Here is a 57,671-nt window from a genome sequence, read left to right on the forward strand (position 1 = left end):
AATAAAGTTCTTTTTACTTCCTGTTTTTCCAAAATTTCGATATTATGTTTTAAAATAACATCTTGATTTTCATTAACTGTTTTAATTAAATTATTAATATCTATGTGTTTTGCATTCAAAACATTCGCATTAACATAACCTATATGTTTAAAATTAAACTCATTAAACATATACCTTGCTCCTGCCCTGACTGCTGCTAAATCTGGTTTGCTTTTTTTAATATTTACCAGAGAAACATTTTTACATGCTTCTTTTATCTCTTTTAAAATAACATATGTGTTGTCTGTACTATTATTATTAACTAAACAAAATTCTATTTCTATAGCCTGTTTTGCTTGGTTAATAAAAAGGCTTTTGTCTATGTCCTTTATATTGTTATAAAATATAATGATGATTCCTATTTTCATTTACAATGTATCTATTGAAATTATAATTAAGCTATTTTTAAATTAGCTGATTCTTTTATTTTCACATCAATCTTTTGCTTTTTATATACCCAGGCAATTTGAGCTAATTGTCCAACAATTTTTACAGAATCTTTCATAGACAACTTAGAACCATCTGCATGGATCCATCTTTTTAATGGTTTTTCACAAAGCATTTGCTTTGCTTTTTTTAATCCAAAATGAAGAGACATTCTTTTAAAAATTTCTACATCAAAAATCCATTGCGTTACAAACTTTTTACTAAATGCTATTTCAATGACATCTTTGCTAAAAATTTTTGCTCCACATTGTGTGTCCTTAAAATCCATTTTTAAAATCTTTCTAATAATAAAGTTAATGGTCATACTAATAATTTTCCTTGCAGATTCTTTAGTAATATTAGCGCCCATTCTTGCTATTCTAGAGCCACTAACAATTTTAAATTCTGACTTTTCAATAGTCTTAACTAAATCATCAAAATCGGCTAAATCTGTTGATAAATCTGCATCAAGAAAGCCTATATAATCCAAATCTTCTTTTTTTGCCATATGCAACATTCCAAGACGAACAGCTTCAGCTTTACCTCCATTTTTTTCACAGTTATAAACCGTTATAAAATCTTCATTCCCTTTTTGTAATGCTTTTAAAACATCTAAAGTTTTGTCCTTACTTCCATCATTTACAAAACACAGATGGTAACCCGAATTTTTATTTATAAAATCTGTAAATTCTTTACTTAGTAACCTTTCTTCTTCATTATAACAAGGTATTACAACTCCAACACAACGTTGTTGTATCATTACATTATTAGTTTTAGCTTTTTGTTGTAATTCTGGTGCTCCAATTAATCGTTTTACACGAGCACAAATTTCATTTAAACTTAAAGGCTTCTTCAAATAATCGTTAATACCTAATTCAAAACCTTGAGTGATTGTTTCATCTTTTGTATTTCCAGATAAAACCATAATTGGCGTTTGAGAATTTTTAGTTGTCCTTATATATTTAACAATATCCAACCCAGAAATTATTGGCATATTTACATCTACAATTACTAAATCTGGATTAAAAGAATTATATAATTCTATTCCTTTAGTAGCATCTGTTTCTGTTTTTACTTCGTATCCCAATTCTAATAAACGTTTCTCTAAAGGAAGTAATACTAACTGTTGATCATCTATTGCTAAAACTTTCATAATACTTGTTTTTATGGTTATTGATACTCCAAAAGTAGCCCGATTAACGCTTAAAAAACTGATATTTAGTCAATCTAACGTTTAGTGTAGACGAATGGTAGATTGCTATAGATGATTGATAAACGTCTCACTATTTTATTATATATATTTACATATATCAATTTGATATTGATTTTAAAATGAAAGAAACCTCAAACAAATACTTAATCTCTGCTATACTATTAGGATTAGCTTTTCATGGCACTTCCATCTTTTTTACTTTGGAAACAACCTATGATGCATTAATTCATTTGTTTTTTGCAGATCATTATGCAAATAGTTGGTTTGAGCCGTGGAACTATAAATGGTATACAGGTTTTACTGTTATGAGTTATCCGCCTTTGGTACATCAATCAATAGCTATATTCTCTATGATTGGAGGTTTAAAATTTGGCCTTTTTAGTGTTGCATTAATAAGTATCGTTTTATTTATTACTGGAGTTTATCGATTTTCATTATTAATTACTGGACATAAAACAGCTGCCGGATACGCAGCATTACTAGCTGTTTTTTCTTCTTCATTTGTAGAAACACTTCATGTTTTTGGCCAATTACCTAGTATTGTAGGTATTTCAATTTTAATGCATGCCTTACCAGAAATCTATTTGTGGTTAAAAACTGGTAAGCATTGGTATCTAATGACTTCTCTTTCTTTAATAGCTGTAACTGTTACGTCCCATCATGTTACTCCTATTTTTGGGATGGTATTTTTTATCTTTCCTTTAATAGGAATGGTAATAATGGATGTTTCTAAAGAGCAAGTAGAAACTATAAAAGCTATAACTTTTAAACTATTTTTAAATAGCTTTTTTAAGCTTTTTAAACGTATTGTAAGTTTTGGACTATTATCATTAATTATTATAATTGGTTGTATTCTCCCGTATTGGATTAACTCTAAAAACAACCCGATAACACAAGTTCCTATTCCACATGGATCTCGTGACAATTTCCTTGAAATTACGTCTTCTGGTTTAGTATTCTTTTTAATTCCTTGGGGCATTCTTCTTGTGCTTCTACCATATATATTTTATAGGTATTATAGTAAACGCTATTTATTTTTTGGTCTATCAATTACTATTCTAACTATTTTAGGAACTGGCGGTACGACTCCTATTCCTAGAAAAGTACTTGGAGAAACCGCATTCAATATTTTAACCTTAGATCGTTTTACATTATGGGCATCTATAATGTCTTTACCAATTCTTGGTGAATTTGCTTATCGTTTTGTTCAAGGTGATTTAAAAACACTTATTCAATCTAAATTTGGTGCTATTTATCATCGCATTATTGGAGGTATTCTTGCTGGGCTATTTGTATTTATGACCATTTTCACAATGAGCTTAGGCTATTTTAGGCCATCTCAACCCCAAAAAATAAAAATGCTGCCTATCGTTAATTTTTTAAATCAAGATGACCATGACAAATGGCGCTTTTTAACTCTTGGCTTTGGAGACCAAATGGCATGGTTAAGTTCGCAGACTAATGCTATGACTGTAGATGGAAATTATCATTCTGCTAGACGACTTCCTGAATTAACAACTAGGCCGATTGAGCGTTTAGAGAATTCAAAGTTTAAAGGAGTTGCCGGTATTGGATCATTGCAACAGTTTTTAACAACACCAGAAAAATACAATCTTAAATATATTTTCTCTAATGATAAATTTTACGATCCTATTCTCTATTTCTGTGGCTGGCAACGTCTACGACAATTAGAAAACGGTATAATGGTTTGGGAGCGTTTAAATATTCCTCCAATCTCTTCTATACTTCCAAAAGATGATGTCTCTAAATGGCAAAAAATCCTTTGGGGTATTGTTCCACTTATAACTGTATTGCTTGCTTTTATGTTGAATATACAAGCTTTATGGATAAAAGCATTACAAACTAAACTAAAAAAACAGCCCGTTTTTTTAAGCTATAAAAGCAATTATTCTAAATTCTCCAATACGATATTAAAAACGACTCATGCTTGGTCTATTATTTTAGCTATATCTGTTTTTTATGGTATTTATCAATTTTATATAAAGAATGACTCACAACGTAGCCCAGAAAACACACTAGTTGCATATTATGATGCTTTAGATTTTAAAGCATTTGAAACAGCATATAATTTGATAGATCCAGAAAGCAATATTTCAATTGCACAATACATGCTTGAAGTTTCTGTTACTGATGGTTTACTTAGTAGTTATGCAAAATTAGATGCTATTAAAACCGAAATTACAAACAAAAATGATAGTCTTGCTACAGCTAAAGTTATTACTAATTGGATTACGCCATTAGAAAAAATAAATCGTGTAGACTATAAATCGCTAGCCAAACATCGAGGAAAATGGTATATACTTCCTGAGGATTTAGACACAGATTTACCTCCAGATCAATTATATTCTAATAATACCACTAGTTATTTTAATCAAGGACGAAGACGTATAACCACAGAACAAACACATCATGAAGATGTTTTAAAACAACCTGTTTTAGAAGTCCTTTCTGCAAAATTAGTTAAATACAATAAACATTATGCTATTATTGGAGAAGTTCAAAATATAGACAATGTTCCTGCAGATGTTTTTTTAAAAGGCACACTCTATAATGATAATAATAAAGAATTAGCAACCTACAATGCTAAATATCATGTAAAACATAAATTAATGCCTAAAGAAACAAGTAGTTTTAAAATTAACTTTGAAGGTATCGCTTGGTCAAAAACCAAAGACTCTATTCCTAAAACCTTTAATCCTGATGAATTTACTCCTATTGAGTTTGAGGAACAGCCAACAAAATTTAATATACAAGCAGCTGGTAATGTTTCTGGATCAGATTTATATAAAAACATTGTATTAAGTAATATTGAAATTAATAATAAAACGATTAATGGAAGTCTCTTTAATAGTGGTATTCAAGAAATTACTGTACCTCAACTCTTATTAACATATTACGATGAAAATAAAACAATGGTTTGGGTAGATCATTTATTTATAAAAAATGGTATTAGACAACAACGCAAGCAAGATTTTGAGTACACCTTTTTAGAAAATGATACACTAAAAATAATAACAGATAACATGGAAAATGTTTTTGTAAATGGATTACCTAATAAAGACATTTCTAATAAAACAGTTCCTAATAGAATTAAAAACCATACTAATTCTGAATTACAAAAGATTAGTAATCCAAATTTTAGTTATATTAAAATAGAAACCAACTCTTATATTGGCAACCCAAATTAATGCATTTAAAATATACACATATACTCTTTTTTGGCTTGATTTTATTATCATCGTTTACTCTAATAAAACAGAGTGAAACAGCTTTAGATATAAAATTACTAACCGCACAAACCGAGTTTAAAGTTGGTAGCGACATTGAATTAAAATTTTCAGTCTCTCAAAATGCCAAGCCTTTACTTTATTGTTCTAATAGTTACGGATCTACAGTAATCGATCCAATTATTGAAAATAATGTGGTTAAATATAAAATTCCCCCAAACATAAATTCTAAAATAGGTATTGTTAACTGGAAATTAATTAAAAATAATAGCACTATGCTTTCTGGTCAGTTTCATTTAAACCCAAAACAAGAAGTCGCTACTATGGAAACCTATATTGGGCCACCAAGTATTGAAGCTGGTGGAATAGATTTTACTATGCTAGTAGTCATTCCTACTGATTCTTTAGATAACCCTTTAGCAGAGAACACTCTTGTTACTGCCAAACATCAGTTTTTAAGTACTGAAGACAATGAAGCTATATTCACCAAAAATTTAATTAGTTATAAAAACATATATTCTCAAAAAGAAAGTGGTCGCATGCTTGTCTCTTCAGAAAGCCTTACTGTTAATTCTAAAGAATTTACAGTAACCGTTTTTCCTGCAATTCCTGCCGATTTTACAGTTTTAGCAAAACGCCCACATGATTATGCAGATGGGAATCAAATTACAATATTCGAAACTTCTATTATTAAAGACAAACAAGGCAACATAGTTATTGATGGGACTTATGTTAACTTCTTTGTTACTAACGAAAAAGGAAATGTTTTAAAAACATCTGGAACAACTATTAATGGCACAGCAATAGCAAAGATGATTCATCCAGACTATGAAACTAAATGGACCATTAAAGCATATGTAGAAGGCATGGCAGAGAGTAATACTATTGCTATAGATTACAAAAAAGTAATACATGATTTTGAAGTTGATTTTTCTAAAAACAATAGAGCTATTACTATTGGTCCTCTACAAAGTTTTATGAAACAAATGATACCAGATGGATTACAAGTTAAACTTCTGGTATACAAAAATGATAAGCTTATAGAAGCACTTTCGAAAACAACAATTGACGGTTACGTTCTTTTTAATTTGAAATCTGATCTATTTAAAAATGATAAGTATAACATCGTTATTAAAACCGCTGGAATAGAAAAAAAATATAATTCTAAAGCATTATGGTAAGTATTAATAGAAACATAACACGGGTTATTTTAATACTCTCATATATTATTATTATAGCTTTAATTATATATGGAATTAGTGCTTTATATAGTTACTTAAATACCGGAGCAGATAGAAGTGCTATGCTGCATACAGAGATTAAAAAGATTGATCAATATTTACCAAAAGTGATTTGGAAACCTTTAAATAATGACGGTAGACCAATGGATCCTGAAACTTTAAAGGCAATAGAAAATGACTATTTAGATGCTTGGTTTGTTAAACATGTTGCTTATAAAACTAATGCGCTTGATGGGATTAAGGATTATTACACAGATAATGCCCGTTTAAATCTTTACAATTTTGTGGAATTAAATACTGCTAGTAATACCAGTATAGCCTCTACTACTTTAGAACACCATCCAGTATTAGAGTTTTTTAGTGAAGATGGCCAATTAGCTGTTATTACAGATAAAGATGTTATTGAATACAAGCAAATTTTTAAAAATAAAAAGCTTGCCTTAGAGTCTACTGAAAAATCAACTTATAAAATAGTCTTACTTCTAGAAGATGGCTTTTGGCGCATTAGGCATATTGTAAAAGTAAATACTCAAGATTATAAAACAGAAACCAAAGCTGTTGTAGCTACAAATCTTAATATTAAAGGCATTAATTACTATCCACAGGCTTCTCCATGGGATATGTTTGGTGATTCTTTTTCTAAAGATATTATTGCTAAAGATTTTAAAATAATAAAAGAAGCTGGCTTAAATACTATTCGTGTTTTTGTACAATATGAAGATTTTGGTAAAGCCAAAGTTAATATGCAAAAACTAGAAAAATTAAAACAAACATTAGATATTGCCAAAGTAAATAAACTTAAGGTAGTAGTAACTCTTTTTGATTTTTATGGTGATTATTCTGTTTTAGATTGGACATTAAATAGACATCATGCAGAAACTATTATTAATGCTTTAAAAACTCATGATGCCATTATTGCTTGGGACATTAAAAACGAACCAAACTTAGATTTTGAATCTAGAGGGAAAAATAATGTAATTGCTTGGTTAGATAATATGATAGATTTAGTGAAATCTATAGATGACCAACGTCCAGTAACTATTGGTTGGTCTAACACAGAAAGTGCTATTATTTTAAAAGACAAAGTAGACTTTGTGTCTTTTCATTTTTATGATGCTATAGATACTTTAGAGGCTTCTATTAAAACGCTTAAAAAGGAGATCACTCAAAAACCTATAGTTATGGGAGAGTTTGGATTGTCTTCTTATAATGGATTATGGAATCCTTTTGGTAACTCGGATAAAGATCAAGCCAACTATCATAAAAAAGCCCAAGAAATAATTGCTAATAACGATCTACAATTTATGTCTTGGACTTTATACGATTTTAAAAACGTTCCAAAAGAAGTTGTTGGTAGATTACCCTGGCGTAAAAATGCTCAAAAGCAATTTGGGTTTATTAATCTAATAGGGGGAAAAAAGCCTGCGTTTAAATATATTTCTAATTAGTGAAAACTATCTACAATATTAACAACATATAAATAATCTTTATTTTTTATTATATGACACCCATTTCCTAGGAACTCTTCTTAAATAAGTTTCTGTAAAAATATTATCTGGTATTCCTACATTGTATTTTATATCTATATAGTTGACATAGGTAGATTCTCCAGTTTGAATATTAGTCATAGAAAATGCAGTGATTGTATCATAATTTTGAATCTTCTCTACTTTATCTACGCGATATTCTCTTTGTTTATCTCCATTTTTATCATAATAAACACGCTTTGTAGGAACAAACGTTTTCTTATCTATCCACGTATAAAAATAAGAAAACTCAACTGCAGAAGTATTTTTAGGAGTACTCTTAACCTCATAGTAATCATCGGTAGTTTTGATTAACTCGTGAGTATCTAATTTAGGCAACCTACCTGTTACATCTTCATATACAAATTGAGACCCTACAAAACTACTTCGCTTATCTGATCCTGCTAATCGTTTAACCAAATCCATGGCAGGTAAATAAATCCATCGGTCATCATCTTTTTTTGTGTTTTTCCAAACCATAAATACCATTTTTCTAATATCCGCAGGTTTCTTAAAATAAGAATACCATTTTTGGCCCAATCCAGAAGCATCATTTTTTCTAATAAGAACAAGTTCTCTATTCATTACAACTTTACCATTCTTGTTTTTTATATCCATATTAACTACATTAATTCTGTCGTCTCCATTATATTTGAATACCTTATTGGCTTTGTTTACAATGTCCTCTACATTCTGTGCTTGAGTGTTTTGCATAGCAAAACTGCAAAGAAATAGTAATACAAAAAACGTTTTATTAAATGTCATCTCAAATTTATTTTTTTGTTTCATATTAATTTATTTTTTTGGGCTTAAAAAACCGTTCTAAAGTATTAATTAATGCAGGTAATAAAAGAAGTGTAATAATACCTGAGAGCACTAAGATACTAGCTAATAGAATACCTACTGTTTTATATGGGATTAAATTTGAAAGCAATAATGGTAAAAAACCAATAGCAATAACTATAACATTTCTAGTTATCGCTCTTGAAGGTTCACCAAACATAATTACAGAGGCTTCTTTCCAATTTCCAGTTTTTTCAATCGCTGCTCTAGAACGCACTAAAAAGTGTATTGAAAAATCAATAGCTAATCCAAGAGCTAAAGACGATAATACAGCAACTGGCATATCGTAATCTTTTCCTATATAACCTATAACTCCATATATGATAGCGATTGTTAAACTAAGCGGTAACATACATAGGAAAGCCCATTTTACAGAACGAAAAAGGAAAGTCATCATAAAAAATACAATAACAAAACTTCCTAAAAAGGCTTTTAACATACCATTTACCATTCTTTGTTGCCAAATGACATTAATATAGGTTAAACCAAACCATTCGTATTTTAAGCTTGTAGGTGGCTCATTATTTTTAAAAAAACGATCTACTGCCGCTATCGTTTTTTCCATATCCTTATTATCTCCACTTTTTAATTGTAACCAAAGGTTTAATCCATTAAAATTAGTATCAACACAGTGTCTTAATCGTTCTGGTAAATGGCTGTTTTGGTAGGAAATAATACACTGTCCAACACCAGAAAAAGTTTCAGGTAATTTATAATAATCTCCCTTTCCTTCATGTAATTCTTTATTTATTTTTTTTACTAATTGCGTTAAACTATTAATTTTACCAACACCACCTTCTTCGATAAGATAAGTTTCTAGTTTTGAAATATAATTAAGAACTTCTGGTTGCTTAAAAATTTGAGTATTCGCTAAAGCATTGAGTTCTATTTCACTCGTTAACTCTTCCCAAATCTCCATTTCTTCATCAGTCTCGCTGTAATCTATTATATCGAATAAATTATTGATAATATTCTTATAAACAGTAGCTTCATCTGCTTTTACGTTCACTGTTTGTATTAATGAATCTATTTTATCTTTATAGCTAGTATCTACTATTTTTGCCATAAAAAAGGCATCGCTTATTTTTTGAATTTCACGTTTAACTTCTGTTCCAGTTTTTTCTCTTTCTTTATCTTTAGTAAGGCTTAAAAAGGCCATATATGTACCTCCAAAATGTTTATTCAACTCACTATCTGCTTTTCGTATAGGATGATCTTTAGTAAACCATTTAACAGGATTATCGTTTATAGTAATAAGTGATATTCCATATATTGATAGCGCAAATAATATTATAGATCCTAGAAGTATTTTTTTAGAATGACGTCTTGTAACACGGCTCCATGATTGTAATACTTTAATTAATTTATTACTTTCTCCATCTTCTTTAACTCCAAAATTTTCTAATGTCTTTTTAGACATTAACATGATATAAGCAGGAATAAAGCAAATAGTTAATAACCATGCAAACAGAATGCCGAAGGCTACAAAAATTCCAAATATCTGTACAGGAGGAATTGGTGTAAGTGCTAGAGATGCAAAACCTGCAGCCGAAGTTAATGACGTAAATAACATGGGTCTGAATAATTCCTTCATAACCAATTCTAATGTACGTTTTCGATCTTTAACTTCTTGATATTTATCAAAAAATTCAGAAAGTATATGTATGGAATCTAATACAGCAATGGGCATAATAAAAATAGGAATCATAGAACTCATAATATGTACAGTATTACCAGTCGCTATTAATAATCCCATGGTACATATAACTGAAACCATAGCCACAATCATAGGGCTTAATATTAACTTTAGCTTTTTAAAGAAAAACAACATTAATAAGAATATACACAACATAGCTATTGGAGCTGTAATTCCCATTTGAATAAACATTTCTATTCCAAAAGTATCTTCAGCTACAGGTAATCCTGTTATATGAAATGTATCATCTCCTTTATAAGTCGCTATTTTTTCTTGTAGCTTTGAAGAAATTTCATAAGAAATATCCTTAGAACTAATAGGAATATATAAACACAGTGCCTTACCATCTTCAGAAACAATAGTATTTTTAAACATATTATTGCTTAAAAGTTTATTCTTTATTTCTAATGCTTCTGCTTCTGTTTTAGGAGCATTAGGCATTAACCAATCAAATTTTAAAACTCCTAATCCTATTGGTTCAATATGGTCTATATTAGACGGAGACATAACATCACGTTTAATAACGCCTCTATAGGATACAACCTCTTCTTTAGATAGAGCATCTTTCGTAGTATTAGAACTATCTGTAACATTTACTACTTCTTGAAGACTATATACATATTGACTTAACTCATGGATTTTAGTAAGAGACGTTTTATTAAATACACCATTGGGATGAGTCTCATTTATAACACCCATAACAATAATGTCATGCATATTATATCGTTCTTTTAATTCATTATGCATAATTCGAACCGGTTCGTTTTCAGACAACATGTTTTCCGGATCTGTATCAATTTTTATTTGAGGAATAAACAGTAACAAAATAATTGTAATTGCCAGCATTATAACTACAACTAGTTTGGGTTTATTTATTGAAAAGGATAATAACTTCATGGGGTAATTATTAGATTTTTTCTATTTTACTTAAAAACTCCGTTTTAAGCCTACATATATATTATTATTGTTTTGAAATTGATTCCAAAACGTAGTATCGTTTTCTCCCATAAATAAGTTCCCACCAGCTTCAATCTTCCAAGCATCTGTTAGTTTATAAGAAACATTGGGTCTTAAATAAGCATCATTATCTGAAATGGAATAATAGGAAAAAAGAGATAATTTTAATTTTTGTTTTACTAAAAGTTTAGTTAATCGCAATGTAATCATATCTCTAAGGCGATTAGGTTTTGCAGCACCTGTAGGCAAAGTATTAATCATATTATTATACTTTACAACCATTTCCGCATAATATTGAATACCAAATGATAAATCATTCTTTAAATCTCTAGTATAACCCAATAAAAATATCCACTGACTATTTCTAACAGAAAAGTCTTCACCATTAGCATCATCTATAGAATGATAATATCCTGCTTCAAAACTTGTTATTCCTTTAAAAAGATTGCCTTCAAAACTTAAACCATGTACACTCAACTTAGGGAATGTTAAATTTCCATTTTGCAAGTCTAAACCAGCAGGACTTTTCCAGTAGCCATAATAACCATATAAAGCTAAATCAAATCCTTTTACATTTTTTCTTGCTCTCCAATGGATTTCATTGTTTTTAAACCAAGTATTTTGCTTTGTTATATTAATTGGATTACTATTACCAACAAAAGCATTTTGAAAAGGGTTGAAAAAGGACAAACGTTTCCCTGTAGGAAAAACATCACTATTAAAAGCAGGTACATATACAGTGTTAAATTCAAACCATGGTAAGTAAACGGTTAATTTAACAGCATCAGAGTATGATTTCAAGTACTCCAACTCTCTACCAATAAAGAACGACTGCCAATCTTTAGGGAATAAATCATTTACAAATAGCATATCTCCTTTTCCCCACGTTAAAATTTGTCGCCCAATCTTAACATCAAACCATTTTGAAGGTGTTAAAAACAAATTAGCTTCTCTTAAGTTTATTAAAAACTTGCCTTGCTGAGAATCGTAAATAAAATCAGTTTTTAATTTTATTTCAGAAGCATCGGTCCAATGGTCTAATTGCAATTGCAATCTGGTTTCACTTAAACTAAAAGAATTACTTTGGTATGGATCGCTTTGTAATCTTGGTCCATGTCTAGAATCTATAAACCCTTGCCATTCTATTGGAAGATCAGAAAATTTAAAATCTTCAGTTTTTTCTGTTTTTTCTTGAGCTTGGATTTGCCAACAAGACAACATAATAAGTTGATATAAAAAACAATAAAACAATAACGTTTTCATAAATGAATAGTCTTGTAGTTTAGTAGGGTTTAAAAGCCTTTTGGCGTATTTTTAACAAATATATTTATATTTTTTTTACCACCATTAAAAAGTGTTTATATTTAAAAATACCCTTGTAAATCTATAGACTAAATCATATATCTCATTTAATTATTTAATATAGGTTAAACAGAAATTATTTTAGTTTCATAATTTTTTTTATAAATACATTTTTTAAAAGTATTTAAATACATTTCTGTAATTTTTCCCATCGGATATGCAGTTGCTGCTTTATAATTTGTTTTACCTAAAGTAATTCTATAAGCTTCATTTGTTATAATAGTTTCTATAGCATTTGCTAAACTATTTACAGATGTTGGATCAAAAAACTCACCTTGATATCCTTCATCTTTTACTAATAGCGCTAAATCCCCTAAATCTGGCATGACTACAGCTTTCCCATAACTTCCAGCTTGATGTAATACGCCAGAACTTCCTGTTGTAGACGTGTATGGAAAAACAACTACAGCACTTTCTCTAAATAAGGTTGGCACTTCATATTCTTCTACATAACCTGTAAATCTTACTTGTGGTATATGCTTATATTGTTCTTGTACTTTAGCTAAATAACCAGGTACATTTGGATTATCTGTTCCAGCAATTACAACTTCTAAATCTAAGCCCGTAGATTGTCTTACTTTTTCTACAGCTTCAATCATAGCTTCTACTTTTTTATACGTTCCAAATTTTCCAAAGGCCATAACTTGCATTGGTCCAGTAGGTAAGCTATAATCTGGTTGCTCTTCTGTTATTTCAAACGTACCATGAGGAATTAATTTTACGTTTTTAACATTGTATTTTTTTTCTAAAATAGTTACATATTTTTGCATTGTTACAGCAACAGTATCTGCTTGTAATATCAACCTTGTAAGTGTTGTACCTATAAAGCCATATATTTTTTGCATTAATTTATTAGATGTAAATCCTGCAGAACCCAAGTCTACTTCTTCCAAAATGTTGTGTAATAAAACGATATTTGGAATGCGTTTAAGCTTACAAACTAAAGGCAACATTAAACCTAAGGCTGCAGCAATTTTTTTATCTCCAAATTTCATGAATTGTAAATTAAACAATACTGTATCTGGTTTTGTTTTATGTATTGCCTTAGTAACATTTATAATATTAGAATAGCTATTAAATTCCCAGCACTCTTTTACTGTAACTTTACATCCTTTTCCTGTAAAAGAAAGCTCTTTAGGATTTGTTGTCTTATCTGTTAGCAATACTATTTCTGTAATATCATCTTTTTGTCTAAAATGTTTTACTAAATGATATGCATATTCATTTAAAGTAACTTTACTTGGCGGATAGGCTGTAACTATAGCTAATTTCATGATGTATATATTTAAGTTATTATTAATTATACTACAAATTTGCAGTATAAAAAGGATTAAAATTGACCTTTGTAGATAGGATACGTTTTACTGTAGACGAATGGAATAAGTCTTACGATTTAACTTTAATTAGTTTCGATTTAGAATCGTAAATAAAGTAACTTATTTGAAAAACAAGCAATAGAAACATTGCTAAAATCTGCATATGCACTACTTCTTCTAAACTGTTATGACAAACAATTACTAATAGCATTTGAAGCATTCCAAAAACACCAGAAAGTACAACAGGTATATAATTGTCTAAAGATAAATAGTAATAAGCAAAAATGTTTGAAATTGCGAATACACCAGTAGCCAATGCATATTTCCATAATAAAGGTGCTACAGCTAAATAACTATCCCCAAATAAAAGTGTTATTGCTGTTTCTGGGAATAATGCACAAGCAAGAACTATTACAAAAGCTATAACTGCTATATATCCAACATATTTAAATAAAATTGGAGCTGTTGCTTTTCCTTCTTTTTTAAGTTTTACAACTGTTGGTAGTAATAACATAACAAATAGCCAGGCAATAAAATAAACCACACGACCTATTAGTGCTAAAGAAGCATACAATCCAGCGTCATAAGATTCGAAGTAATGTTTTACTAAAAGTATGTCACTATTATTAATAATAATTTGAGTTAGCTCGTAAAAAGCAGTGATTATAAAAAAGCTTTTAACTTGTTTCGCTTTTGTTGCTTCTATATTAACAACAGATTTAAAGTTTAAGTTTTTAAGCTTAAAAGGCATTAAACCAAAAGCAAAAGAAATTAAAATACCTATTGCTATAACTACAGAAGATTCAATATTAAAGAAGAGAATTAATGCTAAAGTGATTAATAAACGACTTAGCATTTCGGTTTTATAAGTAATAGATAATGATTTAAATTCTTTTTTTCCTTGAAAAACACCTCTATTAACACTCATTAAAAAGTATAGTGGTACTCCTATTCCAAAAATAACAAACATACTAGAAGACGTTGTATTGAAAAGTAATTGCAATTGTTTTGAAAAAACAATGATTAAAACCCCAAAACCAATACCAACTACAGTAGCATTCTTATAAATTTTGGAAATAAAACTAGTAAAGGTTTTATCTTCAAAAACTACAGAGAATTTTGCAGTTACTAACTGAAAGGTCATTGCTACAAAAGACAATACAAGTAAAAAAGTAATAAGTACTGCAGCATCTGCAAATTGTGTTGGTCCTAATATGCGACCAAGAATAAGGTTGTATAAATAATTCCCTCCATTTACAGCCAGAACACTCAACATAAACAAGCGTTCTGGTGTAAATAGCCTGGTACTTTTATGTAATTGCTTACTAGTAATCATTTGTGTTAAGATTTATCTTTTTTATTAAATTTCCTATGTTGCAGTTTTCATTTGCTAGAACAAATAAGGTTTTACTTCTTCTTTTAGCTTTTTCAGAAATAAATTGTAATACTTTTAAAGCTGGTTTATCTATTGCTCGTACTTTTTTTAAACTAATGACTACTTCATAGTATCTATCTAAAAGCGTATCGAAAAACTCTTTGGTACGTTGCGTGTTTTCTTTAGTTAAATCTCCGTGAATTTCAAAAACACCTTTGTTATTTATTATTTCAAAGTTCATATCTGTAAAATTTAGGGTTAGTAATTTATGCCATTTGGCTATGATTAAACTCGTTGTAAATATCTTTGCATCCATTTCCAATGACAGAGAATAATTTATTTTCTCTTAATGCATTAGCTAATAGTGTTTTAAAAGCAGCAACACCGTTTGTATCAATTTCTTTTACTTTCTCAATATTTACTGTTACCTTTTTAAATGAATTAATTACATGTTCAAAATGAATAATAAACGCTCTAGAAGTTGTTGCATTAAGGTTTCCTGATAAATGAAATGTTCCGTTGTTTTCTAAAATTTGTAAAGCCATAATAGTTATTGTTTTTAGTTATTATTTGTTTAACTCTGACGTAAAGATCATCTATGTTTCTGTCTATATCATGAAGATTTCGGTGAATGGCGGTTTGCTGTAGATGAATGAATAGCTATTCATCCGTAACTTGTAATTATCAAACAAAGCACCAAATATGACTTTAAAATCTATACTCACAATTCCTTTTATACTAATAGTATTTAGCATTAATGCTCAAGAAATGCAAGAAGGTTTTACTTACTTAGAAACTGGTAAATTTCAAAAAGCTGAAGCTTTTTTTGAAACGATATTAAAAGACTATCCAAAAAATAAAACGGCACGTTTATGTTACGGGAGAGCTGTTGGTCTAAACGGAAATGCAAAAAAAGCGAACCAGCTATTTATGTATCTAATGCACGACTATTCTCAAGACACTGAAGTAAAGCTAAATTTTGGAGAATCATTATTATGGTTAAAGCAATTTGAAACCGCAAAACGCTTTTATAAAAACTTGTTAAAAGAGATACCTAATAGTTTTCCAGCACTTTTAGGTTACGCCAATACGTTATCAAATTTAAAAGAATATGAAGACGCTTTAGTTTATGTAAACAAAGCATTAAATGTTTCACCTGGTAATGCTAATGCATTAACCTCTAAAAAATATATCTATTTAGGTTACGCCTACCAGAAACAACAAGCGCAAGATTATAGTGGCGCAGAAGCATTATTAAAAGAAAACCTAACATTCTTTAATAATGATAAAGACACATTACTTAATCTAGCTAATTTATATTTAATTGTAAATGAATTACAGAAAGCTAAAGACACGTATAATCTTATAGCAGAAAATCCAACAAACAAAATAACAGCTTTAAATGGTTTAGCATTGGTTTCTCATTTAAACGGAAAAGATAAAGACGCATTAAAAACCAGTAAACAAGCTTTTAATAGTTTAACTAATACAGATGAAACATTAACACAACAAACTACTGAACGTTACATACAAGCTTTAATATGGAATAAAAAGTATAAAAAAGCAACTTCATTAATTACTGGTTTAATTGAAACTAAACCAAACGACAATTGGGTTTTAGCATTGCGTGCAACATTAAACACCTATAAAGGCGATTTTAAAAAAAGTCTATTAGATTACAATGCCATTTTAAAAAATGATAGCACGTCTTTTGATGGAAACTTAGGTAAAGCAAATACAAAAAAAGCCTTAGGTTTATATAACGATGCTTACACCTCTGCTAATAAAACATTATCAATTTTTAAAAACCAAAAAGATGCTGTTAACTTTATAAATATTTTAGATAAGCAGTTTACGCCTTTTGTAAAAACTAAAACAGCTTATAGCATTGATAATGGAGATAATGAAGCCTATACCTTTTTAACCAATGTGACAGTTCCTTTATCTACAAAACTTAAAGTAAATGGTGTATACAGTTATAGAGATTCTAAAAACACGGTAACAAACAATGAAGCAAAAGCTAATAATATGCTATTTGGTTTATCGTACTTATTACATCCAAATATTGGTGTTACAGCAAATATTGGTGTTACAGATATTAATGCTAAATTTAATGACTACACCCAGTTTTTAACAGATATTACTTTTAATATCAAACCTTTAAAATTACAAACATTAGACCTTGGTTTTAAACGTGAATGGCAAGATTTTAATGCCGATTTATTAAGTAGAGAAATTGTACAAAACACCTTATACACTAATTATAACGTAAATACCAATTTTAATTTAGGTTGGTATACGCAATACAATTACACCTGGCAAAACGATAATAATGAGAGGCATTTATTATTTACCTCTTTATATTATAACCTTTTAGATAAACCATTACTTAAAACAGGACTTAACTACCAATACATAACTTTTAAAGACCAAGTACCTACTATCTATTTTAGTCCAGAACGATTTAATGTAATAGAAGTTTTTGTAGATCTTATTAAAAACCAAAAAGGGAAATGGTTTTATAACCTAAATGCTGCTACTGGTTTTCAATTTATAGAAAACCAAGACAAACAGAGCACCTATAGATTTCAAGGGAAATTAGGTTATAATATTTCTAATAGGTTTACTGCAAATCTTTATGGCTTGCATAGTAATATAGCCTCTACAACTGCTACAGGTTTTACGTTTACCGAAGTAGGCTTTAGATTAAAATGGGATTTGTTTAGGAAGCCTGTTTTTAGGAAGTAATTAGTCTATATATTCTCTTTTTTCTAAATCAATTATTCCTTATTTTTCTTCTTTAATTCTAATTCAACCAATAAAGGTAAACTTTAACAAAAACTAGTAATTAATAAAATTAATTACTAACATTATTCTTTTCATTTATAAAATATGTATACTTTTTTTGATTACACTTAATCTTTTTTAAAAACACCACTACTCGCTTCAAATAACTCTCCAACAATTTCGAATTCATCAATCCAATAAAAATCGTTCTTCCAGTCAATATTTTCATTTTCCAATATTCGTTTAATTAAATTGAGAGTGTCGTCATCTATTTTAAATTTGATTTTATGGAGATTTTCAATCATAATCTTAAATCCTAAAAACCATTTCTCATTTAATATTTTTTCATTACAATCTTCAATAATTCTTTGAACACTATTTCTAATTGTTATTTCGCTATGTTTTTTAGAACTATAAACGAATTGAATAAGGTTTAAATATTCGACCTTTTTAACAAAGCGTCGGGTATTTTCTTGACCACTTACTTTAATATTTAATTTGTCATTTAAACGTCCTAAATTTAAATCCTCACCTTTTTCCTCTGGATTATATCCATTTTTTAATCCATAAACAATTACTTGTCTAACAATATGCGGTGTTATATAATCTAATTGGGCAATTAGTTTTTGACCATTTGTTTTTGCTGAAATAATATATAAATTAAGCTTTTCATCATATTCTATATCACCAGAGGCGATCCAAAAATATTCATGACCATTTACTATTATCTTTCTTGACTTCTTTTTAGGGAATGACATTTTCTTCTAATTAGCTTTTATTTTGAAAATCTTATTTAATTTTTAATAGCCGTTTTATCTATGATTTCCAGTTAAAAGCCAATATAATAAAAGTACGAACAATTTCGGTTAGCAAATTCAAAAGCATTAGTAATATATTTTATTAATTGATTTTATAAAGATTACCGCTATTGCGAGACATTTATTTATTCGCAATTTTCATCAATAAAATCAGTTATAGAAGTATTTTTTTTCTTTGAGCTTTTTCTGAATCTCTCTAATTTTTCTTTACACTTAGGAAATGTTTTTTTTGCATTTCTTATATCTTCATTTATATTACCTGGTTTAAACCATACAATTGCATTTCTACTATTTGGTTTAGTGACTGCTATAAATTGCCTATCTCTCTGGCTATCTGAATAAGAGTAATAATAAAAATCATAATTATTTCCTTTTTTAGTCAAATTAGCATATACTTTAGAGTCATCACTATAAGTAATTGTATAGTATTTATTATATCCCTTTTCAAGTTCTTTTTTTCCAAAACCTAAGAATCCATCGGCTCTTTTTAACTTACTATAGAACATAGAAAAACTATCAACTTCAACAGGTTTGTATTTTACACATTTACCTCTTTTTTTTCGAGATTTCCCCTTACACATTTTTATTTTTCTAGTGCTATTTAAGTTTTTTTTAATCACGCCAGTTATTACTGTTCTATCCTTTAAATATAGAGTATCCAACATTTTATTGTTATCGTTTTTTTGTCCAAAAGCAATTGTAGAACTTAATATTAAAAGCAAAAGTATTTTTTTCATCTTTATTTAATTTATGAGATTCTTACAATACGTAGGTAAAAATATTAAGCAATGGTTAACTTATACTAAACGTAGTATATAAAAATATAATAGCACAATATCAATAGTATCTATATCTAAAACAAACACAAATTAATATTCGCAGCTGGATAATTCATATTTGTATTTAAAACATGTTTTAGTAATTACTAGATAGTAAATTATTGATACATATTCAACCATTAGGTTAAATAATGAATACTCAAAAACTTGTCATTAATAGATAAGGAAGAATCCTTTTAAATTTTAAGTTTTAATAAAAGGAGATTCTTCAGTCGTTCCTTCTTCTGAATGACAAGCCACTAAAATAAAGAAAGGGCAAAAGATTTCTCCTTTGCCCCATTCTCAGCTATCAATCAATCACCTAATCATGAGTTTTAATATTTTATAGTCTTGTTCTTGGCTTACTATTTTACAGAAATATAATCCTGTACTTAGTTTACCTTTATTTAATTGTATTTCATTTATACCTTTTACGGTTTTATAATCAACCTGTTTTACTTGTTTACCTAATTGATCGTACACTACTAATGTTACATTTGTAGATGCATTTGCATTAAAATATACTGTCGTATTTGCAGACATAGGGTTTGGTATTATTGCAAGTCTTGTAGTTTCTTTTTCAAATGTATCTACTGCCAATGTATTTGTATTAGAGAATCTTACATCTTGTAAATGCATTGTTTTTGTTACCAATGAACCATCTTCTGAAGCCATAGTAAAAACTATAGTTACAACATCGTCTAATACTAATTCTTGCCCGTTTGGTGCTGTAAAATCTGAAAATGGGATATTAAAATCTTGAAAATTATCGGCTAATGCTATAGTTGTTTTATGCTGTAGTTCCCAGTTAGTAATACTTTGTTTTACAAACGTAATAAGTAAGTTACCTGTTCCTTTAGCCTTTAAATTAAAGCTATTATAATCTGTTAAATCTACAGCCTTAAATCTTGGTGTCAATGCTCTATACGCTGCAAAATAAGTACTTGTTGTTGCCTCAAGGTTTACGTTTCTTTCTATTGGAAAATCTGTAGTCTCAAAACTATTAGTGTTTGGTAATACTTCGTAATTATTAACTACTGTTGTTGGTTGTGCATCGTCAATTCCCCATGGTCCATCAGACATAAATAAATCATCTGGAGTTGCTATGCCATCACCTATTCTAAAACCAACATCGAATAGGTTTCCTGTTTGTACTTCTAAATCTGTAATGTATCCGTTTAGTGCTATAGATGAACTTATAGTATTTATATCGCTTGTTTCTGTTACTCTTAAACCTGCATCTAATGTAACATCTTGCGTACCATTTGTGTTTACTATTTGTAAATCTAACTCACCATTTATATACTTTCCTTTTCTAACAAAAACTGTTGGCGGTGTTGAGTTATTGTAATCTGATATTGGTTTTTCAATATTTAATAAATTTACTACTTCTTCTGCTAATAGATATAAATCGTCTAGTGAGTTTGACCAAATTTGAAAGTTATAGAAAGTAACATCATCTTCGTATCTATCTAAATTCCAATGGCTTTCTATAGCGAAGTTAGCATCATCATTAACTACTTTAGCAGATAAGCTTAACACAAACTCTATAGTATTATCTGCGTTTTTAATTAACGACTTTATAAACGATTGTCCATTAATATCTATAGTAGATACAGAAATTAATTGTGCTCCTAACAAACGATCACAAATGTATTTTGTATGCTCATAAACGCCATCTTCTGTTTTTAAAGCTAGAATAGAAGCCACAGATGTATCGTTATTTATGTAATCTACTGAATAGATTTCTGTTGCATTAGTAATATTTAATAAATCTGTGGCTGTAGATTCTACAACATAATCTTCATTAATAACGCTTAATGGAATAAAATCTTCTAATTGAAAACCTGTAAACCCATTTCTTTGTGCATAATTTGCTGTCTTCACGACTCTTTTTGCTGTCTCTTTATTAAACTTATAACTAGTTTTTGCTCTGTTATAACTACGTTTATTTATTTTATCTGATAATCTATTGTTACTTTCTAAACCACCAGCATTAGCACTAGATGTTGGTGCTTCTACTACTGCACAATCACCAAAAGTAGAACATGAAGGATCTTCACAATCTATTAAACCATCACCGTCATCATCTATACCATTATCACAAACCTCTTGTGGTACTGGAGCTGTTGGGCAACGTGCACCATCATTACTTGCACTAGAAGGTCCAAAAGCAAACAAACTTGAATCCATACCATTTGTACCATCTACATCCTGTACATTTTGTATAACATATATAGTTCCTGTTTGATTTGCAGAGACATAGAAACGTCCAGAGGCATCAAAATAGACTGCGCCATATGTGTAATTCAACCCAGATAAAACAGGCACTTCTCCAAGTGTTAGTACTACTCCATTAGACGGATCGATACGGTATAAAATATTATAGGTTTTTTCTACTGCATATAAATTTCCATCTACTGCATTAAATGCCCAATCATGTATGCTTAAATTTTGCGATAAATCTTCGGTTGCTAAGTGTTGAGAATATGTTGGAGACGTTGGATTCAAGTCTACTTTATAATAGGTTGTGCCACCACCTTTTAAATAGTATACGCCTTGAGCACTTATATCACCTATATACCTGTTAGAGTTAGGCAATTCATCTATATAAAATGTAGTAGTATTAAAATCTTGACCTATTCTTACAATAGTCTTTTCTGGCGTACTTAACGATCCCCAAATATAGCCGTCAACAGGATTATAAGCTGCGGCATTAATATTTCCTGGTGTTATATCTGAAGCCATTAGATAAAAATTCCCAGAAGCTAAATCTATAGAATACAAATCGTTATACTGAAATAAGTATGCGTCATAATCACAATAAAAAGGAAAAATTTGTGCTTGACTATTAAAATTGAAAAATAAAATAACAATTAGAATAAATTGGTTTTTATATGAGTAAAATTTTTGATCCATAATAGCTTTGTTTAAAGATTATAGAACTAAATTAGAAAGTAAACGCTTCCTTTTTTTAATTTTTCGATTGACGAGATTAATGCATCGTTAAATGAACTTTTACTATAGACGAACAGTATTTCTTATCTATTACAGTATACTTTTCCATAGAAGTTACAGTGTATTATATATAGAAAAAGGCAAAAGATGACTCTTTTGCCTTTTCGACTGCTATTACTTCGTAATTAAGGTAGAATTATACTACAAATATATAAACACATATTAAATATCATCTGAATTTTTCGACAAAAAACGCATTGCTATCGATTAAATGATTAAAAAACACGATTAACAGATATTTTGCACGAAAAAAGTGACTAAAAAGAAATCGCCTAAAAAATATATTTTAGACGATTTCTAAGCTACTATTAAACCTACACGTTATGCAGAATTTTAATCAAATATAAAAGGTCTCTTTTAGTAAGACTATTATTTTTAGATAGTATATCATTCTAAAAAGTTGAGATGCAAATAAATGTAGATATGTGGTATTATAATAGGTTAAGTCGTTTCATTAACTCTGGTCTATTAGATCGACTTACTGGAATAACGTCTTTTTTAATAAGTACACTATTGTCTTCTATATCAATTATTTTTTTAATATTAATAACATAAGAACGGTGTACTTTTAAAAACAAATCTTCAGGTAATTTCTCTTCTATTTTTTTTAAAGTAGAATGTACTGTATAATTTTTATCTTCTGTCTTTACATTAATATAATCGCCTTTAGCTTCTATAAGGTATATACTAGGTATATCTATCTTAATAAGACGTCTATCTATATTAATATATAAATCGTTACCAGAAGATGTTTCTGTATTAGTATTTAAAACAGTGTGCTCTTCTTTTATCGAAAAATTTTTCGCTTTTTGAATAGCCTTTTCAAAACGTGGTAATAGTATTGGTTTCACTAAATAATCAACAATACAATCGTACTCAAAAGCATCAATTGCAAATTTAGAATCTGAAGTCGTTAAAATTATTTTTGGAGGATTTTTTAAACTTTGTATAAAATCGAAACCTGTAAAATCTGGCATATGTATATCTAAAAAAATGAGGTCAACCTCATTTTGATTTAAATACTTCATAGCTTGAATTGCATTTGGAAATTCTTCAAGAACGTTTAATTCTTTTATTTGTGAACATAATTGATTTATAATAACTCTTGCAGTAGTTTCATCATCTATAATAATACAATTCATATAAATACGTTAAATCGTGGTCAAATAATTAGTAATGTTTTCTAAGATGCTTTCAAAATCATCTTTTAGAGTTGTATTACCTTCATCTAAATTATTTTCATAATCTACAGCAATCTCATAACTCTTTTCAAGACCTAAAATACTAATTTTATGTTTAAGTTTATGCACGTTTCCAGAAGCTTCTTCATAGTTTTTTGCTTCAATGTTTTTTATATAAATTGCTTTTTCTTCAGGAAATTCCTTCTTTATAACAGCTATTAGTTTTGCTTTAAAGATACTATCTCCTCCAGACAAGCTATCTATATATGATGAATTAGGTTGTTCATTTAGGTGTTTCATTAGGGGCTTTTTTTAAGGTAAAATAAAAAGTAGTGCCTTTTTCTATTTCAGATTCTAACCATATGTTTCCATTATGTAAGTTAACAATCTTCTTTACTATAGATAATCCTATTCCAGTAGAATCTTCACTTTTATTTAATGTATTAAAAATTTTAAAAATTTTGTCATAAAATTTTTCATCAATACCAATGCCATTATCTTTAATTGAAAATTGATATTGCTCTGTTTGTTCTACTACATCAATATCAATATAACCTTTATCTTTATCTATAAACTTAACGGCATTACTAATGAGGTTTTGAAATAATTGCTGTAATTTTGTTTTGTCCCCTTTTATAATTGGTAAGGTGTTATGAACCTTAATTTCTATGTGTTCTGGAATGTATAGTATTTTAATTAATTCTTTAACTACACTATTTAAATCTACATTTGATATTTGAGAATTATCTGCGCTTACACTTGAATAGTTTAACACATCTGAAATAAGCTGTTCCATTTTTTCAAGTGTCGTTTCTATATGCTTTATGTTTTGAAGGCTAGCAGCGTCTAAATTCCCTATATTATCTTCTTTTAACCAACTTACTAGAGCATAAATACTTCGCAATGGTGATTTTAAATCGTGAGACACTATATGAGCATATTCTTGAAGTTCATCATTACTTTTTTCAAGAGCTTTTAAAAGTGTTTTATTTCTATTTTCAACTTTTTGTCTTTCTCTTAAATTAATTGCACTCTTTAATTGCATTGCAACTAAACTTGCTATATTCTTAATCGTTTTTAAATGTGCTTTAGTAAAGTAATTTTTATCTATATGCTCGGAATCAATAATACCAATAACTTCACCATCATTTAAAATAGGCACTGTTAATTCTGAAAAACGCCTTTGCCCATCAATTACATAATCTGGTTCTTGAGAAGTATCATTTATTATTTTTGCTTTCTTTGATTTAGCAACTCTACCAACAATACCTTTTCCTAATTGCAAACTAAACTTGTTATCTGAAGCATTTTTATAATTAATGTCCTCTCCGTATGCTGCTATTTTCTCTATTGTACCAATATCTTTATTAACAAGATAAATAACACAATCTTCTGTTCCTAAAAAGGCTGCAATATTAGTAGTAATTTCTTGTGCTATTTCATAGATATCTATTTTTCCTAATATAGATTTAGCCACGTCATTAATCATATCTATAATTAATGTTTTCTCCCTTTCAGACGTTATATCTTCAATTAAAGCAACTTGGTATTTTATATTATTATAGCTATCTCTTACAGCATTTACATTCGTTTTCGCCCATATAAATGAGCCGTCTTTTTTCTTATATCGCTTATCAATTACAAAATTATCTAGAGTACCAGAATTCATTTTTGTTAAAAGCGCTTTAGATTCGGGAAAATCTTCTATAAATGAAACATCTTTAATTGTTTTTTGTTTTAATTCTTCTGCATTGAAACCTAATAAATTTTGAAACGCTGCATTGGTTTTTATCATCTGGCCTAATTGCGTAAGCGCAATTCCAAAAGGTGCATTATCAACAATAGTATCTAATTGTTTTTTTTGTTCTTCAATTAATTCTCGTGTTCGCCTATCTTCTGTAATATCTCTAACGATGCCTTGAGCAGCTATTGGTTTTTTATCCTTATCAAAAACAATACTTGCATTGATATGTACCCATTTAACTGCTTTAGATTTAGTATACACTCTAGCTTCATAGTTTTTAAAAAAACCTTTGCCTTGTAAATCCATAAAAGAAGACATTGCATATTGCATATCTTCTTTATATATAAGATCTATAACATTTACGGATTCTTCTTCAATATTATAACCAAAAAAGTGAGTTGCAGCTTCATTAAACTTAATAATATTGCCTTTAAGATCCATAACTACATAGGCATCTAGAATGTTTTCAAAAACTCCTTGAAGTTGTGATGATTTTTCGTCTAGAAGTTGCTCTAATTTTAAAGACGTTTGGTAAAGCTCTCTTGACTTTTCTTCTAAAATTTTCTCAGCAGCTTTTCTAGCCGCTTTTTCTCTTTGCAGTGCACGTTTTAATATGTCAATATCTTCTTGACTCATTAATTTTTATTAATGATAAATTTAACTTCTGTACCGTCTTCCTTTATTTTTTCAAGAACGATAGTTGCAGTACTATTAAAATGTTCGAATGTTTTATTCATTAAACCTAAGCCAAAATGATGCATTGCTCGACTAGATTTATAAATCATAATTAATGAATTTTCTGTTTTTTCTTCAACAATAAAGGTAGGTAGTTCTGCATCTGGATATATTTTTCTAACCTCAACATGAATATGGTTTTCAATTGATGCTAACATTTCTATAGGATCTTTATAAGTTGCTAAAAGCCCAGGATAACTATCCTCTAAAACACTAAAAAAATGTTCTGCATATACTAATAATAAATCATCTATTGCAATACCTGTATTGTTACTTAAGTTTTTTAATAGCTCTAACATTTCGGAAAACTTATAAGTTCCTACTGCTGTATAGACACCTTGAGATTCTAATTTAGATTGTGTAATGATTTTATCGACCATTTCTAATCCAAATTTATCTTCAACTAAATCTAAAAACTCTGTAAATACAATACCTTTCATTTATATTTTTATTAATTCGTTTATACTCCAATAGGCTAATAGTTTTTCAATTTTAGAGACATAATCCTCGTATTTTAATGGTTTTAAAACATATCCAGCAATACCAATTTTATAGCATTCTAAAAGGTCCTTTTGATTGTTGGATGTAGTAAGTATAATGGTAGGAATATACTTTAGAATATCGTTATTCTTTAAAATTGTTAAAAATTCTATACCATTAATTTTTGGCATATTTAAATCTAATAAAATAATATCAGGAAGCACCCCTTTTTTTTCTAAAATTTCAAGAGCATCTTCTCCATTATTAGCTTCAATGATATTATGATTAAGATTTAACTTCGAAATTGTCCTATTCAATTTCATGACTTCTATAGTGTCATCTTCTATTAATAGAACGTTTAGTATTTTGCTCATAGAGGGAGAGTTTTATATAATAAAGCTGAAAAATAGTTTAATTCCATAAACTTATTATTCTATTTCGTTTAACCTATAATAAGTGTCGGTGAGTAACCTTTAACTGTCGACGAATGGAAATAACAAAAATATCTTATTACAAAATATAAGGCCACCTATTTGAATAGGTGGCCTTATATTTTGTTTGTAATATTTTTATCTTAATTATTAGCGCCTTCAGGTAATTGTTGCGTAAATAAATAAGTAGATGTTGGAGGTCCACCAAATACAGAGTTCGATGGATTATTAAATATATTATTTCTAACATGTAATACATCACTAGCTGCACCTGAATATACGGTTAATCCATCCATATCTATATCAGTATCAAATAAGCCTTCAGATTGATAACTTGCTACTGGAGGTCCACCAAATACTGAATTATCAGGATCATTAAAGACTTGACTTCTTATAGGTGGAACATCTGATAATCCTCCTGAATAATTTAATCGTCCATCTCCATTAGAATCTCCTGCCCACATAGCTACTGTGTCTGTTGGCATACCAAAAGTAGTTTGAGCATCTGTTCCAAAAGTAATTTGATTATTTGCATCTGTAAAATCTACTGTTACAAGTGTATTGGATAACGCTACAGTATTAGCTGTCATTATACCTAAGTGATTTCTATGTTTTACAACAACATGATAATTTCTAGCCATAACATTAAACTCTAAATCTGATACTCCGTCTACTCCAACTATGTCTCCATCACGTTGTAATAAAGCAGATTGACTAGCTCTTACTAAAGTATTATCATTTTCATCTCTAAGCTCGATAAATACCCAATCAACAATATCATCACTAGTAACACCTGTTCCAGATGTTCCTCCTAAATCGAAAACCGTAACATCACATGTTAAAGCATCTGCATAAGGAGAAGTAGTCGTTAAAAGTGTACTACGTAAATCATCGCGCATTAAATTATTAGAACTATTTAATAAAGCGCCTTGTAAAAAAGCAATAGGATTTACTTTTATTCCTAATTGTATTGTTTGTTGGTGAAAACCTTGCGTTAAAGTTGTAGTACCATCAGATATGGTTGTTACGACTAATTCTCCTACTGTAAAATCAATTGATACACTACCATTACTTAATGTAGATCCAGAACTCCCTATAACTTGACGTTCTATGCTTTGACCAAATGCGAACACAGCAGTCAACAATCCTATTACTAATAATTTATTCTTCATAATTAATTTGATCTTAATTTAATGTACTAAAACAAAAGTAAAAAAATATACAACATTTGATGGTTATTCAAATCATTTATATTACTTTATTCGATGAAATACACAAAAGTTAATATTTTATCCCTTTTTAATAAGCTTTATTGTTGTATTTGCTTCTTCTGTACTTAACTTTACAAAGTAAACTCCAGATTGTAATTTACTAATATTAATAGTCTCTAAATTATTTACCGCTGTCATTACTTTTTGCCCTGAAATATTATAAATCTCAACACTTTTTAAGTTGTTTTCTAAACCTTTAATTGTTACAACATCTTTTGCTGGATTTGGAAATATTGAATACCCTGTTAATTCGTTTTCAACAGTACCCAAAGTAAAAAATTCGTAAGTTGTTGTTCCCATTTGACCCACATAGTTATCTGTTGCTGTATCCACAAGATTCCCTGATAATGTACCTATAAAGAATGAATTAAAAATACTTGGGGCTGCCATAGCTAACGAAGAGGTATTATCTAATAAAGTTATTGAACCTGAAGTTGGAGAGCCATCAACATCAAATGTTGTTAAAATAATTGGTGTACCTGCTGTATGTGCAGGTAAGACTACATCTTGTACTAGATTAAATGCAATAGCATCTTCAGCTGTATTAGGTGCTGGTAAACTTGTAAACACTGGTACAGAATAACCTCCTGTTACATTAGAAATAGTAACATTATCTGGTAATAATACTGTAAAGTTTTGATCATTAATGTATGGATGTGGTGCAGTAGAATTAAAGTCTGGAACTGCTGCTACAGAAAAGTTATAGTTATTATTCTGGATAAGTGTCAATTGATAGTTTTGAGCTTGTAGTGTTAATCCAAACATTAAAGCAATTAGTAATAATAATCTTGTTTTCATTTTTTTTGTTTTTAATTATTTGCGCCTTCTGGCAATTGTTGTGTAAATAAATATGTTGATGTTGGTGGACCTCCAAATATAGAATTTGATGGATTATTAAAAATGTTATTTCTAACATGTAATACATCACTTGATCCTCCTGAATACACAGTTAAACCATTCATATCCACATCGGTACCATTATAACCTTCAGATTGATAACTAGCAACTGGTGGTCCACCAAACACAGAGTTATCCGGGTCGTTAAACACTTGACTTCTTATTCCTGGAACATCAGATAAAGCTCCTGAATAATTTAATCGTCCATCTCCATTTGTATCTCCAGCCCACATAGCTACTACTCCATTTGGCATACCAAATGTTGTTTGCGCATCTGTACCAAAAGTAATTGAACTACTTGCATTAGTAAAATCTATTGTAGTTGTTGCTCCTGATAATGTTACTGCATTTACCGTCATTACTCCCAAATGATTACGATGCTTAACAACTAAATAATAATCCGTATTTGCTATATTAAATTCTAAGCTTGAAATACCATCAAAATTTACAATATCACCATCACGTTGTAACAAAGCAGATTGGCTTATTCTTAAAACAGTATTATCTATTGCGTCTCTTAATTCTACAAAAACCCAATCCACTATATCATCATTATTTGCTCCTGTTCCTGAAGTTCCACCAGTATTAAAAACAGACAAATCACATGTTAACCCATCTGAATAAGGGCTAATAGTAGGAATTAGTCCAGCTATTCTTAAATCATCTCTCATTAAATGCTCTTCTCCTACATTTGGATTTAATAATGCGCCTTGCAAATAAGCTTTTGGACTTACTCTACTTACTATTTGTGTTCCTTCTATAACAAAATCGTCAATAACCATTCCTTCTCTATTCTCAATATTATCAGAATGCAATGCAATTCTAAAAGTAATATTATCTGCAGTTGTAAGATCTGTTTCTCCTAAAGTTGCATTAGCTGTAAAATTATAAGCATACTCAGTCATCGTTGTAGCATTCCCTGTCCATTGTGCTCCAGGACAATTAAAACAAGTTCCAGTTGCATCAGAATCTGAACTATTATACCAATTAGGTTGGCTATTAACCGTTCCTAAAATTGCCCAATTACTCCCGCCGTCTATAGAATATTCAACATTACCCCAATCCCAATCTGTCTCTAACTCAAAAGCCATTTGAAATTTAAGTATAGGGTTAGATATTAGTGTAAAATCGTAACAATTTGACATTAAATAAGCTTCTGTATCTGCAGGATAGTTTCCAGATAAATTTGTGCCGTAAGCACTTGTCCCTGTAGCTGTTGCATTTAAACTCGTCCCACTAGGCACACCGCGTTCCCATACATTGTTTACTATTAATAACTCGTCACTTGCAGTTTCAAAAGAGTTTACTACATTTAATTCTCCTGTTTCATTTACTAAGAAATTTACCGTTTTATTATTGTTTGCAATATTAGCATCGTTGCTAATGTTAATAATAACACCTAAACTATGCGAACCTGTATTTAATTCCATTTCTGGAAGATTAACAGTAATTTGCTCTGTAGATAATAGCGTACCATTCCAATTAAAACTACTAGAAGTTCCTCCATCAATTGTATAAGAGATATCTATAGAATTAATAGTATTGAGTCCATTGTTTTTTAATAAAATTTGAGCTGTAGTTGCTCCACAGGTCATGCTATTAGAGATTGGATTGCTTATTGCAATTAAACGTACATCATTTGCATGCAATTGTACAGGAATAGTAGAACGCCATAAGCCTCGTCCATAAGTTGCAGCTGTAATAGATTGATCGTCTAGATTAATTTCTAAATCTCGAATGTCTGTGTTAGGAAGATTAATAAAAAAAGGCTCCCAGTCTGGACTACTATCATCTAATCTATAGACGCCTAAATCGGTAGCAACAAAAATAGGGTTTAATGGATGATCTCCTTGATGTACTACTGTTGTTGGAAACTCTCCAGCAGGAAAATTGTTAGTTATATCTGTCCAAGTATAGCCTCCATCTGTAGTTTTAAACACACCTTTATTGGCATAATCACCATCTGTGGTTATCCACATAATATCTGGATTTGTTTGATGTATGGCAATATCTGAAATGGCATTACCAACAACATTAGTGTCAAAATCGTAAGTTACACCTCCATCTGTACTAACACGTAAATTTTGGTGACCAGAAGAGACTATTCTCATAGGATCTGAAGGTGCTATTTCTAGCTCATCTGTATAGCCAGTTACAACAGTTCCTACTGTTTCCCATGTATTTGTATTCTTGTTTAACTTAAAGAGTCTATCCCAAGCTGCATATATTTCTCCATTACTGTCTGATGCTAAAGGTGTCTCCCAAACTCCTGTTCCTGCGTTTGCTGGTTTACCAACCCAAGTAATATAACCATCTGCTCTATTAGATATATATAAACGCTGTCCACCTTGTATAAACCCGTAATAAGTATTATCATCTGCAGGTGTTATTAATGTATTTATTCCATCTCCAGGATGGTAACCTCTCCAATCTCCATTAACCCCAAGTCCAAAACCACCGTTATCTTGTAAACCACCTGAAACATTATTAACATTTCCTACTGCAACTGCTACATTAAAAAATTCCCCTATTTGTAAGCCTGCACTATGATCTTGAAATGTTGTACCATTATCTACTGTTGAATATATTCCGCCATCACTAGTACAAAACATACGTCCATTATGAGCTCGCAATGAATGTATATCAGCATGAGTGTAGGCATCTGTTAATTGATCCCAACGATTTAATTTACTCCATGACGTTCCTCCATTTGAAGAGCGCCAAACATCCATAGTCCCAACATAAACTTCGTTTGCATCAATATCTGAAACACCTATAGCCATGTTATACCATACTTGTTGATTTCCTATTAATGTAAAAGTATCTGTGTTTCTTAAACTAAAATTATCTCCACTATCTGTAGACCTGTAGATACCATGTTGCCATGTATTTGTTGCATCTACAGAAAATAAATACACATAATTAGCATTTGCAGGCGTCACATCTATTACCATACGATGAGTATTTGTAGGCATTCCACTGGTTATTTGTGTAAAATTTGAACCACCATCTGTAGATTTATAAAATGCTGTTGGACTTACTGCATATACCGTTTGCGCATCACCTGGTTTTAAACGCATATCACGAATATTATTTCCGTTTAATGTTTGTGTCCAAGTCACGCCAGCATCTGTGGTTGTATATACTCCATCTGTTCCAGAACAAATTAATTTATTTGAATTAGTTGGATCTATAAAAATTTCACTTAGCGCTGCACTTCCATTTAAGTTACTCGCATTTAATCCTGTAGCCGTCCATGTTAATCCACCATCTGTAGATTTATGTACACCTGTTGAAGCAGCATAAACATAAACACCATCATCATCACCAGTTGTTATATAAATTGTATTAGGGTCATTATAATCTACTGCAATTGCAGAGACACTAACTCTTGGCATTTCATCTGTTAAAACTGTCCATGAATTTCCTGAATCTGTTGTACGCCATAATCCACCTCCTGGAGCGCCTACATACCAAGTATTACTATTACTAGGATCTATTGTAATACAGTTTAAACGTCCCATTCCTGCAGGTTGAGCATTAGCTTGGGTATAATCGAAAGGTCCAATAGATTGCCAATTACTTTGATCCATCATCATGTTGGCTTGTCCAAATGCCTTTTTATATTGCCAAGCACTCCAAAGGTCTTGAGCTGTTGGTAAATGGCCATTTTCGTTAACACGAGAGCTCCATATATTCTCAAATCGTTTAAAAGGTTTATAGCCACTACCTTTAGCACTTTTATCATGAGTTAACCAATGTGATTCAAAAGCATCTTGAACCTCTTTAAAAGTTGGCTTCTCATTTCCACTTTTATCCAAAGATTTCATCCAAGGCGTGTTTGAGTTTTGAGAAAATGCAGAAAGACTACAAAATAATAAAAATAGTATTGTAATTTTTTTCATATTGAATTGATTTAAACTTAACTTTATAATTATTCTTACACTATAATTAAGACTATAAAAAAGCCTTTCACCCTATTTTGTTACTATAATTTATTTACCAGATAACCATTAAATCAATTATATGGTATTACAACTTATTTACTAAATACGCACTAAATCCAGATTCTCCAATAATAGACCAAGAAGTATCTGATTGAGAGAACACTCCAACAAAAATAGCATCGCCTGCATTTAGTTTCATTACCCCGCTAATACTATGCATTATCCATGTTCCGGTAGTTGGTGTATCTGCATTTATTAAAGAGTGCATTCCTCCTGTAAAACTATAGGTTGGGCCAACAGCTCCAACCGGATCTACTCCAACAACCACACGGCTATAACTATAGGTTCCTGAGCCTGCAGCTACTGGATCTATACCATCTACTCTAACTTGCGTTGAAACCATATATAAGCCATCAACTGGAGCTGTAAACTCTCCTGTAGTTGGGTTAAAATCTCCACTATTGTGCAATTGTCCTCCTGTATCTGTCCAATTTGTTATTTTAACAAAAGCTCCAGTTGTTGTTTGATTACTTATTAAGGTAGTTGGCACTGCATTAAATGCAGGTAATGTATTTACTTTTAGCTCTTCTACCGTTACTTCTCCATTAATGGTTGTATTTCCATTTTTTAAGACCACCATGGCATCACTTTCACTACCAGAATTTGTACCATTACCAATAACAAATAAACGGTCAGTAGCCACATAATTTGTAGCATTTCCTGTTTGTATTGTATTATATGTACCTATTGTAGTTTGCGCATAACTTTCGGCTAATGTTGCATTTCCTGTTGACGTAGAATAACTCCCTGAAGCATCGCTACTATATCCAAAAGCTGTTGAATAATTTCCTGAGGCATCACTGAATGCTCCAGCAGAAAAGGTCCCTAAACCACTTGCTATGGTATTTGCCCCAAAAGCTGCAGAATCACCTCCTAAGTTAACGCTATCCCAATTATTCGAACTCATAAGCCCTGCCCTAATAGCACCTTTACTTTTATCAAAAAACATACGCCTATTATCATTTGTGGTACTTGTATCATCATCTAATTGTGTACTCCCAAAAACAAAATCGTCTGTAGCAATATCTCCAGAAGTATTACTAGTTACATTTGTTGTTGTAGAAAAAGCACCACCAGAAGCAGCGTCTGTCCAACTTACAGTTCCAGATGCATTGGTAGTCATTACTTGACCTGCAGAAGTACCATCTTGTGCTGGTAAGGTATATGCTGCTCCTGTACCTGCATTATCTCCATCAATAGTTAAACTACCATTCAACGTTGCATTCCCTGATTTGCGAATTACTAATGCATCACTTTTATCATTGACATCTGTACCGTTTCCAATAACAAACAAACGATCTGCAGCATTAAATGTCGCTGTAGAAACTGGCGTTTCCGCTGTATTATATGTACCAATACTCATCTGGTTAAAAGATTCTGAAACTAATCGTTGCCCAATAGCAACAGAATTGTTTCCTGTTGCTTGATTAAAATCTCCCATAGCAATACCAAAGCTTCCTGATGCTGTGGAAAAAGCCCCAAAAGCTATAGAGGCATATCCAGAAGCTGTTGTGTTGAATCCATGAGCAAATGATGAGATTCCAACATTACTAGCATCCCATTGTGTTCCTGTGGCTCTACCAACTCTAAAAGCACCATCTCTAGACGTATCAAAAAACATTCTAACATCATCATTTGTTCCAATTGCATTATTTAATTGTGTACTACCAAATACAAAACTATCGGTAGCTATATTACCTGGAGCATTACTGGTTACATTAGCTGTTGTAGAAAAAGCAGGTGTTGGATTATCTACCCAGGTGTATACTCCGCTACCATTCGTTTTTAATACTTGTCCGTCTATTCCTCCAGTTGGCAACTCTATTTCGTTGGTTGCATCTGCATCTGCATCATTATTAGTTACCCATGTATAATTTCCTGCCCCATCTGTTTGCATCACAAAACCATTGGTACCTCCATTGGGTATTGCATTTGCATCGTTAGTTACCCAAGACACATTACCTGAATTATCTATACTCATTACCTGACCATCTGTTCCTGCTTGTGCTGGTAAAGTATATGCTGCTCCTGCCCCTGCATTATCTCCATCTATGGTTAATGCCCCGTTTAAGGTTGTATTTCCATTTCTTAACATCACTAAAGCATCACTTCTAACAACACTAGCATTAAAAAGATCATCATATCCATTACCTATTACAAATAGGCGATCATTTTCATTAGGTGTTATAGTATTACCAGTAGGAGTAGCTGCTGTATTATACGCTCCTATACTTGTTTGATAATACGTTTCTGCTGTTAACCCTTCACCAATAGCTTGGGATGTTGCTGTACCAGATACTACATTTGAAACTCCTAATGCAGAACCGCTAATACCACTTACGGTATTTTGTGTTCCTATAGCTATTGCTCCTACGCCCGAAGCCGTATTACCATTACCAATACCAACTGCTGTTGCTCCAGATGCAGTATTGTTATACCCCATAGCTATGGTATTTAGACCAGATGCGACACCTAAATGTCCAAACATAATACTATTTGTTCCGCTTGCGGTATTACTAGTTCCCATAGCAACAGATCCAGGACCTACATTAACATCATCCCATTGATTTGCACTATAACCTGCTCTAAAAGCACCTTTATTTTTATTGTAAAAAAATCGAGATTCATCTGCTAATGTTCCAGTATCATTATCTAATTGTGTACCACCAAATACAAAATTATCCGTAGCAAGATCACCTTTAGCATTACTGGTTACATTAGCTGTAGTAGAAAAAGGTCCTTCATTACCACTTTTTGCAGCATACATAGCATATGGTATTTGTTGTAGTTTAGAATCCCCCATTAAAACATAGGTGGTTCCTCCAGTAATATCTACTGATATTTCTAGCCAATGGTCTTGAATAGACCAGTCTATCAAATTAAAATCATCTGATGATGTTCCAGCTCCTACAGATAACGATATTACGCCATACCCATTAGATGTAACCGTATGAGTTTCTGTATATAAATATGTTCCTGTTGCTGGATTCCCTTCTGTAACAGAAAGTTCTACACCAATAGATTGATTAACTACTACGTTGTTAGATGCGTCTCTAACAACGGCTTGATAATTAAATGATTGTGAAAATGTAAAACCAAAGCAAAATAATGCTAAGATGAAGAGGCTCTCTTTTTTCATTTTATTTGATGTTTAGTTATTTCTTAAATTATTCTTGTATTAAGATTATAACTCTTAAAATACTTGTTATCCTATTTTATACTCTTATAATCTATTTACCAAATAGCCATTAAACCCAGATTCTATTTGAAGTGTAAAATTTGTATCTCCTGTAGACTCAATAAATACTGAAACGTAATCATTTGCATTCAATTTTAAAATACCGCTTACACTTTGTGTATCCCAATTTGCTGTACCTGAATCTACATTTCTGATAGAATGTAATCCATTTCTAAACGTTTTTTTATCACCATTTTTTACAATCATTAAACGTGAATACGCTGCTCCTGAAGTCCCGTTCATACCATCTATTCTAACCTGAGCAGAAAAAAAGTATAACCCACTTACAGGTGCTGTAAAACGTCCGTTTGTAATATTTAAATGGTTACCATCATTAAATAAATCTGTGTTATGAGTAACATTCCAATCTCCCACTTCTTTTTCTCCTGCTGTTGTATAAGCGGTCGAATTAGAAGTTACATTAAAGGCTGGTAAATTGACAATTTTTACACTTGTTGCTTCAATATCACTAGACCAAGCAGATCCTCCAGCACCATCACTTTTTAACACTTGTCCTATAGTTCCACCTGTTGGTAATTCAGTAGGTGCATCAACCCAAGAAGGAGAAGTTCCATCAGTACTTAATATTTTTCCTGAATTTCCTGTTTGTGTAGGTAATTCTATTTCATTTGTTGGATCTGAATCTCCATCTGCAGCAGGTGCTGCCCAAGAAACATTACCAGAACCATCGGTAGTCATTACTTGACCATTAGTTCCTGCTTGTGCTGGTAAAGTATACCCTGCACTTCCTCCTACATTATCTCCGTCTATGGTTAACTCTCCATTCAATATTGTATTTCCATTCTTCAACATCACCAAAGCATCACTTCTACCTGAAGGGCTCGTACCATTACCAATAACAAATAAACGATCGGTTAGGACATCTGAAACTGTTTGGCCACCTGAAGCTATATTATAATAACCAAAAACTTGTTCTGATAAGCCATCTACTATTAAGTTTCTTCCTGAAGCAAAACTATTTGGCCCAGATACTATATTTCCTGACCCTAATGCACTACCAGAATTAGTAACAGTATTTCCAAAACCTGAAACAAATGAATAGTTTCCACTGGCAACATTATCTTCACCAAAAGCAACAGAACCTCTTCCAACATTAGCGGTATCAAAATCATCCAGAAAAGCTTTTCCTGCTCTAAATGCCCATTTACTTTTGTCAAAAAACATTCTTGAATCATCGTCAGTACCACTCGTAATATCATCTAATTGCGTACTACCAAATACAAAATCGTCAGTAGCCATAGCTCCTGGTGCATTACTGGTTACATTAGCAGTTGTTGAAAAAGCAACTGTACTAGCTGCTGTTTGGTTTACCCAAGCATAATTTCCTGAACCATCAGTTTTTAAAACTTGTCCATCTGTTCCTCCTGTTGGCAATTCTATTTCATTAGTAGCATCGGCATCTGCATCATCTACAGCATCGGTAATCCATGCATAGTTTCCAGATCCATCTGTTTTTAAAACTTGTCCATCTGTTCCTCCTGTTGGCAATTCTATTTCATTAGTAGCGTCTGCATCGGCATCATCTACAGCATCAGTTGCCCAGCTATAATTTCCAGAACCATCTGTTGATAATAGCTGTCCGTTAGTTCCTCCAACTGGCAAAGTAGCACCGCCTCCTGAAGGCGCATCAATCCATGATACTGTTCCAGAACCATCTGTACTCATTATTTGATTTGCAGTACCATCTTGTGCAGGGAAAGTATATCCTGTTTCCATTCCTTGATTATCCCCATCTATAGTTAAAGTTCCATTTAAGGTTGTATTTCCATTTTTTAATATTACAAAAGCATCAGAATAATTAACACCATTGATATCTGATGTTCCATTACCAACAACTAATAAGCGATCGGTTGGGACATGTACATTTGCATTACCAGCAACAGCTGTATTTAATTGCCCAAGTGTGGTTTGCCCTCTAGACTCTGCAGTAATACTATATCCTAAAGCAACAGATTCTGTTCCTGATGCGTTAGTGTCTCTACCTAAAGCTACTGAGTAATTACCAGAAGCTGTATTATTATCTCCCATTGTCATACTATAAAATCCTGAAGAGACATTTCGTTGCCCTCCCAGCGTAGAAGCATACCAACCTGAAGCTACATTACGTTGTCCAAATCCTACAGTAAAAGGACCTACATTGGCATCGTCAAAACCTCCAAAACCATCTACTTCATTACCAGCTCTAAATGCGCCTTTACTTTTATCAAAAAACATTCTAGAATTATCATCAGCTCCTGTAAGATTGTCTAATTGCGAACTACCAAAAACGAAATCATCTGTAGCAATAGTTCCATTTGTATTACTCGTAACATTACTTGTAGTTGTGAAAGATGCTGTTGCTGTTTGGTTTATCCAAGAATACACTCCAGAACCATCTGTACTTAATACTTGTCCCGTAGCTCCTCCAGTAGGTAACTCATCAGGCGCATCTTGCCAGCTAACTGCTGTACCATCTGTTGTTAGGAATTTACCTGACTCTCCTGTTTGCGTTGGTAATTCTATTTCGTTAGTTGGGTCTGCATCCGCATCATCATTAGTTACCCACGATAACACTCCTGCTCCATCTGTAGCCAAAACATAGCCATTAGTTCCACCATTTGGTATCGCATCAGCTGCTGGTGTTACCCAAGACACATTTCCTGCGCCATCGGTTTGCATAATTTGGTTTAATGTTCCGTCTTGCCCTGGCAAAGTATATCCAGCACTTCCGCCTACATTATCTGCATCTATAGTAAAGTTTCCATGTAATGTTGTATTACCATTTTTTAGCATTACTAAAGCATCACTATTTAATGCTAAGTTTATGTCTTCTTCTCCATTTCCTATTACAAATAAACGGTCTGTAGGTACCCAAGTATCTGCCGAACCAGAAACAAACGTACTGTATTGTCCTAATTGTGTTTCTGCCATAGAGTTTGCTATTACTTGTCTTCCTATTGCTGTAGAATGTTGCCCAAAGGCACGTGCCGTTAATCCAAAACCTCTTGCATAATCTGCAAAACCTCCTGCATTTAAACCAAAAGCTACAGAATAGTTCCCTGTGGCATTAGCATTTCGCCCCATAGAAAAAGAATTACTTCCACTTGCAATACCTCCTTCTCCTAATCCAACAGAGTGATTACCAACTTTGTCTTCATCCCATGAATCTCCTGATGTATATCCTGCTCTAAAAGCGGCTTTACTTTTGTCAAAATACATTCTATTATTAAGTGCTGGACTAAACCCTCCATTAACATCTAATTGAGACGATCCAAAAACAAAGTCATCTATAGTAGCGCTTCCATTAGCATTACTTACTACATTATTAGTATAATCAAAGGGTCCTGCGTCTGTAGATGATTCACTCGTTAAAGCATGTAATGCATATGGAACATGTTGTAACTTACTTACACCAAGTGTTACATAGTTAGTACCTCCTGTAACATCTACTCGAGTTTCAATCCATTGATTTTGTTGTGCCCAGTCTATTGCCAAAAAATTAGCTCCAGAAGTTCCTCCTCCTACTGGTAAAGTAATAACACCTTGATTGTTTGAAGTTACAGTATGTTCTTCATTATATACAATACTTCCCGTAGGACTTCCTATACGTATTGCTATCCATACTGATATAGATTGATTAGTTACAGGTGCATCTGCTGCATCTCTAACTACTGCTTGATAATTGAAATTTTGTGAAAACGAAAACGCAAAGCATAATAATGCTAAGGTGAAGAGTGTAATTTTTTTCATAAGTAGGGTTGTTTAATTTTGTTACCTATACCTATGACAGAGAATAAACAATACACCCTATTTTTTTTTACTTTTTTCATTTTTTAAACAAAACTCCCAAATCTAGTTTGGGAGTTCTTAAAATAGCACCATTTACCTCTTCACTTTAAATAGTACTAATCCTGATTATTATAATTAAGGGGGAAGAGTATTTTAATTTTCTGGCAATTGTTGTGTAAATAAATATGTTAATGTTGGTGGACCTCCAAATATAGAATTTGATGGATTATTAAAAATGTTATTTCTAACATGTAATACATCACTTAATCCTCCTGAATATACAGTTAAACCATTCATATCCACATCGAAACCATTATAACCTTCAGATTGATAACTAGCAACTGGTGGTCCACCAAACACAGAGTTATTCGGGTCGTTAAATACTTGACTTCTTATTCCTGGCACATCAGATAAAGCTCCTGAATAATTTAATCGTCCATCTCCATTTGTATCTCCTGCCCACATAGCCACTACTCCATTTGGCATACCAAATGTCGTTTGCGCATCTGTCCCAAAGGTTATCTGATTATTAGCATCTTTAAAATCGATCATCATTAATGTATTATTTAAACCAAACGTATTTGCCGTCATAATACCTAAGTGATTTCTATGTTTAATCGCTATATAATAATCGCCTGAAAGCCTATTAAATACTAATGGCGAAGTGCCATCTGTAGTGCTTACTATATCTCCATCGCGTTGTAATAATGCTGATTGTCCTTGAACTACTGTAGTCGCACTATTTGCGTCTCTAATTTCTACCCAAATCCAATCGACAATAGCATCATTTCCTGTGACATTAAATAATGCTGCATCTATTGTTTTCCCATCTGTATAAGGACTTGTTGTCGGAAGTAAACTATTAACTCTTAAGTCATCTCTCATTAATTGTTCTTCTCCAGCATTAGGGTTTATTGCTGCTCCTTGTAACATTACTTTTGCTGCGATAGGTAACTCATTACAATAACCATTAGTATCTATAATTGTTACTGTAGCAGTTTGTTCTGTAATATTTCCATTAGTATCGGTAGCTGTAAGTGTTACAGTATTTACGCCTAAGTTTGAACAATCAAAAGTGGTTTGCGAAGCTATAAAAGTGTCTACTCCACAAGAGTCTGCAACTTCTCCTGTTACAGGTATAAAAGCAACGACATCATTTGAAGCTGACCATGTAACTGCATTACGACCAGGTACTATAATTGCAGCAGTACCATCTATATTTTCAAGCCCTTGAGTTTTAGTGTTAGATAAGTCTGGGATATTAGTTGCATGAATTTCAATACGGTTTGTTCCTTCAAAAAGTTTTACTTGTGTAGTCGTTGCATCCGTATTATCAACAAAATCAATATGTAATACCGCATCAAAATCCATAATTAAAATACGGTTTGGATCAGTACCAATGGTTTCGTAACGAATGGTTCCTCCTTCTGATGGATAATCTCCCCTAACCAATAGTTTCCTGAATTATCTTTCACTATTTCTAAAACACTTGGTTTTTTTTCAAGTGATTCTGGATAGTCTGGAAGTTTAAGCTAAAAAAGCGTTTTGTTGATTTTTGATAGAAACTAATACCAGATTCTGTTCCTATTAAGATAAAACCATCTCCACCTCTTAAAGCTATTATACTTTCACTCTTAAAATTATAGGGTGCTTTTATTTCTTCAGAAAAGTTTTTAAACTGCTCTCCATCATATCTATCCAATCCATTTTTAGTGCCCATCCACAAAAACCCCTTTTCATCTTGAATTATCGAAGACACATAACCTTGTGATAAACCGTCTTCTATTGTAATCCGTTCTGGCGTTATAGTCTTTTGAGCATAAGCATATATGCTAATTAAAAAGCAAAGTAGAAAAAAACAGTTTTTTTTATCCCTCATAAATCAAATATAAAATATAACATTATGATTATCTATTATATACAAAAAACTCTTAAGTTTTTACTTAAGAGTTTTTTGTATATAAATTATTTATTCCTTGACAAACTTAAGTTATATTATTTATGCTGTGTAATTCTTAATTTATTCCAAAGAGCCTTCAAACTTGTGCTATTAATCTAAAAAGAAAGTTTGATAAGATATTTTCTGTTTATATAGTTTGAAGGTTCTTTGGGAAATTATTTCAATAAATATCAATACAATTAATCTAAAACAAATTTAAATGCTGTAGATATAATCCCAGCTTTTAAGCCATCGCTTCTATCATAAATACTATATTTTAAATCGAAAGTTTTTAATCCAAATTTGAAGATTTTAAACTTGGTAAATGCATCATAATATTTAAAACCTAAACCATATTGATGACTATTAAATTTAGACAAATCATAATCTGATGTATAAAATTCTGATGTAGACAAATGAGTTTCATAAGGCGCAAAATAATCTGCTGCAGTTTGATTGTAAAAGCGATAGTTTGGATAGAACGTAAATTTACCTAAACCTAATTTTATTGGTAACTCTATACTAGCTGTATGAGAATTTACTCCCCAATTATCCATATAATAACGATAGTAGGTTCTTAAAGCAAATGTCTCATTGAGATAGTAGTTAAAACGTGCTCCAATTGGAATTTTAAATCTAGAATTTGGCAAACGTTCTATATCATCTGCTAAATGAAATACGTCTGTATTTTCTGGTGTAGCATAATTTGGAATACTTGCCGCATTACCTACATAATAATTATCTCTATCTGCGAAATAAACACGTTGCATTGGGTTAGCCAACCATCCTTCTTGTTGCACAACATCAAAAAACAAAGAGATTTGAGCATTTTTGTTTAATATTTGAGAAAAACTAAGGGACAATGAATACGTATTTCTTGACTTATCTTGAATTAAAGTAGTGTTAAATGGTGACCAAACTACTGGTCCATTTTTATCTATTATATTGCCGTTTTGATCTAAGATATCTATATTACTAAAGAAACCATTATTTAAATTTTGTCCGGCTTCATTATAAGAATCTAACTCGGTAGGATATTTAGGACTCCACGTATCTAAATAGACTTGTCCTTTAATTCCTAGTTCTGTATTTTTTTCATTAAACAGTTTTGTAAAACCACCACCAAATCCTGCAGATACATAATCGTATTCTGCTGCAAAACCAACATTGGCTGTCCAAATATTGTTTCTATTGTCTGAACTATGACTATAACTAGCATTTATTGTACCCCAAACATCTTGAGCAGATGCTCCTGATGATGCTACCCATGGACTTCCTGTAACTGCTCCTGCTCTTTTATCTTCTTCTTCTCCATTTCCTGAAGCTCCACTAGCATCAAATGGATCTAAATTACTTGATGAAGCTGAAGTATAAGCAGAAATACCTGCATCTACTGTTAAGACATCGTCTGCATTTAAAGGAATAGCTACTACAAAAGTTGGTGTAATATCTGTGAGTTCTTCATTACCAATACCGCCAGTGACTGAGGCATGATTACCATCTTGTCTATAGTAACTCATTAAAAAATCTACCTCTGTAGATTCTAAAACTCGCTTTTTATAGCTATTTAAAGAATCTATAGGTTTTGTTTGCGAAAAAACAAACGTTGTACTAAAACACAAAGTAAAAAATAGGAACTTTCTCATATTAGTTACAACCACATCCTCCACCTGCTTTACCTCCATTAGCTCCAGAAGCAGCTTCTCGATATACTTGAAAATTAGTTTCAAAACGATTAATTGTCAATGCAGATAATTTCATATCTGGATCGTTTATATTCACTTTTTCATATTCTTTTACTGTACTACAAGAGCTCAAACTAATTACAACTAAAGCTATTATTACAAAAAGTAATCTATTCATATTCAATCTTTATTTTTTAATTGGATTTATTAATATTATTAGAATAATGTACTTTGCCAGAATCGTCTACAATAATGCATTCAACTGATTTTAATTGATTTACAAAATCAAGACCTACTTCTTTCCCCATCACAAAAATGGACGTTGCTATAGCATCTGCTAATTCTGCACTAGAAGTAAGTACACTTACACTAACGATACCACTACTTGGGTAACCCGTTCTTGGATCTATAATATGTGTATATTTTTTACCGTTAAAGGTTACACTCTTCTCGTAATTTCCGGAGGTTACAACTGCTTGTTCATAAATAGGTAACAATGCAAATACTTTATTTTTATTTAAAGGATTTTTTATTGCGACTTGCCAATCGTCTCCATTGGTTTGTTTTCCCCAAGTATTTAAATCTCCTGAAGCGTTTATAATGCCTGCAGATACTCCTTTACTTTTTAAGAGTGCTTTGGCTTTATCTGCTGCATACCCTTTACCTATGCCTCCAAAACCTATTTTCATTCCTTTATGCTTTAAGAAAACAGTTTGCGTTTCATGGTTTAAAACAATATTGTTGTATCCTACTTTAGCTACAGAGTTTTTAATTTTTTCCTTAGATGGCATTTTGTTCATACTACCATCAAACTTCCATATTCGATCCATTGAAGCATAACTTATATCGAAAGCACCATCTGTTAGCTTTGAAATTTGTACTGCTCTTTCTATCAACTCAAATAATTCTAAATCAACTTTTACAGCTTTTACTCCTGCATTTTGGTTTATTAATGTAGTTTGTGAATTAGCATCCCAGGATGAGATTAGTTTTTCAATTCTAGAGATTTCTGCTATAGCTATATCTATATATTTATTTGCGTTATCTTTAGTAGTCGATACTACAGTAATATCAAAACGACTACCCATTAACATAAGCGTACGCTTATGAGTTTCTTGGGCATTAGTTATACCTAAACATAGAAAAAGGCTATATATTAGAATCTTCTTTTTCATTAACATTAAAAGGCGTTAAGTTTGTCTATATACTTTTTAGGTTCAATTTTCTCGTACCCCATTTGCCCTAAAGCTTTACCTTCTTTATCTAGAACAACAACTAAAGGGAAATAGCCATTGGGATTATATTGTTCTGCAAGCTTGTTATTATGGATTTGTAAAGTTTCTGGTAGTGCATTTTTTTTACGTTTTGGGAAATCGGCTTTTAATAGCGTATAATGTTCTTTTGAATATGTTTTAAACACTTCAGAATCCCATATTTCACGTTCCAATTTCATACAAGGCGCACACCAATCTGACCCAGAAAAGACTAATATTATCTTATGTCCTTTTTCATTAGCCGTTTTTTTTGCATCATCAATATTAGTATTCCATTCTTGACAATAACTTAAGGATGCAACAAAAAACAATAAGTAGGCTATTTTATTCATAATGTAGATTTTAAAAGGTTTTATAGATTGCTATTCTACTTTAAGACAGAAAAACTATAATACACCCTATTTTTTTTTAGATTTATTTTAATACTTTAAGTACTTTTGAGTCCTTTATTCAGTAAAACATGTCAGAAAAAGAGCCTTCAATTTGTGAAGAAAAAAATTATAATCAACTGTTTCGTAAGTTTTATGAACCAGTAACCAAATTTATATATTACAAATGTGGCGATTTACAGCAAGCTGAAGATATTGTACAAAATGTATTTGTAAAACTTTGGAAGCTCTGTGCTACAATTACTTTTTCTAAAGCTAAATCCTATATCTATACGGCAAGTAATAATTCCTTTTTAAATGAAGTTGCGCATCAAAAAGTTGTTTTAAAGCATCAAAAAACGGTTAGCGATCATGCAGATTATGAAAGTCCCGATTTTCTAATTGAGATTGACGAGTTTAGAGAAAAATTAAAAACAGCTATAAGTGCTTTAGCTGTAAAAGAACGTGAAGTCTTTTTATTAAGTCGAGTAGAAAACAAAACTTATAAAGAAATTGCTGAAATAACAGGACTAACTGTAAAAGCTATAGAACGAAGAATGAGTAAAGCTTTAAAAGAGTTAAGAGCACTTTTAGGAAAAGAAATTAAAATATAAAATAGGGTACTTTATTTTTTAAATGTCTAATTAATAAGACACTAGATAAATGGCAGAAAATTACGATACTGATGATACTTTTTTAGGACGCTGGATTGCTGGAGAGCTCTCTGAGCAAGAGCGCATAGCTTTTGAAAAAACTAAAGCCTATAAGCAATTTAATATTATTAATAAAGAAGTACAACTACTAGAAGGCCCAAATATAGACACAGAGGCTGCTTTAAAAGCAGTAAAACTTAAACTTAAATCTAAACAAAAAAGGACTAATGTTATTAAATTATGGCAATCTATAACTGTTGCTGCAATTATAATTATAAGTTCTGGACTTTTTCTTAATTCTTCTAAAACCTACACCACAGCTATAGGTGAAACTCAAAATATTACATTAGCAGATGGCTCTATTGTAAATTTAAATGCAAATTCTAGTATCACACTTAAACGCTTTTTTTGGAATAATGATAGACAATTAAATTTAACAGGTGAAGCTTATTTCACGGTAACAAAAGGAAATGACTTTATAGTAAACACTTCCAAGGGCATTGTTAAAGTACTAGGAACACAATTTAATATTAAAGACAGGTCATTTTTTGAACTGAAATGTTATAAAGGAAAAGTGAGTTTTAATAAATTAGATGACTTAACAAAAACTTTTATTCTAACTAAAGGAATGCAAGTAAATATCTCAGATTCTAAAATTAATGAAGGTATTTTTGAAGAACAAGCACCCAAATGGAAACAAGGTGTTTCTTCATTTAAAGCGCAACCGTTTTCTATAGTTTTAGAAGAATTAAGTAATTATTACTCTGTTACTTTTGAAACTAGTTCAATAAATACTAATAGATTATTTACAGGTAATTTTAGTCACAAAAATCTTGATACTGCTTTAAAAACGACTCTAGTACCTATGGGCATTACTTATAAAAAATCTAGTAATGAAAATATTATAATGCTACAAAATAAATAGCAATAGTTATATTTGTACTCCCATAAACTACGTAATCTTATGAATAAGTGCTTTTTTTTAATAGCATTTTGTATATCTATAACGATTCATGCTCAAAAAAAACTTGATTATGATTATAAGGAGACTCCATTATCATCTGTAATAAAAGATATAGAGAAAAGAAACAATGTTAGTTTTTCTTATGCTATTGATGTAATAAAAGACAAAGTAATATCTCTTGATATCAAAGCCATTACATGGCTTGACCTTTTAACAGTTATAGAAACTGAAACGGGTTTAATTTTTGAAAAAATAACAGCAGATCAAATTATAATAAAAGAAGGCGCTCCCGAAAACACATTAGAATTTACCGAGACTTTAGAGAATGTTTTTTTATTAGGTTATGTTACTAGTGGTATTGATAGAAATAAAGATGGTTCTATAGATGTATCTCAAAATGCTTTAGGAATATTACCTGGTTTAGTAACTCCAGACATATTACAAAGTATCCAGTTAATTCCAGGAATTAGTTCTCTAGATGAGTCGGCAACTGGTATTCAAATTAGAGGTGGTTCTCCAGATCAAAACCTAATTTTATATGACAATATTAAATTATATAATACTGGTTATTTCTATGGTATGTTTTCATTATTTAATCCATTTGCCACAGAAAAAGCTACAATATATAGATCAGGTACTAGTGCTAGTTATGGCGATCGTATTTCTGGAATTATAGATATTTCCAGTGGAGATAAAATTCCTCAAAAAACTAAAGGTGGTTTTGAAATGGATGGTTTATCATTAAATGGCTATATAAAAACACCTTTGTCTAATAAAATTGCGCTTTATGCATTTGCAAGACGATCTTATGCCGATTTATGGGAAACACCTACATATGATAGTTATGTAGATAAGATTTTTACCAATTTTGGTGTTGCAAAGGATAGTAACGGGAATATATTAGTGTTAGAAACCGATGATGATTATAGTCCCGAAACGAGTAATAATAAATTTAATTTTGCTGATGTAAGTACTAAACTTATTATAAAACCTAATGCTAAAAATAATATTACATTAAGTGCCTTATATACAAGAAATCGTTTAGATTTCGATTTTCAAGGAGGAGATGAAGTACTTGTAGACTCATTAATTACTAAAAACAAAGGCTTTAGCTTTAATTGGGAACATAAATCTAATGACAAACAACAAGAAAATATTACCGCTTATTTTTCTGAGTATAATTCGTTTTACCAAAATAATGAAATAAAAGACGAAACAGATGATGGTATTTTAGATTTAGCAGAAATTAATATTCGTAAAAATGATATTATTGATGTTGGATTAAACCTCTCTTCTACTACTCAAATTAAAGAGTCTCAAAAACTAACATTAGGCTACCAACTCTCTTATACAGATTTAGATGTTATTATTAGTAAAGAAAAGCCCATAGACAATGAAAAAGAAGTACTTGAGCAAGACAACAGTAATTTAAACAATGCGTTGTTTGGAGAGTATACATTACAATTAAAAAATAAGGGACTTATAAATGCTGGGCTTAGGTTTGTACATTACAATGTTATAGGGCAATTTCTACTTGAACCACGAATTAATTTCGAACATCCTATTAGCAAGCGTATAAGAGTAAAAGCAGCCATTGAAAGGAGACACCAACCTATTTCTCAATTAATAGAATTTAATCATACTGAATTACGTTTAGAAAACAACTTATGGCGCCTGTCTGATAACGAACAATACCCTTTATTATCAAGTAATCAAATTTCTGGTGGTTTATTATACCACTATAAACGTTTAAACATAGATATTGATGCTTATTATAAGGAACTAAAAGGATTAACCACATTTACTAATGGATTTAGTAACCCTTTAGAAAATTTAGAAGAAGGAGAAAGCACTATTAAAGGTGTAGATATTTTATTAAAATATAAATGGAATAATTACAAGATATGGGCTGGTTATACTTTTAACGATATTACTTTTCAATTTCCTATTTTAAAAGATACTCCATCTAAATTCCCAGGTAATAATGACATTACACATCAGTTTAGAATTTCTAATTCTCTTAAATTAAATAACTGGCAATTTGCTTTAGGTTGGCAATATAGAACAGGAAAACCAAACACACCAGTAGATAACTATGAAATAAAAATTGACGCTGATGGTGAAAATGCAGGAGTTGTTAATTTTGGTGGGATAAATAGCGATAGACTTCCAGATTTTCATCGATTAGATGCTTCCATTTTGTATGATTTTAAGATTAATTCATTAGATGCTCAATTTGGTGTATCATTCTTAAATATATATAATAGAGTAAAACCTTTAAACATAACCTATAAAGCAGAACGTAAACCTTTAGATGATGGAGGAATCGCTATTGAAGGTACCACAGGAGCTACACCTGAAGAACGTGAAGTTATACTAGAACAAGTAATACAACGCTTTTCATTAGGTTTTACTCCAAATGTTTCTTTTAAATTATTATTTTAATTACAACTTTCTTTAAATCTCTTTATATAAAGAAAGAAAAGAGATAAAAAACTATTATACCAATTATAATAACTATTATCTAATAGTAGCAAAAAGTAGCAAATTGAAAAAATGCTATATTTTTGTTGTTCTTTTGTAAAAATGATGAGAAAACAATATTCCCTTTTACTATTACTTCTTTTTACTTCTTCTTTATCTTTTGGACAAAGAAATCTAAATAGAATAGACTCTATTTCAAACCTACTAAGTGTTGCTAATTCAGATTCTCTAATTGTAAGACACCATATGGAATTAGGAATATTAAAAGACACTTCCAATCCTTTAGAGGCTGAAGTTCATTTAAAAACAGCCATAACGACATTGAAAACTAGTTATTACTATTCTGATCGTCTAGAAAAGATGGCACTTGCTTATGATTGCCTTGGTATTATAGAACGCCGTAGAAACAACTATGATCAAGCCCTAAAGTATTACATTAATGCATTGGAGATTAAAGAAACTACTAAAGACTCAAACAACATTGGTCGTTCATATCATAATATAGCGATGCTTTTTAGTGCCAATCGTAATTATGATAAAGCTATTAATTATATGCAAAAGGCGTTACCTATACGCAAAAAAGACTCTACAAATTATGCTGTCTCACTAAATAACTATGGCTATTTTTTATATCACAAAAAAAAATATGAAAAAGCATTAGCAATATTAGATAGTGCCAAAAGATATTATGGAAAAGATATAAGAATTGCTGATGCAAACAATAATATTGCAAGAATATATAAAAAGAAAAAACTGTACATAGAAGCTTTAGAAATTCAAAAAAGAAACGCATTAATATACTCTAAAAACGAAAAACTAGAACGATTAGCTAACACCTATAGAGACTTAGCTATTACCACAAGAAAACTTAAACAATATAGTGAGGCTAGTAAATACCAAGATAGTTCTGAGAAAATTGCACAAAACTATGGTAACAAAAAACTAATTGCTATAATAAATAAAGAACGTTATAGAGTTGCTAAAGTAAAAAAACAATACAAAATCGCTTTAGAATATTACCAAACATATAAAAAGTACGAAGACTCTGTTTTTAATAATTCTCAATCTGAAAAGATAAAAGCTATTGAATTAAATTATAATTACAGCAAAAAAACTTTAACCGATAGTTTAAACTATGAAGCAAAAAAAACACAACTAACGGTTCAAAATAAATCGCAACGCTTACAAAAACAATGGTACGCTATATTGTTTTGTGTTACAACGATAGCTATGATAGGTTTTATTTTCGCTTACCGTTATCAAAAAAGAATTAATATTCAAAATATACAAAAGCAAGAATTAGAAGCAAACTTATTAAATGAAAGAATACTCTTTCTACGTTATAAAGTAGAACGTTTACTAACAGATAACAAAATGCGTTCTAGTTTTAATAAAGAGTTAACAGAACGTCTTAAAACACTTAGAAAGAGTGATAATACTAAAATAGTAATTGATGAATATCAATCTATATTAATACAATTAAAAAATCAATTACAAGCAGAAAAAAGACTTGATAGTATTTCTGAAAGCTTACAAAAAACAAATGAAGATTTTGAACAAAAACTAGCTAAAAGATTTCCTCAACTCTCAAAATCTGAACGCGAAATTTGTCATCTTATCTATCTTAATTTAAGCACAAAAGAAATAATGAATGCACGTAATATGACATTACCTTCAATTAAATCAATACGTTATAGAATAAGAAAGAAAATATTAGTTCCTAAAGGACAAGAGTTAGAACTCTTTATTAAACAGTTATTTAACTAAGACTGTTTAAACTTTAATAAATATCTTTTTTTTATAAAGCACATAACCTAATCCTAAATAAAATATCACGACAACTATCGCATACAACAATGATGATAGTTTTTCTGAAAAGAATGATTGAACGAATACTGTTTCGTATAAATAAGAATGAATATTACTATTTTCTCCTATTTTAATTAAATACATTGATTTTGTAATAAAACTAGAAAGAAAATAAATAGTAATAGCATTCATACCTACATATTTAAAAATGGTTCCAAATTCAATTTTCTTTATGTCTTTTAGATAATAAATTGCTGCAAGAATTAAAACTGCCCAGCCACTAGTTACAAGAACAAAACTACTACTCCAAATAGCTTTATTAATAGGAAACCATATATTAAAAACATAGCCCGATACTAAGAGTGCTACAGCAGCTAAAATCAATAATTTCATATGTGTTAAACCATCTATTAATTTACCTATTAGAACTCCAATAATACACGTTACAATTGCAGGAATTGTACTTAATAATCCTTCTGGGTCATAATCAGGTTGCCACATATGTTTTCCAAGAATATGCAAATCTATATAATTTACCCAATTGTTTGGAGCTCTATCAAAAGTAGGTATTGTTACGTATAGATTAGGAATAGGGACAAAACCAATAAACAACCAATAACTTATTAAAATTAATATAGCTAAGCCTAGTAGCTTTTTCCAATTACAATTAAGATATAGTATAGCTGTTAATAAAAAAACAACACCTATACGCTGTAAAACACCAGGAATTCTTAATGTTTCAAAACCATTAATAAAAGGAAAAAACGGTAAAAATAAATTTAAAAAAAGTCCAAGTCCAATTAATTTTAAACTTCTATATATTATTTTCTTATAAATAGATGCAGTAGCTATTTTATTTTTATAGGCGAAGTAAATTGATATCCCAACTATAAATAAAAAAAAAGGGAATATTAAATCTGTAGGTGTTAGCCCATGCCATTCTGCATGTTTAAGTGGTGTATATATTGCATTCCATGTTCCTGGCGTATTTACTAATATCATTGCGACAATAGTAAACCCGCGCAAAATATCTACAGATTCTATTCTCTTTGCCATATTACAATCTAATCTTGTTTTTTCAAACCTACTTTATGTCCAAAAAAAGCATAATACATAATAATAATATAGCAAGGCAGTAATATCCAATAGCCATATGTTGACGCTTGTGAAGATACTAGAGACTCATTAATTCCTTGGGAAATTAAATCTGCTTTATTAATATCTACTATTTTTCCATATAACCATGGAAGAATTGCTCCACCTGAAATTGCCATTATAAGTAATGCTGATGCTGTTTTTGTAAACTCACCAAGTCCTTTTAATGCTAAAGGCCATACAGCAGGCCAAACTAAAGCGTTTGCAAATCCTAAAGCTGCAACAAAAAGAACAGATGTAAAACCGCTAGTAAATACAATACTAAATGATAATATAATACCTAAAATCGCACTGGCTTTTAAAGCCAATGCCTGACTTATATATTTTGGAATTAAAAACACCCCTAAAGCATAAGTAAATACCATAGCTATAAGTGTAAATAATGTAAAAAACTTAGCCTCTTCTGTAGGTATTCCTAATGAAATACCGTACGATATAATAGTATCTCCAGCTATAACCTCTACTCCAACATATACAAATAAAGCTAAAACACCTAGCCATAAATGTGGAAACTGAAAAATATTAGTCTTTGCTGTTTCTCCTGCTTCAGTAGCTTTAATTGGAGCTGCTTTGACATTTGGTAAAGGCGCTTTTCTTATTAATATACCTAATATAAATAAGACTATAGCCATAATAATATATGGTGTTACTACGCTATCTGCCATAGAATCCAGTAATTGGAGTTTTTCAACGTCATCTACAGTACTTAATTTATCTTTCATTTTATCTATCCCAGATAAAAGAATAGCTCCAAAAATAACCGAGCCTAAAGCTCCAGCAACTTTATTTGCAATACCCATAATTGCAATACGTTTTGCAGCACTTTTAAGTGGACCTAGAATTGTAATGTAAGGATTAGAGGCAGTTTGTAATAATGTCATACCAATACCTTGAATAAAAATAGCCATTAAAAACATCCAGTATGTCCTAGCTCCAGCTGCAGGAATAAATAATAATGCTCCAATCCCCATAATAACCAATCCTAAAGACATGCCTTTTTTATATCCAATTTTTTTAATAATGTACGATGCTGGTATTGCCATAACAACAAAAGAAATATATGATGCAGAAGCTACTAAATAAGATTGTGCATCTGTTAACTCATTAATCGTTTTCATAAATGGAATTAAGGCACCGTTAATCCAAGTTACAAACCCAAAAACAAAAAATAGTCCAGCAATGATAACTATTGGAATTAAATTGTTCTTTTTAATATTCTCTGCGTTTTCTTCAAAGGAATTAGACATGTATTATTAGTTTTCTTTATTGTCGTTAATATTAAATATTCTTTCTTTAGCTATTTTTAAATAATTTCTACCAATTGGAATTTTTCGAGTAGCTATTTCTATTGTATTACCTTCTAATGCTACAATTTTATTTATTGAAATTGTATAAGAACGGTGTACTCTCATAAAATTAGATTGAGGTAGCTCTTCTGTAATTGCTGTAAGTGATTTATGCACTACATAGTCACCAAGTGTTGTTATTACTTTTATATAATCTTTTAAACTTTCAATAAAAAGAATATCATTAAGGTTAATTTTTATTAATTTCTTATTTACTTTTAAAAAAATGTGTGGCTCTTGTTGTAAATTAGAGTCTCCACTTACATTATTTACATATACTTGTTGGTAAATTTTATTTATCGTTTTTAAAAATCTATTAAACGGTATAGGCTTTACTAAATAATCTAATACGTTTAATTCAAAACTCTTTACAGCATATTCTCTATAAGCTGTAGTTATTACAATTAAAGGCTTGTTTGTAAGGTTTTCAATAAATGAAAAACCAGTCATTTGTGGCATATTAATATCTAAGAAAATAACATCTACTTTTTCTCGTTCAAGAACAGGATAAGCCTTTAATGGATTATCGAAGGAAGCAACAACTTCTACATGATCAAAATTCTTTAAATGGCTCTCTATAACTTCTATTGCAAGCCTTTCATCATCTATTATAACACACTTAATTTTCATTGAATAGGGATTTTTAAAAACAAGTTATACGTATTACCTTCTATTTTTGATTCCATTATAAAATCATTCAAAAACAACAGGTTCAACCGTCGTTTAGCATTATTTAAACCAATTCCCTCCTTACCTTCTTTATTTGCATTGGGATTGAAATTATTTTCCAGAATAAATTCTAGATATTTTTTTTCTACAACTTTAAAACTCATTTTAATAAATATATTGTCGTTTTCTTTTAAGCCGTGCTTAAAACAATTCTCAACAAAAGAGAGAAACAACAAAGGAGGTACATTTACATCTTCAATCTCCCCTGTAATATTCAACTCAGACTCTATTCTATCATAAAATCGCATTTTCTCTATATCTATATAATTATCTATATGCTGTATTTCTTTTAATAAATTTACTTTTGGACTATTAACTTCATACAATACATATTCCATCATATCCGATAATTTTAAAATAACTCTAGGAGCGTCATCAGATTTGTTTATAGTAAGCGCATATAAATTATTTAATGTATTAAAAAAGAAATGTGGTTGTATTTGAGATTTTAAAAGATTTAATTCTGTTCTTAATTGTACCTCTTGTAATTGTTCAATTCGTTTTCTTTCTAAAATCCAATCGGCAGTTAATTTAATTGTAGTTACTAATGCTACATCGTAAATACCAATCAAGAAGACAACTATAATATGATTAAAAGAATAGGCATTTTGAGGTGTTTCAGATTCTGGCCAAACATTTTCATTTATAAACTGATAAATAAGCTCTGTTCTTACTACATAAAAAATACAAAGGGCAATTATAAAGTAGAAAATATAACTTGCGTATTTCTTATTAAGAACATATCTAGGAAATAATATATATATATTAACATATCCTAAAACCATTCCCATAGTAACAGTAACAAGATTAGACTTAAAAGAATACCAATAGTCTTGATAATAACTTCCCCATCTAATTAAATTAAATATAAAAAAGCTTACCCAAAAAATAAAATGATATTTAATAGGTATGGTACTATATGGGTTTTTTTTAATAAATAATGAAATAACTATATCTTTTAGAAAAAGTAAAACAATCGCACACTTAATTGTTTAAACTTTAGTAATTATTCAACAATTTTAATGATATAATAATTAATTCACAATAAAATAATCAAATCTTTATTTTAAGAAAATCACTTATCTATAATTTAATGCTGTCTATATATAAAATGATGTCGTTTATATATTTTTTTTTATTACTAATTTCTTAATCAATAGTTTTAAATCATTATTAAATGACTAAACAATTAAATTATGAAACACAATTTTAGATTGCCTTTCTTAGTCTCTCTACTTTTCTTTACGGTTCAAATAACATTTGCCCAAGAAAGAGACATTATTGGAACTATTACTTCAAAAACCGATGGATTACCTCTAATTGGTGTAAATATAGTAGTAGAAGGTACATCAAATGGAACGCAAACAGATTTTGATGGAAATTATTCATTAACTGCTTCTACTGGAGATGTTATAACGTATTCGTTTATAGGAATGACTTCAGTTCAAAAAACTGTAGGAGAATCGAACACTATTAATGTTCAATTAGAAGAAGACGCAGAAAGTCTAGGAGAAGTAGTAGTAACTGCATTAGGGATTAAAAAAGAGAGGAAAGCTCTTACTTACTCTGCTCAGGATGTAAAAGGAGATGATTTAACTAGAGTAAGGCAAACAAACCCAATTAATAGTTTGTCTGGAAAATCTGCTGGTTTAACAATCACTAGAAGTTCTTCTGGTGTTGGTGGATCAACAAAAGTAGTATTAAGAGGTAATTCTTCTACTAGTAATAATGATCCTTTATATGTTATAGATGGCGTCCCAATGCAAAACAATGGTAATGGTGCACAACCTGGAGGCGATATTTTTGGTAGTCAAACAGGTAATAGAGATGGTGGAGACATCACTTCTCTAATTAATCCAGATGATGTAGAAAGCATGACTATATTAAAAGGTGCTTCGGCTGCAGCATTATATGGTAGTCAAGGAGCGAATGGTGTAATATTGATTACAACTAAAAGTGGAAAAGAAGGACAATTAAAAGTTAATTTTAATTCAACCTTCACCGTTGATCAAGTTATATCATTACCAGAATTACAAACAGAATACCAATCTTTATCTGTTGGCCAACCCATAGCAGAAAACGGAAGTGTAGCAGATCCTAAATCCTGGGGAACAAAAACTGGGGGATTATCTAACACTATTGATGATTTTTTTGAGACTGGTTATACAGCAACTCAATCTATAGCTTTAAGTGCTGGTAATAAAAAAGCGCAAACCTATTTTTCTTATGCTAATACTTCAGCTGGAGGTGTAATTCCAGAAAATAGATTAAACAGAAATGTTATAAACTTGAGAGAAACTGCTAGCTTTTTAGATGACAAAATACAAATCTCAGCAAATATTAATCTATCAGATCAAAGAACATGGAACAGACCTACTAACGGTCTATATTCTAACCCATTAACAGGTTTATATCTTAACCCAGTTGGAATAGACTTAAATAATTATAAAAATCGATTTGAATATTTTAATACAGCAACAAATCAGTTTGATCAATACAGAACATCTTTCGATGAAAATATTCAACAAAATCCATATTGGTTAATATACAGAAACCCTAGCAAAGACATCGCACAAAGAGTTTTGGCTAGTGTAAGTGCAAAATATCAAATTACAGATAATTTCTCTCTACAATCTAGAGGTAGTTTTGATAAATCATTTTTCACGTATGATAAAAGATTATATGCTGGTAGTGATCCTACTTTTGCTCCAGACACAGGTCGTTATGTATTTGAGAAAACAGAAAATACGCAACAATATGTTGATTTAATCGCAATCTATAACAAAGAATTATCAGAAGACTTTAATCT

General features: G+C 30.6%; 41 protein-coding genes (2 of these 41 running past the window's edge). 9 read left to right on the top strand and 32 right to left on the bottom strand.

Annotation, left to right across the window (positions count from 1 at the left end; genetic code table 11):
* Together Q0997_RS05935 and Q0997_RS05940 are read right to left on the bottom strand one after the other, a co-directional pair.
* Nucleotides 1-407 carry the 5' portion of a glycosyltransferase gene (locus tag Q0997_RS05935; RefSeq protein WP_299886006.1) on the bottom strand. 88 nt of this gene lie to the left of the window's left edge, so 407 of the gene's 495 nt are visible here — the first part of the coding sequence; its start codon is at nucleotides 405-407; its stop codon lies beyond the left edge, outside the window.
* 26 nt (nucleotides 408-433) lie between these two features.
* Nucleotides 434-1,618 (bottom strand): response regulator, encoded by a 1,185-nt coding sequence (locus Q0997_RS05940; RefSeq protein ID WP_299886008.1) that lies wholly within the window; start codon nucleotides 1,616-1,618, stop codon nucleotides 434-436.
* A 179-nt stretch (nucleotides 1,619-1,797) separates the two neighbouring features.
* On the opposite strand from Q0997_RS05940, the gene Q0997_RS05945 reads away from it, so the two are divergent.
* Genes Q0997_RS05945 through Q0997_RS05955 form a run of 3 tightly spaced genes read left to right on the top strand, consistent with a single transcriptional unit; the run spans nucleotide 1,798 to nucleotide 7,615 of the window.
* Nucleotides 1,798-4,887: a hypothetical protein gene (locus Q0997_RS05945; protein ID WP_299886011.1), complete on the top strand. Its 3,090-nt coding sequence runs from the start codon at nucleotides 1,798-1,800 to the stop codon at nucleotides 4,885-4,887.
* On the top strand, nucleotides 4,887-6,107 hold the full coding sequence (locus Q0997_RS05950) for a hypothetical protein (protein WP_299886014.1): 1,221 nt from the start codon (nucleotides 4,887-4,889) through the stop codon (nucleotides 6,105-6,107). The genes Q0997_RS05945 and Q0997_RS05950 overlap by 1 nt, the downstream gene beginning before the upstream one ends.
* The gene (locus Q0997_RS05955; RefSeq protein WP_299886017.1) at nucleotides 6,101-7,615 is read left to right on the top strand and encodes a glycoside hydrolase family 2 TIM barrel-domain containing protein; all 1,515 of its coding nucleotides are present in this window, start codon (nucleotides 6,101-6,103) and stop codon (nucleotides 7,613-7,615) included. Before Q0997_RS05950 ends, Q0997_RS05955 begins: the two co-directional genes overlap by 7 nt.
* 39 nt (nucleotides 7,616-7,654) lie before the next feature.
* On the opposite strand, the gene Q0997_RS05960 is transcribed toward Q0997_RS05955, so the two are convergent.
* From Q0997_RS05960 to Q0997_RS05990, 7 genes are all read right to left on the bottom strand, one after another.
* A complete protein-coding gene (locus Q0997_RS05960; RefSeq protein ID WP_299886019.1) occupies nucleotides 7,655-8,482 on the bottom strand; it encodes an outer membrane lipoprotein-sorting protein in 828 nt (275 codons plus the stop codon).
* Nucleotide 8,483: 1 nt separating this feature from the next.
* Nucleotides 8,484-11,129: an MMPL family transporter gene (locus tag Q0997_RS05965; RefSeq protein ID WP_299886022.1), complete on the bottom strand. Its 2,646-nt coding sequence runs from the start codon at nucleotides 11,127-11,129 to the stop codon at nucleotides 8,484-8,486.
* Between the two features lie 30 nt (nucleotides 11,130-11,159).
* Entirely contained in the window at nucleotides 11,160-12,452 is a 1,293-nt protein-coding gene (locus Q0997_RS05970; protein ID WP_299886025.1) for a hypothetical protein, read from the bottom strand.
* A 164-nt stretch (nucleotides 12,453-12,616) separates the two neighbouring features.
* Entirely contained in the window at nucleotides 12,617-13,825 is a 1,209-nt protein-coding gene (locus Q0997_RS05975; RefSeq protein WP_299886028.1) for a glycosyltransferase, read from the bottom strand.
* Between the two features lie 112 nt (nucleotides 13,826-13,937).
* Nucleotides 13,938-15,203: an oligosaccharide flippase family protein gene (locus Q0997_RS05980; RefSeq protein ID WP_299886031.1), complete on the bottom strand. Its 1,266-nt coding sequence runs from the start codon at nucleotides 15,201-15,203 to the stop codon at nucleotides 13,938-13,940.
* Nucleotides 15,193-15,483, bottom strand: a complete 291-nt coding sequence (locus Q0997_RS05985) for an STAS domain-containing protein (protein ID WP_299886034.1) — start codon at nucleotides 15,481-15,483, stop codon at nucleotides 15,193-15,195. The genes Q0997_RS05980 and Q0997_RS05985 overlap by 11 nt, the downstream gene beginning before the upstream one ends.
* A gap of 25 nt (nucleotides 15,484-15,508) precedes the next feature.
* Nucleotides 15,509-15,787: an STAS domain-containing protein gene (locus Q0997_RS05990; protein WP_299886037.1), complete on the bottom strand. Its 279-nt coding sequence runs from the start codon at nucleotides 15,785-15,787 to the stop codon at nucleotides 15,509-15,511.
* Nucleotides 15,788-15,944: 157 nt separating this feature from the next.
* Here Q0997_RS05990 and Q0997_RS05995 point away from each other — a divergent pair, with 157 nt between their 5' ends.
* A complete protein-coding gene (locus Q0997_RS05995; RefSeq protein ID WP_299886040.1) occupies nucleotides 15,945-17,990 on the top strand; it encodes a tetratricopeptide repeat protein in 2,046 nt (681 codons plus the stop codon).
* A gap of 167 nt (nucleotides 17,991-18,157) precedes the next feature.
* On the opposite strand, the gene Q0997_RS06000 is transcribed toward Q0997_RS05995, so the two are convergent.
* The 19 genes from Q0997_RS06000 to Q0997_RS06090 all read right to left on the bottom strand — a co-directional run bounded on the left by Q0997_RS06000 (nucleotide 18,158) and on the right by Q0997_RS06090 (nucleotide 45,686).
* On the bottom strand, nucleotides 18,158-18,787 hold the full coding sequence (locus Q0997_RS06000; protein WP_299886043.1) for a hypothetical protein: 630 nt from the start codon (nucleotides 18,785-18,787) through the stop codon (nucleotides 18,158-18,160).
* A 185-nt stretch (nucleotides 18,788-18,972) separates the two neighbouring features.
* Nucleotides 18,973-19,584: a hypothetical protein gene (locus tag Q0997_RS06005; protein WP_299886045.1), complete on the bottom strand. Its 612-nt coding sequence runs from the start codon at nucleotides 19,582-19,584 to the stop codon at nucleotides 18,973-18,975.
* A 399-nt stretch (nucleotides 19,585-19,983) separates the two neighbouring features.
* Nucleotides 19,984-22,584 (bottom strand): T9SS type A sorting domain-containing protein, encoded by a 2,601-nt coding sequence (locus Q0997_RS06010; protein WP_299886048.1) that lies wholly within the window; start codon nucleotides 22,582-22,584, stop codon nucleotides 19,984-19,986.
* Between the two features lie 530 nt (nucleotides 22,585-23,114).
* Nucleotides 23,115-23,825 (bottom strand): LytTR family DNA-binding domain-containing protein, encoded by a 711-nt coding sequence (locus Q0997_RS06015; protein ID WP_299886051.1) that lies wholly within the window; start codon nucleotides 23,823-23,825, stop codon nucleotides 23,115-23,117.
* Nucleotides 23,826-23,834: 9 nt separating this feature from the next.
* Nucleotides 23,835-24,164, bottom strand: a complete 330-nt coding sequence (locus Q0997_RS06020) for an Hpt domain-containing protein (protein ID WP_299886053.1) — start codon at nucleotides 24,162-24,164, stop codon at nucleotides 23,835-23,837.
* Nucleotides 24,148-26,244: a PAS domain S-box protein gene (locus Q0997_RS06025; RefSeq protein WP_299886056.1), complete on the bottom strand. Its 2,097-nt coding sequence runs from the start codon at nucleotides 26,242-26,244 to the stop codon at nucleotides 24,148-24,150. The genes Q0997_RS06020 and Q0997_RS06025 overlap by 17 nt, the downstream gene beginning before the upstream one ends.
* A complete protein-coding gene (locus Q0997_RS06030; protein WP_299886059.1) occupies nucleotides 26,244-26,783 on the bottom strand; it encodes a heme NO-binding domain-containing protein in 540 nt (179 codons plus the stop codon). Before Q0997_RS06030 ends, Q0997_RS06025 begins: the two co-directional genes overlap by 1 nt.
* The gene (locus Q0997_RS06035; RefSeq protein ID WP_299886062.1) at nucleotides 26,784-27,197 is read right to left on the bottom strand and encodes a response regulator; all 414 of its coding nucleotides are present in this window, start codon (nucleotides 27,195-27,197) and stop codon (nucleotides 26,784-26,786) included.
* A gap of 200 nt (nucleotides 27,198-27,397) precedes the next feature.
* A complete protein-coding gene (locus Q0997_RS06040; protein WP_299886064.1) occupies nucleotides 27,398-28,426 on the bottom strand; it encodes a hemagglutinin protein in 1,029 nt (342 codons plus the stop codon).
* 117 nt (nucleotides 28,427-28,543) lie between these two features.
* Nucleotides 28,544-29,323, bottom strand: a complete 780-nt coding sequence (locus Q0997_RS06045; RefSeq protein WP_299886066.1) for a T9SS type A sorting domain-containing protein — start codon at nucleotides 29,321-29,323, stop codon at nucleotides 28,544-28,546.
* 11 nt (nucleotides 29,324-29,334) lie between these two features.
* Nucleotides 29,335-33,327: a glycosyl hydrolase gene (locus Q0997_RS06050; RefSeq protein ID WP_299886069.1), complete on the bottom strand. Its 3,993-nt coding sequence runs from the start codon at nucleotides 33,325-33,327 to the stop codon at nucleotides 29,335-29,337.
* A gap of 127 nt (nucleotides 33,328-33,454) precedes the next feature.
* Nucleotides 33,455-36,568, bottom strand: coding sequence for a hypothetical protein (locus Q0997_RS06055; protein ID WP_299886071.1), 3,114 nt, complete (start codon nucleotides 36,566-36,568; stop codon nucleotides 33,455-33,457).
* A gap of 84 nt (nucleotides 36,569-36,652) precedes the next feature.
* Complete coding sequence (locus tag Q0997_RS06060) at nucleotides 36,653-40,417, bottom strand: hypothetical protein (RefSeq protein ID WP_299886074.1); 3,765 nt, start codon at nucleotides 40,415-40,417, stop codon at nucleotides 36,653-36,655.
* Nucleotides 40,418-40,609: 192 nt separating this feature from the next.
* Nucleotides 40,610-41,908: a hypothetical protein gene (locus Q0997_RS06065; RefSeq protein WP_299886077.1), complete on the bottom strand. Its 1,299-nt coding sequence runs from the start codon at nucleotides 41,906-41,908 to the stop codon at nucleotides 40,610-40,612.
* A 28-nt stretch (nucleotides 41,909-41,936) separates the two neighbouring features.
* Complete coding sequence (locus Q0997_RS06070) at nucleotides 41,937-42,335, bottom strand: two-component regulator propeller domain-containing protein (protein ID WP_299886080.1); 399 nt, start codon at nucleotides 42,333-42,335, stop codon at nucleotides 41,937-41,939.
* A gap of 260 nt (nucleotides 42,336-42,595) precedes the next feature.
* Nucleotides 42,596-44,041 (bottom strand): DUF3570 domain-containing protein, encoded by a 1,446-nt coding sequence (locus Q0997_RS06075; protein ID WP_299886083.1) that lies wholly within the window; start codon nucleotides 44,039-44,041, stop codon nucleotides 42,596-42,598.
* Nucleotide 44,042: 1 nt separating this feature from the next.
* A complete protein-coding gene (locus Q0997_RS06080; RefSeq protein ID WP_299886086.1) occupies nucleotides 44,043-44,258 on the bottom strand; it encodes a DUF4266 domain-containing protein in 216 nt (71 codons plus the stop codon).
* A gap of 16 nt (nucleotides 44,259-44,274) precedes the next feature.
* Nucleotides 44,275-45,255, bottom strand: a complete 981-nt coding sequence (locus Q0997_RS06085) for an FAD:protein FMN transferase (RefSeq protein WP_299886089.1) — start codon at nucleotides 45,253-45,255, stop codon at nucleotides 44,275-44,277.
* Nucleotides 45,256-45,260: 5 nt separating this feature from the next.
* A complete protein-coding gene (locus tag Q0997_RS06090; protein ID WP_299886091.1) occupies nucleotides 45,261-45,686 on the bottom strand; it encodes a thioredoxin family protein in 426 nt (141 codons plus the stop codon).
* Nucleotides 45,687-45,814: 128 nt separating this feature from the next.
* On the opposite strand from Q0997_RS06090, the gene Q0997_RS06095 reads away from it, so the two are divergent.
* From Q0997_RS06095 to Q0997_RS06110, 4 genes are all read left to right on the top strand, one after another.
* The gene (locus Q0997_RS06095) at nucleotides 45,815-46,336 is read left to right on the top strand and encodes a sigma-70 family RNA polymerase sigma factor (protein ID WP_299886094.1); all 522 of its coding nucleotides are present in this window, start codon (nucleotides 45,815-45,817) and stop codon (nucleotides 46,334-46,336) included.
* Nucleotides 46,337-46,385: 49 nt separating this feature from the next.
* Nucleotides 46,386-47,300: a FecR family protein gene (locus Q0997_RS06100; RefSeq protein WP_299886097.1), complete on the top strand. Its 915-nt coding sequence runs from the start codon at nucleotides 46,386-46,388 to the stop codon at nucleotides 47,298-47,300.
* Between the two features lie 39 nt (nucleotides 47,301-47,339).
* Nucleotides 47,340-49,784 (top strand): TonB-dependent siderophore receptor, encoded by a 2,445-nt coding sequence (locus Q0997_RS06105; RefSeq protein ID WP_299886100.1) that lies wholly within the window; start codon nucleotides 47,340-47,342, stop codon nucleotides 49,782-49,784.
* A gap of 141 nt (nucleotides 49,785-49,925) precedes the next feature.
* Nucleotides 49,926-51,590: a tetratricopeptide repeat protein gene (locus Q0997_RS06110; RefSeq protein WP_299886103.1), complete on the top strand. Its 1,665-nt coding sequence runs from the start codon at nucleotides 49,926-49,928 to the stop codon at nucleotides 51,588-51,590.
* A 6-nt stretch (nucleotides 51,591-51,596) separates the two neighbouring features.
* Here Q0997_RS06110 and Q0997_RS06115 read toward each other — a convergent pair whose 3' ends face one another.
* From Q0997_RS06115 to Q0997_RS06130, 4 genes are read right to left on the bottom strand one after another with little or no spacing between them, the layout of a single operon-like run.
* On the bottom strand, nucleotides 51,597-52,688 hold the full coding sequence (locus Q0997_RS06115; protein ID WP_299886106.1) for a heparan-alpha-glucosaminide N-acetyltransferase domain-containing protein: 1,092 nt from the start codon (nucleotides 52,686-52,688) through the stop codon (nucleotides 51,597-51,599).
* Between the two features lie 8 nt (nucleotides 52,689-52,696).
* A complete protein-coding gene (locus tag Q0997_RS06120; RefSeq protein ID WP_299886109.1) occupies nucleotides 52,697-54,034 on the bottom strand; it encodes a sugar MFS transporter in 1,338 nt (445 codons plus the stop codon).
* 6 nt (nucleotides 54,035-54,040) lie between these two features.
* The gene (locus tag Q0997_RS06125) at nucleotides 54,041-54,763 is read right to left on the bottom strand and encodes a LytTR family DNA-binding domain-containing protein (RefSeq protein WP_299886112.1); all 723 of its coding nucleotides are present in this window, start codon (nucleotides 54,761-54,763) and stop codon (nucleotides 54,041-54,043) included.
* The gene (locus Q0997_RS06130; protein ID WP_299886115.1) at nucleotides 54,760-55,653 is read right to left on the bottom strand and encodes a sensor histidine kinase; all 894 of its coding nucleotides are present in this window, start codon (nucleotides 55,651-55,653) and stop codon (nucleotides 54,760-54,762) included. The genes Q0997_RS06125 and Q0997_RS06130 overlap by 4 nt, the downstream gene beginning before the upstream one ends.
* A 405-nt stretch (nucleotides 55,654-56,058) precedes the next feature.
* Between Q0997_RS06130 and Q0997_RS06135 the strand changes: the two genes are divergently transcribed.
* Nucleotides 56,059-57,671: the 5' portion of a SusC/RagA family TonB-linked outer membrane protein gene (locus Q0997_RS06135; RefSeq protein WP_299886118.1), read on the top strand. Its footprint extends 1,468 nt past the window's final position; only the first 1,613 of its 3,081 coding nucleotides appear in the window; its start codon is at nucleotides 56,059-56,061; the stop codon falls past the right edge of the window.

Origin of the sequence: uncultured Lacinutrix sp., from assembly GCF_947500325.1 — a bacterium.
GTDB lineage: Bacteria > Bacteroidota > Bacteroidia > Flavobacteriales > Flavobacteriaceae > Lacinutrix.

What these genes read in the sequence shown, in the direction of transcription:
- Q0997_RS05940 (WP_299886008.1), bottom strand. Translation starts at nt 1,618, where the DNA reads ATGAAAGTTTTAGCAATAGATGATCAACAGTTAGTATTACTTCCTTTA.
- Q0997_RS05945 (WP_299886011.1), top strand. Translation starts at nt 1,798, where the DNA reads ATGAAAGAAACCTCAAACAAATACTTAATCTCTGCTATACTATTAGGA.
- Q0997_RS05950 (WP_299886014.1), top strand. Translation starts at nt 4,887, where the DNA reads ATGCATTTAAAATATACACATATACTCTTTTTTGGCTTGATTTTATTA.
- Q0997_RS05955 (WP_299886017.1), top strand. Translation starts at nt 6,101, where the DNA reads ATGGTAAGTATTAATAGAAACATAACACGGGTTATTTTAATACTCTCA.
- Q0997_RS05960 (WP_299886019.1), bottom strand. Translation starts at nt 8,482, where the DNA reads ATGAAACAAAAAAATAAATTTGAGATGACATTTAATAAAACGTTTTTT.
- Q0997_RS05965 (WP_299886022.1), bottom strand. Translation starts at nt 11,129, where the DNA reads ATGAAGTTATTATCCTTTTCAATAAATAAACCCAAACTAGTTGTAGTT.
- Q0997_RS05970 (WP_299886025.1), bottom strand. Translation starts at nt 12,452, where the DNA reads ATGAAAACGTTATTGTTTTATTGTTTTTTATATCAACTTATTATGTTG.
- Q0997_RS05975 (WP_299886028.1), bottom strand. Translation starts at nt 13,825, where the DNA reads ATGAAATTAGCTATAGTTACAGCCTATCCGCCAAGTAAAGTTACTTTA.
- Q0997_RS05980 (WP_299886031.1), bottom strand. Translation starts at nt 15,203, where the DNA reads ATGATTACTAGTAAGCAATTACATAAAAGTACCAGGCTATTTACACCA.
- Q0997_RS05985 (WP_299886034.1), bottom strand. Translation starts at nt 15,483, where the DNA reads ATGAACTTTGAAATAATAAATAACAAAGGTGTTTTTGAAATTCACGGA.
- Q0997_RS05990 (WP_299886037.1), bottom strand. Translation starts at nt 15,787, where the DNA reads ATGGCTTTACAAATTTTAGAAAACAACGGAACATTTCATTTATCAGGA.
- Q0997_RS05995 (WP_299886040.1), top strand. Translation starts at nt 15,945, where the DNA reads ATGACTTTAAAATCTATACTCACAATTCCTTTTATACTAATAGTATTT.
- Q0997_RS06000 (WP_299886043.1), bottom strand. Translation starts at nt 18,787, where the DNA reads ATGTCATTCCCTAAAAAGAAGTCAAGAAAGATAATAGTAAATGGTCAT.
- Q0997_RS06005 (WP_299886045.1), bottom strand. Translation starts at nt 19,584, where the DNA reads ATGAAAAAAATACTTTTGCTTTTAATATTAAGTTCTACAATTGCTTTT.
- Q0997_RS06010 (WP_299886048.1), bottom strand. Translation starts at nt 22,584, where the DNA reads ATGGATCAAAAATTTTACTCATATAAAAACCAATTTATTCTAATTGTT.
- Q0997_RS06015 (WP_299886051.1), bottom strand. Translation starts at nt 23,825, where the DNA reads ATGAATTGTATTATTATAGATGATGAAACTACTGCAAGAGTTATTATA.
- Q0997_RS06020 (WP_299886053.1), bottom strand. Translation starts at nt 24,164, where the DNA reads ATGAAACACCTAAATGAACAACCTAATTCATCATATATAGATAGCTTG.
- Q0997_RS06025 (WP_299886056.1), bottom strand. Translation starts at nt 26,244, where the DNA reads ATGAGTCAAGAAGATATTGACATATTAAAACGTGCACTGCAAAGAGAA.
- Q0997_RS06030 (WP_299886059.1), bottom strand. Translation starts at nt 26,783, where the DNA reads ATGAAAGGTATTGTATTTACAGAGTTTTTAGATTTAGTTGAAGATAAA.
- Q0997_RS06035 (WP_299886062.1), bottom strand. Translation starts at nt 27,197, where the DNA reads ATGAGCAAAATACTAAACGTTCTATTAATAGAAGATGACACTATAGAA.
- Q0997_RS06040 (WP_299886064.1), bottom strand. Translation starts at nt 28,426, where the DNA reads ATGAAGAATAAATTATTAGTAATAGGATTGTTGACTGCTGTGTTCGCA.
- Q0997_RS06045 (WP_299886066.1), bottom strand. Translation starts at nt 29,323, where the DNA reads ATGAAAACAAGATTATTATTACTAATTGCTTTAATGTTTGGATTAACA.
- Q0997_RS06050 (WP_299886069.1), bottom strand. Translation starts at nt 33,327, where the DNA reads ATGAAAAAAATTACAATACTATTTTTATTATTTTGTAGTCTTTCTGCA.
- Q0997_RS06055 (WP_299886071.1), bottom strand. Translation starts at nt 36,568, where the DNA reads ATGAAAAAAGAGAGCCTCTTCATCTTAGCATTATTTTGCTTTGGTTTT.
- Q0997_RS06060 (WP_299886074.1), bottom strand. Translation starts at nt 40,417, where the DNA reads ATGAAAAAAATTACACTCTTCACCTTAGCATTATTATGCTTTGCGTTT.
- Q0997_RS06070 (WP_299886080.1), bottom strand. Translation starts at nt 42,335, where the DNA reads ATGAGGGATAAAAAAAACTGTTTTTTTCTACTTTGCTTTTTAATTAGC.
- Q0997_RS06075 (WP_299886083.1), bottom strand. Translation starts at nt 44,041, where the DNA reads ATGAGAAAGTTCCTATTTTTTACTTTGTGTTTTAGTACAACGTTTGTT.
- Q0997_RS06080 (WP_299886086.1), bottom strand. Translation starts at nt 44,258, where the DNA reads ATGAATAGATTACTTTTTGTAATAATAGCTTTAGTTGTAATTAGTTTG.
- Q0997_RS06085 (WP_299886089.1), bottom strand. Translation starts at nt 45,255, where the DNA reads ATGAAAAAGAAGATTCTAATATATAGCCTTTTTCTATGTTTAGGTATA.
- Q0997_RS06090 (WP_299886091.1), bottom strand. Translation starts at nt 45,686, where the DNA reads ATGAATAAAATAGCCTACTTATTGTTTTTTGTTGCATCCTTAAGTTAT.
- Q0997_RS06095 (WP_299886094.1), top strand. Translation starts at nt 45,815, where the DNA reads ATGTCAGAAAAAGAGCCTTCAATTTGTGAAGAAAAAAATTATAATCAA.
- Q0997_RS06100 (WP_299886097.1), top strand. Translation starts at nt 46,386, where the DNA reads ATGGCAGAAAATTACGATACTGATGATACTTTTTTAGGACGCTGGATT.
- Q0997_RS06105 (WP_299886100.1), top strand. Translation starts at nt 47,340, where the DNA reads ATGAATAAGTGCTTTTTTTTAATAGCATTTTGTATATCTATAACGATT.
- Q0997_RS06110 (WP_299886103.1), top strand. Translation starts at nt 49,926, where the DNA reads ATGATGAGAAAACAATATTCCCTTTTACTATTACTTCTTTTTACTTCT.
- Q0997_RS06115 (WP_299886106.1), bottom strand. Translation starts at nt 52,688, where the DNA reads ATGGCAAAGAGAATAGAATCTGTAGATATTTTGCGCGGGTTTACTATT.
- Q0997_RS06120 (WP_299886109.1), bottom strand. Translation starts at nt 54,034, where the DNA reads ATGTCTAATTCCTTTGAAGAAAACGCAGAGAATATTAAAAAGAACAAT.
- Q0997_RS06125 (WP_299886112.1), bottom strand. Translation starts at nt 54,763, where the DNA reads ATGAAAATTAAGTGTGTTATAATAGATGATGAAAGGCTTGCAATAGAA.
- Q0997_RS06130 (WP_299886115.1), bottom strand. Translation starts at nt 55,653, where the DNA reads ATGGGAATGGTTTTAGGATATGTTAATATATATATATTATTTCCTAGA.